Origin of the sequence: Nocardioides sp. NPDC087217, assembly GCF_044744805.1 — a bacterium.
In the GTDB taxonomy this organism is placed as follows: domain Bacteria; phylum Actinomycetota; class Actinomycetes; order Propionibacteriales; family Nocardioidaceae; genus Nocardioides.
Map to the genome: position 1 here is coordinate 58,550 of NZ_JBIUZB010000010.1, position 57,130 is coordinate 115,679.

Annotated in this window: 50 protein-coding genes and 1 riboswitch (1 of these 51 only partly in view); of the genes, 12 read left to right on the forward strand and 38 right to left on the reverse strand. The window is 69.9% G+C overall.

Annotation, left to right across the window (positions count from 1 at the left end; all coding sequences use genetic code 11):
- Window positions 1-159 precede the first annotated feature (159 nt).
- The 8 genes from ACIO3S_RS27615 to ACIO3S_RS27650 all read right to left on the reverse strand — a co-directional run bounded on the left by ACIO3S_RS27615 (window position 160) and on the right by ACIO3S_RS27650 (window position 9,086).
- Entirely contained in the window at window positions 160-1,566 is a 1,407-nt protein-coding gene (locus ACIO3S_RS27615) for an amidase (protein WP_400469533.1), read from the reverse strand.
- A gap of 9 nt (window positions 1,567-1,575) precedes the next feature.
- On the reverse strand, window positions 1,576-2,535 hold the full coding sequence (locus ACIO3S_RS27620; protein WP_400469536.1) for a GNAT family N-acetyltransferase: 960 nt from the start codon (window positions 2,533-2,535) through the stop codon (window positions 1,576-1,578).
- Between the two features lie 103 nt (window positions 2,536-2,638).
- On the reverse strand, window positions 2,639-3,178 hold the full coding sequence (locus tag ACIO3S_RS27625) for an NADPH-dependent FMN reductase (protein WP_400469539.1): 540 nt from the start codon (window positions 3,176-3,178) through the stop codon (window positions 2,639-2,641).
- A 64-nt stretch (window positions 3,179-3,242) separates the two neighbouring features.
- Window positions 3,243-4,853, reverse strand: a complete 1,611-nt coding sequence (gene cimA, locus ACIO3S_RS27630; RefSeq protein WP_400469541.1) for a citramalate synthase — start codon at window positions 4,851-4,853, stop codon at window positions 3,243-3,245.
- 162 nt (window positions 4,854-5,015) lie between these two features.
- Window positions 5,016-6,521: a serine/threonine-protein kinase gene (locus tag ACIO3S_RS27635; RefSeq protein WP_400469544.1), complete on the reverse strand. Its 1,506-nt coding sequence runs from the start codon at window positions 6,519-6,521 to the stop codon at window positions 5,016-5,018.
- Between the two features lie 146 nt (window positions 6,522-6,667).
- Window positions 6,668-7,747: a branched-chain amino acid aminotransferase gene (locus ACIO3S_RS27640; RefSeq protein WP_400469547.1), complete on the reverse strand. Its 1,080-nt coding sequence runs from the start codon at window positions 7,745-7,747 to the stop codon at window positions 6,668-6,670.
- Window positions 7,748-7,850: 103 nt separating this feature from the next.
- Complete coding sequence (locus ACIO3S_RS27645; RefSeq protein ID WP_400469550.1) at window positions 7,851-8,906, reverse strand: 3-isopropylmalate dehydrogenase; 1,056 nt, start codon at window positions 8,904-8,906, stop codon at window positions 7,851-7,853.
- A 9-nt stretch (window positions 8,907-8,915) separates the two neighbouring features.
- Window positions 8,916-9,086 (reverse strand): hypothetical protein, encoded by a 171-nt coding sequence (locus tag ACIO3S_RS27650; protein ID WP_350716419.1) that lies wholly within the window; start codon window positions 9,084-9,086, stop codon window positions 8,916-8,918.
- Between the two features lie 267 nt (window positions 9,087-9,353).
- Between ACIO3S_RS27650 and ACIO3S_RS27655 the strand changes: the two genes are divergently transcribed.
- The gene (locus ACIO3S_RS27655) at window positions 9,354-9,923 is read left to right on the forward strand and encodes a class I SAM-dependent methyltransferase (protein WP_160024584.1); all 570 of its coding nucleotides are present in this window, start codon (window positions 9,354-9,356) and stop codon (window positions 9,921-9,923) included.
- Window positions 9,924-9,938: 15 nt separating this feature from the next.
- Here the strand turns inward: ACIO3S_RS27655 and efeB are convergent, their stop codons facing one another.
- From efeB to ACIO3S_RS27675, 4 genes are all read right to left on the reverse strand, one after another.
- On the reverse strand, window positions 9,939-11,189 hold the full coding sequence (gene efeB, locus ACIO3S_RS27660; RefSeq protein ID WP_400469555.1) for an iron uptake transporter deferrochelatase/peroxidase subunit: 1,251 nt from the start codon (window positions 11,187-11,189) through the stop codon (window positions 9,939-9,941).
- Window positions 11,189-12,394 carry an iron uptake system protein EfeO gene (gene efeO / locus ACIO3S_RS27665; RefSeq protein WP_400469558.1) on the reverse strand — a complete coding sequence of 402 codons (1,206 nt, stop codon included), beginning with the start codon at window positions 12,392-12,394 and terminating at the stop codon, window positions 11,189-11,191. Before efeO ends, efeB begins: the two co-directional genes overlap by 1 nt.
- The gene (gene efeU, locus ACIO3S_RS27670) at window positions 12,384-13,928 is read right to left on the reverse strand and encodes an iron uptake transporter permease EfeU (RefSeq protein ID WP_400469561.1); all 1,545 of its coding nucleotides are present in this window, start codon (window positions 13,926-13,928) and stop codon (window positions 12,384-12,386) included. The genes efeO and efeU overlap by 11 nt, the downstream gene beginning before the upstream one ends.
- 93 nt (window positions 13,929-14,021) lie before the next feature.
- Window positions 14,022-14,717 (reverse strand): DsbA family oxidoreductase, encoded by a 696-nt coding sequence (locus ACIO3S_RS27675; protein WP_400469564.1) that lies wholly within the window; start codon window positions 14,715-14,717, stop codon window positions 14,022-14,024.
- A gap of 163 nt (window positions 14,718-14,880) precedes the next feature.
- Between ACIO3S_RS27675 and ACIO3S_RS27680 the strand changes: the two genes are divergently transcribed.
- Both ACIO3S_RS27680 and ACIO3S_RS27685 read left to right on the forward strand, forming a co-directional pair.
- Window positions 14,881-15,798 (forward strand): ABC transporter ATP-binding protein, encoded by a 918-nt coding sequence (locus tag ACIO3S_RS27680; RefSeq protein ID WP_400469567.1) that lies wholly within the window; start codon window positions 14,881-14,883, stop codon window positions 15,796-15,798.
- On the forward strand, window positions 15,795-16,628 hold the full coding sequence (locus ACIO3S_RS27685; protein ID WP_400469570.1) for an ABC transporter permease: 834 nt from the start codon (window positions 15,795-15,797) through the stop codon (window positions 16,626-16,628). The genes ACIO3S_RS27680 and ACIO3S_RS27685 overlap by 4 nt, the downstream gene beginning before the upstream one ends.
- 110 nt (window positions 16,629-16,738) lie before the next feature.
- On the opposite strand, the gene ilvC is transcribed toward ACIO3S_RS27685, so the two are convergent.
- From ilvC to ACIO3S_RS27700, 3 genes are read right to left on the reverse strand one after another with little or no spacing between them, the layout of a single operon-like run.
- Window positions 16,739-17,764, reverse strand: coding sequence for a ketol-acid reductoisomerase (gene ilvC / locus ACIO3S_RS27690; protein ID WP_160024591.1), 1,026 nt, complete (start codon window positions 17,762-17,764; stop codon window positions 16,739-16,741).
- 34 nt (window positions 17,765-17,798) lie between these two features.
- Entirely contained in the window at window positions 17,799-18,362 is a 564-nt protein-coding gene (gene ilvN, locus ACIO3S_RS27695; RefSeq protein WP_141792540.1) for an acetolactate synthase small subunit, read from the reverse strand.
- A complete protein-coding gene (locus tag ACIO3S_RS27700) occupies window positions 18,362-20,113 on the reverse strand; it encodes an acetolactate synthase large subunit (protein WP_160024592.1) in 1,752 nt (583 codons plus the stop codon). The genes ilvN and ACIO3S_RS27700 overlap by 1 nt, the downstream gene beginning before the upstream one ends.
- Window positions 20,114-20,476: 363 nt before the next feature.
- Between ACIO3S_RS27700 and ACIO3S_RS27705 the strand changes: the two genes are divergently transcribed.
- A complete protein-coding gene (locus tag ACIO3S_RS27705; RefSeq protein ID WP_400469575.1) occupies window positions 20,477-21,001 on the forward strand; it encodes a nitroreductase/quinone reductase family protein in 525 nt (174 codons plus the stop codon).
- On the opposite strand, the gene ACIO3S_RS27710 is transcribed toward ACIO3S_RS27705, so the two are convergent.
- Window positions 20,942-23,062, reverse strand: a complete 2,121-nt coding sequence (locus ACIO3S_RS27710; protein ID WP_400469578.1) for a prolyl oligopeptidase family protein — start codon at window positions 23,060-23,062, stop codon at window positions 20,942-20,944. The two genes, ACIO3S_RS27705 and ACIO3S_RS27710, sit on opposite strands and share 60 nt — an antisense overlap.
- 134 nt (window positions 23,063-23,196) lie before the next feature.
- Between ACIO3S_RS27710 and ACIO3S_RS27715 the strand changes: the two genes are divergently transcribed.
- Entirely contained in the window at window positions 23,197-24,534 is a 1,338-nt protein-coding gene (locus tag ACIO3S_RS27715; RefSeq protein WP_400469581.1) for an ABC1 kinase family protein, read from the forward strand.
- A 3-nt stretch (window positions 24,535-24,537) separates the two neighbouring features.
- Here ACIO3S_RS27715 and ACIO3S_RS27720 read toward each other — a convergent pair whose 3' ends face one another.
- The 9 genes from ACIO3S_RS27720 to ACIO3S_RS27760 form a co-directional block, all read right to left on the reverse strand.
- Window positions 24,538-24,948, reverse strand: coding sequence for a VOC family protein (locus ACIO3S_RS27720; RefSeq protein WP_400469584.1), 411 nt, complete (start codon window positions 24,946-24,948; stop codon window positions 24,538-24,540).
- A gap of 32 nt (window positions 24,949-24,980) precedes the next feature.
- Window positions 24,981-25,304, reverse strand: coding sequence for an SHOCT domain-containing protein (locus tag ACIO3S_RS27725; RefSeq protein WP_400469587.1), 324 nt, complete (start codon window positions 25,302-25,304; stop codon window positions 24,981-24,983).
- Between the two features lie 112 nt (window positions 25,305-25,416).
- Window positions 25,417-26,112 (reverse strand): GNAT family N-acetyltransferase, encoded by a 696-nt coding sequence (locus ACIO3S_RS27730; RefSeq protein ID WP_400469590.1) that lies wholly within the window; start codon window positions 26,110-26,112, stop codon window positions 25,417-25,419.
- A 34-nt stretch (window positions 26,113-26,146) separates the two neighbouring features.
- Window positions 26,147-27,391, reverse strand: coding sequence for an MFS transporter (locus tag ACIO3S_RS27735; protein WP_400469593.1), 1,245 nt, complete (start codon window positions 27,389-27,391; stop codon window positions 26,147-26,149).
- 91 nt (window positions 27,392-27,482) lie between these two features.
- The gene (locus ACIO3S_RS27740; RefSeq protein WP_400469596.1) at window positions 27,483-28,046 is read right to left on the reverse strand and encodes a pyridoxamine 5'-phosphate oxidase family protein; all 564 of its coding nucleotides are present in this window, start codon (window positions 28,044-28,046) and stop codon (window positions 27,483-27,485) included.
- Window positions 28,047-28,051: 5 nt separating this feature from the next.
- Window positions 28,052-29,899, reverse strand: coding sequence for a dihydroxy-acid dehydratase (gene ilvD / locus ACIO3S_RS27745; RefSeq protein ID WP_400469599.1), 1,848 nt, complete (start codon window positions 29,897-29,899; stop codon window positions 28,052-28,054).
- 56 nt (window positions 29,900-29,955) lie between these two features.
- Window positions 29,956-30,930, reverse strand: a complete 975-nt coding sequence (locus tag ACIO3S_RS27750; protein WP_400469602.1) for a M28 family metallopeptidase — start codon at window positions 30,928-30,930, stop codon at window positions 29,956-29,958.
- Window positions 30,927-31,826, reverse strand: coding sequence for a CapA family protein (locus ACIO3S_RS27755; protein WP_400469604.1), 900 nt, complete (start codon window positions 31,824-31,826; stop codon window positions 30,927-30,929). The genes ACIO3S_RS27750 and ACIO3S_RS27755 overlap by 4 nt, the downstream gene beginning before the upstream one ends.
- A 227-nt stretch (window positions 31,827-32,053) precedes the next feature.
- Window positions 32,054-33,121 (reverse strand): WD40/YVTN/BNR-like repeat-containing protein, encoded by a 1,068-nt coding sequence (locus tag ACIO3S_RS27760; RefSeq protein WP_400469607.1) that lies wholly within the window; start codon window positions 33,119-33,121, stop codon window positions 32,054-32,056.
- Window positions 33,122-33,249: 128 nt separating this feature from the next.
- Here ACIO3S_RS27760 and ACIO3S_RS27765 point away from each other — a divergent pair, with 128 nt between their 5' ends.
- The 5 genes from ACIO3S_RS27765 (at window position 33,250) to ACIO3S_RS27785 (ending at window position 38,872) form a co-directional block, all read left to right on the forward strand.
- Window positions 33,250-34,005, forward strand: a complete 756-nt coding sequence (locus ACIO3S_RS27765; protein ID WP_160024608.1) for a beta-phosphoglucomutase family hydrolase — start codon at window positions 33,250-33,252, stop codon at window positions 34,003-34,005.
- The gene (locus ACIO3S_RS27770; protein WP_400469610.1) at window positions 34,002-36,647 is read left to right on the forward strand and encodes a glycoside hydrolase family 65 protein; all 2,646 of its coding nucleotides are present in this window, start codon (window positions 34,002-34,004) and stop codon (window positions 36,645-36,647) included. Before ACIO3S_RS27765 ends, ACIO3S_RS27770 begins: the two co-directional genes overlap by 4 nt.
- Window positions 36,648-36,677: 30 nt before the next feature.
- On the forward strand, window positions 36,678-37,577 hold the full coding sequence (locus tag ACIO3S_RS27775) for an EamA family transporter (protein WP_400469613.1): 900 nt from the start codon (window positions 36,678-36,680) through the stop codon (window positions 37,575-37,577).
- A gap of 117 nt (window positions 37,578-37,694) precedes the next feature.
- Window positions 37,695-37,952 (forward strand): hypothetical protein, encoded by a 258-nt coding sequence (locus ACIO3S_RS27780; RefSeq protein WP_160024611.1) that lies wholly within the window; start codon window positions 37,695-37,697, stop codon window positions 37,950-37,952.
- Window positions 37,949-38,872, forward strand: coding sequence for an alpha/beta fold hydrolase (locus ACIO3S_RS27785; RefSeq protein WP_400469617.1), 924 nt, complete (start codon window positions 37,949-37,951; stop codon window positions 38,870-38,872). Before ACIO3S_RS27780 ends, ACIO3S_RS27785 begins: the two co-directional genes overlap by 4 nt.
- Here the strand turns inward: ACIO3S_RS27785 and ACIO3S_RS27790 are convergent.
- The 5 genes from ACIO3S_RS27790 to ACIO3S_RS27810 are packed head-to-tail and all read right to left on the reverse strand — an operon-like array spanning window position 38,869 to window position 44,036.
- The gene (locus ACIO3S_RS27790) at window positions 38,869-39,651 is read right to left on the reverse strand and encodes an ECF transporter S component (protein WP_400469620.1); all 783 of its coding nucleotides are present in this window, start codon (window positions 39,649-39,651) and stop codon (window positions 38,869-38,871) included. The two genes, ACIO3S_RS27785 and ACIO3S_RS27790, sit on opposite strands and share 4 nt — an antisense overlap.
- Window positions 39,648-41,237, reverse strand: coding sequence for an ABC transporter ATP-binding protein (locus ACIO3S_RS27795; RefSeq protein ID WP_400469623.1), 1,590 nt, complete (start codon window positions 41,235-41,237; stop codon window positions 39,648-39,650). The genes ACIO3S_RS27790 and ACIO3S_RS27795 overlap by 4 nt, the downstream gene beginning before the upstream one ends.
- A complete protein-coding gene (locus tag ACIO3S_RS27800; RefSeq protein WP_400469626.1) occupies window positions 41,234-42,349 on the reverse strand; it encodes a CbiQ family ECF transporter T component in 1,116 nt (371 codons plus the stop codon). The genes ACIO3S_RS27795 and ACIO3S_RS27800 overlap by 4 nt, the downstream gene beginning before the upstream one ends.
- Window positions 42,346-42,969 carry a hypothetical protein gene (locus tag ACIO3S_RS27805; RefSeq protein WP_400469629.1) on the reverse strand — a complete coding sequence of 208 codons (624 nt, stop codon included), beginning with the start codon at window positions 42,967-42,969 and terminating at the stop codon, window positions 42,346-42,348. Before ACIO3S_RS27805 ends, ACIO3S_RS27800 begins: the two co-directional genes overlap by 4 nt.
- Entirely contained in the window at window positions 42,963-44,036 is a 1,074-nt protein-coding gene (locus ACIO3S_RS27810; protein ID WP_400469632.1) for a prenyltransferase/squalene oxidase repeat-containing protein, read from the reverse strand. Before ACIO3S_RS27810 ends, ACIO3S_RS27805 begins: the two co-directional genes overlap by 7 nt.
- 65 nt (window positions 44,037-44,101) lie before the next feature.
- Window positions 44,102-44,246, reverse strand: a riboswitch (cobalamin riboswitch).
- Window positions 44,247-44,291: 45 nt separating this feature from the next.
- Here ACIO3S_RS27810 and ACIO3S_RS27815 point away from each other — a divergent pair.
- Window positions 44,292-44,939, forward strand: coding sequence for a hypothetical protein (locus ACIO3S_RS27815; RefSeq protein WP_400469635.1), 648 nt, complete (start codon window positions 44,292-44,294; stop codon window positions 44,937-44,939).
- 10 nt (window positions 44,940-44,949) lie between these two features.
- Here the strand turns inward: ACIO3S_RS27815 and ACIO3S_RS27820 are convergent, their stop codons facing one another.
- The 6 genes from ACIO3S_RS27820 to ligA all read right to left on the reverse strand — a co-directional run bounded on the left by ACIO3S_RS27820 (window position 44,950) and on the right by ligA (window position 53,598).
- Complete coding sequence (locus ACIO3S_RS27820; protein WP_350716369.1) at window positions 44,950-45,714, reverse strand: NYN domain-containing protein; 765 nt, start codon at window positions 45,712-45,714, stop codon at window positions 44,950-44,952.
- 129 nt (window positions 45,715-45,843) lie between these two features.
- Entirely contained in the window at window positions 45,844-47,337 is a 1,494-nt protein-coding gene (gatB, locus tag ACIO3S_RS27825; RefSeq protein WP_400469638.1) for an Asp-tRNA(Asn)/Glu-tRNA(Gln) amidotransferase subunit GatB, read from the reverse strand.
- Window positions 47,334-48,827: an Asp-tRNA(Asn)/Glu-tRNA(Gln) amidotransferase subunit GatA gene (gene gatA / locus ACIO3S_RS27830; protein WP_400469640.1), complete on the reverse strand. Its 1,494-nt coding sequence runs from the start codon at window positions 48,825-48,827 to the stop codon at window positions 47,334-47,336. The genes gatB and gatA overlap by 4 nt, the downstream gene beginning before the upstream one ends.
- The gene (gene gatC, locus ACIO3S_RS27835; RefSeq protein ID WP_091049380.1) at window positions 48,824-49,123 is read right to left on the reverse strand and encodes an Asp-tRNA(Asn)/Glu-tRNA(Gln) amidotransferase subunit GatC; all 300 of its coding nucleotides are present in this window, start codon (window positions 49,121-49,123) and stop codon (window positions 48,824-48,826) included. The genes gatA and gatC overlap by 4 nt, the downstream gene beginning before the upstream one ends.
- Before the next feature lie 67 nt (window positions 49,124-49,190).
- Complete coding sequence (locus ACIO3S_RS27840; protein WP_400469642.1) at window positions 49,191-51,458, reverse strand: glycosyltransferase; 2,268 nt, start codon at window positions 51,456-51,458, stop codon at window positions 49,191-49,193.
- Between the two features lie 25 nt (window positions 51,459-51,483).
- The gene (gene ligA / locus ACIO3S_RS27845; protein ID WP_400469645.1) at window positions 51,484-53,598 is read right to left on the reverse strand and encodes an NAD-dependent DNA ligase LigA; all 2,115 of its coding nucleotides are present in this window, start codon (window positions 53,596-53,598) and stop codon (window positions 51,484-51,486) included.
- A 235-nt stretch (window positions 53,599-53,833) separates the two neighbouring features.
- Here ligA and ACIO3S_RS27850 point away from each other — a divergent pair, with 235 nt between their 5' ends.
- Window positions 53,834-55,369, forward strand: a complete 1,536-nt coding sequence (locus tag ACIO3S_RS27850) for a hypothetical protein (protein WP_400469648.1) — start codon at window positions 53,834-53,836, stop codon at window positions 55,367-55,369.
- 6 nt (window positions 55,370-55,375) lie between these two features.
- Here ACIO3S_RS27850 and ACIO3S_RS27855 read toward each other — a convergent pair whose 3' ends face one another.
- On the reverse strand, window positions 55,376-56,473 hold the full coding sequence (locus tag ACIO3S_RS27855) for a hypothetical protein (RefSeq protein ID WP_400469651.1): 1,098 nt from the start codon (window positions 56,471-56,473) through the stop codon (window positions 55,376-55,378).
- 9 nt (window positions 56,474-56,482) lie between these two features.
- Window positions 56,483-57,130, reverse strand: partial view of a methionine synthase gene (locus ACIO3S_RS27860; RefSeq protein WP_400469653.1) — the 3' portion only. The gene runs 351 nt beyond the window's last position; only the last 648 of its 999 coding nucleotides appear in the window; the start codon falls outside the window, past its right edge; its stop codon occupies window positions 56,483-56,485.

Here is a 57,130-nt window from a genome sequence, read left to right on the forward strand (position 1 = left end):
CCCCCGGCCCCCCCACACACCCCCCGGCCCCCCGCCCCCCCCCCCCCTCCCCAATCTTTTTTGCTGCCCCGATAATGTTTGGGGGTGCCCCCCCCCGCCCCCCCCCCCCCCCCCACAACTACAGATTCGGCTCGCCATTTCTGCGGTCTCGGCGAGGCTTCACCAGCCGGGCGGGAGCCGGCGGTCCCAGAGGGCGGCGTCCTCGATCTGGGCCGCAAGGGAGAGCAGGAGGGGCTCCTCGGCGGGGCGGGCGGCGAGCATGACGCCGACGGGAAGACCAGACGGGGTCCAGTGGAGGGGCAGGGAGATGGCGGGCATGCCGGTGACGTTCCAGGCGGAGGTCCAGGGGGTGAACGCCTTCTGGGCCTCGAAGTCGGCGGCGGGGTCGGCGTCGTCACGGATCGCACCGACCTTCGGCGGCGGGGTCGCCAGGGTCGGGGTGAGCACGGCGCCGTAGGGCGCCAGCGCCTCCAGGGCCATGGCGGCGTACCGTCGCAGCTCGGCGATCGCCAGCCCGAACTCCGGGCCACTGAACGCCTCTCCCCGCTCGGTGAGCCAGCGGGTCAGCGGCCGGATCTGGGATCGCTGATCCGGGGTGAGGTTGACGACCGACATCGCAGTCCCGACCGCCCAGACCGTCTCGAAGACCGCGACCGCCTCGACCGGCAGCGGCCGCGGGATGTCGACGATCTCGTGGCCCAGCGATTCCAACAAGGCAGAGGCGTTCTCCCACGCGGCGACGCACTCGGGATCGACCGAGGTCGGGGCGATCAGCGGCTCGATGAACCGGGCGATGCGCAGCCGCCCCGGCGGCCGCTCGCACGCGTCCAGGAACGGGAGCGGCTCCTCGGGAGCCCAGAAGGGATCACCCGTACGCCGCCCCGCGAGCACGTCGAGGAAGGCCGCCGCGTCCCGCACCGACCGAGCGATCGGACCGGCGGTGGCGAGCCCGGCGGCGTCGCCGTACATCGGCGACGGGGAGATCCGCCCGCGCGTGGGCTTGAGGCCGACCAGCCCGCAGCACGAGGCCGGGATCCGGATCGAACCGCCGCCGTCGGAGCCCTGCGCAACCGGCACCAGGCCGGCGGCGACCGCGGCGGCAGCACCTCCGGAGGAGCCGCCGGCGATCCGCGTACGGTCCCAGGGGGTGACGGCGGGCGGCGCCACGTCCGGCTCGGTGTAGCAGGGCGAGCCGAACTCCGGAGTGTTGGTCTTCCCGAGCGAGATCATCCCGGCCGCCTCGATGGAGAGGGTGACGTTGTCGGAGACGTCGGGGACGAAGTCGGCGAAGGCAGCCGACCCGAAGGTCGTACGCACCCCGCGGGTGAGGTTGAGGTCCTTGATCGCGGTGGGTACGCCCCACAGCGGTGAGGCTCCGACCGGCTTGACCACGAGCTCACGAGCGCAGGTCGAGATCCGCTCCTCGGCCACGGTGACGAAGGCGCCGACGTCGTCGAGCCTCGCGATCCTGTCGAGGTAGTGCTCGGCGAGCTCTCCCGGGGAGACCTCGCATCGATGCAGCAGCTCTCCCTGTTCCAGGGCGGTCAGATCATGAAGCTCGGCCACCCCTGCAGACTAGTGGCCCGAGCGCCACTCGTCCTCGAGCATCGCGTAGTGCACCAGTGTCGTCCACTCGCCCTTGAACCATTCGGCCTCGCGCTCGACGGCTTCCTTCCGCATCCCGAGCCGCTCGATCACCCGCGCCGAGGCGACGTTGCGCTCGTCGACCCGAGCGGTCACCCGGTGCAGGCCGAGCCCGTCGAAGGCCAGCCCCAGCAGCGCCCGCGCGGTCTCGGTGGCGAAGCCGCGGCCGCTGAACTCGGGGTTGAAGGCATAGCCGATCTCCCCCGACCGCTGCTCCTTGCTGTGCCAGAAGAGCACCACGTCGCCGATCAGCCGGCCCTCGTGCTCGACGGCGAGGCAGAGCACCTCACCCTCGCGGCGCAGGACGGAGAGACGCCTCTCGGGTGCGTACGCCTCTCGCAGCTGCTCGCGGTCACGCGGAACCGGCGGGATGTAGCGGCACACCTCCTCGAGCGAGAGATAGGCGTGCAGGTCGTCGAGGTCGCGCTCGACGTCGATCGGGCGCAACGCCAGCCGCTCCGTGGTGACCGGGTAGTCCGGCGCCAGGACGGGCTCGGCGAGCTCCTGGAAGACACTCAGATGCAGCCCCGCCGGCCCGTCGAGACGGGCGTTGAGCGACTCCCACGGGGTGCGGGTGGGCGGCGCGACGAGGGTGGCGCCGCCATCGACGAGCCGGGAGGCGACGGTGGCGGAGTCCTCGACCTCGAACGCCACCCGGACGTGCCCGGCCGCCGGCTGCCCGACCTCGACCTCGTCGATGTAGGCGTGCTGGGCGGAGTTGGCGAGCTCGAGCGTAGCCAAGCCGGCGTCGAGGATCGTCACATGGGCCTCACCGGGGCCGGAGAAGGCGGCCTGCTCCGGCAGGCCGAGGGTGTCGCGGTAGAAGGCCACCGCCTTCTCATAATCCTTCGCCTCGACCACCAGTCGGAGCTGCTTCACCGGTCCACTCATGAGCGAAACGTACGGCCGAATCGGCAGTCACGCACGCGATAAATCACCAAGGGCAGGTCTCCCCCCGCAGAGACCTGCCCTCGTGGTGCTGCCTGGTTGGGGCTCAGACAGCGGCGGGCTGGAAGCCCGCGAGCTTCTCGACGGCCTCGCGGAAGCGGGCCTGGGCCTCGGCGTCGGTGAAGACGTCGATCTCGTGGACCGGCTGGGAGACGATGGCGTCCTCGACGACGATGGCGCCACCGATGCCGGCCGAGCGGGCGGCGTCGGCGTGGGACCACTTGGCACCGTAGGGGGTCGGGGCGACGCCGACGACCGAGAGGACCTTGCCCTTGAGCACGCCGGCGGCGTAGGGGCGCGAGAGCCAGTCGATCGCGTTGTTGATGACGGCGGGCATCGTGCCGTTGTACTCCGGGGTCACGATGAGGACGCGGTCGGCCTCGTCGATCACCTTGCGGAGCTGGGTCACGGCCTCGCCCGGGTCGGCCTCGAGGTCCTCGTTGAAGAACGGCACGTCCGCCAGTCCGTCGACGATCTCCAGGACGACACCCTCAGGCGCTTCGGCGACGAGCTTCTCGGCGAGCTTGCGGTTGATGGAGTCGGCGCGCAGGCTGCCAACGAGTACGGCGATACGGGTGTCGGTCACGGGTTCTCCTCGTAAGACGCGGATAGTTCAATGTTGAAGTGTTGAACGCCCGCGTCCCGGGGATTCATTCCGTGACAGCGGCCTCCGACGGTGTGGTCTCGCCCACATGCCGCCGCAGCCCAAAGGTGAGCCCGTCGACCAGCGCCTCCCACGACGCCTCGATCACGTTCGACCCGACCCCCACCGTCGTCCACGACGTCGAGCCGTCGGAGGTCTCGATCAGCACCCTCGTCTTGGCATCGGTGCCGTGTCCCTGGTCGAAGAGGCGCACCTTGAAGTCGATCAGGTCGAAGTCGGCGACCACCGGGAAGGCACGCGTGATCGCGGCCCGCAGCGCCTGGTCGAGCGCGTTGACCGGGCCGTTGCCCTCGCCGGTCTCGACGTGACGTACGCCGTCGGCGTGGATCTTCACGATCGCCTCGGTTGTCGACGCCGTCTCCGGGCCGCCACCCCGGGCCTCGGAGATGACCCGCCAGGACTCGACGTCGAAGAAGGACGGCCGGGCACCCTCGACCTCCTCGATCAGGAGCAGCTCGAAGGAGGCGTCGGCCGCCTCGAAGGTGTAGCCACGCTGCTCGGCCTCCTTGACCCGCTCGGTCACCCGGGTCACCAGGTCGCGGTCGTCGGAGAGGTCGTAGCCGAGCTCGCGCCCCTTCAGCTCGATCGAGGCCCTCCCAGCCATGTCCGAGACCAGCAGCCGCATGTCGTTGCCGACGCCGGCCGGGTCCATGTGCTGGTAGAGGTTGGGGTCCACCTTGATCGCGGAGGCGTGCAGCCCGGCCTTGTGGGTGAACGCGGAGGCACCGACGTACGGCTGGCGGCCCGCGGGCGGCACGTTGGTCACCTCGGCCACCGCGTGCGCGACGCGGGTCGCCTCGCCCAGCAGCCCCGTCGGCAGCACCTCGCGGCCCAGCTTCAGCTGCAGGTTGGCGACCACGGAGACGAGGTCGGCGTTGCCCGTACGCTCCCCGTAGCCGTTGATGCAGCCCTGGACGTGCATCGCCCCGGCGTCCACGGCGGCCAGCGAGTTGGCGACCGCGCACCCGGTGTCGTTGTGACAGTGGATGCCGACCGCTCCCTGGGTGGCGCCGCGGACGTCGTGGACGACGTCGGCCACCCAGCCCGGCAGCATCCCGCCGTTGGTGTCGCACAGCGCGACCACCTCGGCACCCGCCTCGTAGGCCGTCTTCAGGACCTCCAGCGCGTAGTCGCGGTTGGCCCGGTAGCCGTCGAAGAAGTGCTCGGCGTCGAGGAAGACCTGCTGGCCCTCTTCGCGCAGGTGGGAGACCGTGTCGCGGATCATCGCGAGGTTCTCCTCGAGCGTGGTGCGCAACGCGAGCTCGACGTGGCGGTCGTGGGACTTGGCGACGAGGGTGACGACCGACGCCCCGGAGTCGCGGAGCGCGGCGACCTGCGGGTCGTCAGCAGCCCGCACGCCGGCCCGGCGGGTCGACCCGAACGCCGCCAGCCGCGCGTGCTTGAGGTCGAGCTCGGAGACGGCCCGCTTGAAGAACTCGGTGTCCTTCGGGTTCGCACCGGGCCAGCCGCCCTCGATGAATCCGACGCCCAGACCGTCGAGGTGCCGGGCGATCGCGAGCTTGTCGGCGACGCTGAGGTTCAAGCCCTCCTGCTGCGCACCGTCGCGCAGGGTGGTGTCGTAGACGTGGAATTCCATGGCTCTGTGTCCTTGGGCTGGGCTGGGCTGGGCAACAAAAAACCCTCTCGGGAACGAGAGGGTGGCGCGTCGGGCAAGGCTCGACGCGCTAGCGAATGATGATGACGTACGTCGTCATAGCCCTGATACTGCCACGAAATCTTTCTCCGTGGGACGGGCGTCTCACCAGCCGAGGAGCTCGACCCACCACGGCTCGTCGCCGCCGGAGAACTGCGAGCCCTCGTCGGCGAGGGTCTGGATCGGGAAGAGCGCCAGGGTGATGACCACGGCGAACCCGAGGATCCACGGCACCCATCGCGCCGAGATCCGGTGGACCGCCTTGGTCACCGGGTCACGCAGCCGGTCGCGCCCGGAGCCGGTCCACAGCGCGCCGACAAACGCCAGGCCGGCGAAGCCCAGCGTCGCCTCGAGGGAGAGCTGCAGGGCGAAGCCGATCAGCACCGCCGCCACCACGAACCCGAAGCCCCACACCCCGACGACGAACGTCTTCGGGAGCGAACGGACCAGGCGCCAGGGAGCGCCGATCAGCAGTCGGGGCGCGTCGTGCCACTTGCGACCGCGATACCACCGCCACCCGCGCAGATCGCCGGCGGCAAGCGTGCCGGCGCGGATCAGCCACGCCGCGCCGAGCACGGCCCAGAAGCCGGCGCTCGGGAACGCAGCGATCACGCCGACGGCGAAGGCGAGCAGGCCGAGCCAGACCGCACCCCGGCGCAGCTTCTCCAGGCCGCTGTCCTGGCGCGGGCCGAGCTTCTGGATCGGGGTGAACGGCGCGGCCGGCGTGGTGGCCTTCTCGCGCTCGGCCCGGTCGCTCAGCGAGAGCTGCTCGACCGGCCGGTGCACGAACGGCCGGCGCGGCGTACGCAGCCACTCGCGCACCTCGTCCAGCGTCGGACGGTCTGCGGGGTCGGGCGACAGCGCCTGGCCGAGCAGCCCGCGCAGCGGCTGCGGCACCCCCTCGAGGTCGTGCTCACCGCGCCGGGCGCGGTCCATCAGCTTCATCGAGTTGCCCTCGCCGAAGGGCGGGCGGCCCGTCGCTGCGTACGCCACCACGGAGGCCCACGAGTGCACGTCCGAGGCCGGGGTGGCCAGGTCGCCGACCGCGATCTCGGGCGGAAGGTAGCCGGGGGTGCCGATCAGCAGGCCGGTCACCGTGATCTTCGGGTCGTCGGCGACGCGGGCGAGCCCGAAGTCGATCAGGATCGGGGTGCGCCCCTCCATGATGATGTTGGCCGGCTTGATGTCGCGGTGGAGGACGCCGACGGCATGGCAGTCGGCGATGCCCTCGGCCAGGTCGCTGGCCAGCTGCTCGACCTCCTCGCGCGAGAGCACGCCCTCGTTGACGATCTTGTCGTGCAGCGTCGGCCCCGGCACGTAGCGGGTCGCCAGCCACGGCACCTCACCCCACGGATCGGCGCCGACCACGCCAGCCACCCACCTGCTCCGAACCCGCTGCAGCGAGGAGACCTCGCGCGCGAGCCGATGGCGGCCCTCCTCATCCCCCACGAACTGGGTACGCAGCACCTTCAGCGCCACCCGCTCACCGCTCGTGCGGTGGCTGGCCAGATGGACTCGCCCCATCCCGCCCTGCCCCAGCAGGGAGAGCAGGTCGTAGTCACCAACGGTGTCCCGTTGGGTCGCCGGGAGACGGCGAGGGGCTGTCGTCACGAGACAAACCTTATCCGCCGCAGCCGACACCCCGCCGAAGCGTCAGGTACGTCGGCCGAGGCGTCTCTCCCGTCGGCCGACATGGCACCGATCTGCCATGTCGATTCGCGGGAGTGACGCCTCGGCCTGCGTACGTGACCTTTGGGCTAGACGATCTTGCGCATCCAGCCGAAGGTGTCCTCGGCCCGGCCGAACTGGATGTCGACGAGCTGCTTGCGGATGGTCTTCCAGACCTCGCCCTCACCGGCGGAGGCGATGGAGCCGCCGTTGTGGACGAGCTCGCCGACCGGGGTGACGACGGCGGCGGTGCCGCAGGCGAAGACCTCGGTGATCTCGCCGGACTCGACGCCGGACTTCCACTCGTCGATGGCGAACTTGCGCTCCTCGACGGTGTAGCCCAGCTTGCCCGCGAGCTCGATGATGGAGGCGCGCGTGATCCCCTCGAGGATCGTGCCGGTCTCGGGAGTGACGATCCGGCCGTCGGCGTGGACGAAGTAGAGGTTCATGCCGCCGAGCTCCTCGACGTACTTGCCCTCCTGCGCGTCCAGGAAGACCACCTGGTCGCAGCCGTTGGCCGAGGCCTCGGCCTGGGCGACCAGGGAGGAGGCGTAGTTGCCGCCGGTCTTGGCCGCGCCCATGCCGCCGCGGCCGGCGCGGGTGTAGTCCTCGGTGAGCCAGATCCGTACCGGCTTCACGCCGCCCTTGAAGTAGGAGCCGGCGGGCGAGGCGATGACCATGTAGGTCACGTGCTGGGCCGGGCGCACGCCGAGGAACGACTCCGAGGCGAACATGAAGGGCCGCAGGTAGAGGCTCTTCTCATCGCTCTCCGAGGCCTCGGGCACCCAGCGCTGGTCGACCTTGACCAGGTCGAAGACGGTCTGCACGAAGTCCTCGATCTCGAGGACGGGCAGCGCGAGCCGCTCGCTGGAGCGGGCCATCCGGGCGGCGTTGGCCTCGGGCCGGAACGACCAGATCGAGCCGTCGGCGTGCCGGTAGGCCTTCATCCCCTCGAAGATCTCCTGGGCGTAGTGCAGCACGGCTGCCGACGGGTCCAGGCTGAGCGGTGCGTACGCCTCGATGCGACCGTTGTGCCAGCCCTGTTCGGGCGTCCACTCGACGGTGAGCATGTGATCGGTGAAATGGTTGCCGAAGCCTGGGTTCGCCAGGACCTCCGCGAGCTGCTTGTCGGTGGCCGGTTGGGTCGACAATGTGGTGCTGATCTCCATGACCATGAGATTAGTCCTGTTCTGCGGTCGAAACGTAAGTGATGAGGACAGACGAAGGGCCGGGCGCAGAAACTCTGCGCCCGGCCCCTTCGGGGATGAGCGGCTAGCTGGTTACGCGGGCGGCGATCGCGTCGCCGACCTCGGAGGTCGTACGTGGCTCGGTGCCGCGCTCGGAGAGATCGGCGAGCACGGCGGCGTCGATGGCGGCGGCAGCCTCGGGGTGACCGAGGTGCTCGAGCAGAAGGGCCCCGGACAGGATGGCCGCGGTGGGGTCCGCCTTCTGCTGGCCGGCGATGTCGGGGGCGGAGCCGTGGACCGGCTCGAACATCGAGGGGAACTCCCGGGAGGAGTTGATGTTGCCGGAGGCGGCCAGGCCGATGCCGCCGGTGATGGCAGCGGCGAGGTCGGTGATGATGTCGCCGAAGATGTTGTCGGTGACGATCACGTCGAAGCGGGCCGGGTCGGTGGCGAGGAAGATCATCACCGCGTCGATGTGGAGGTAGTCCACAGTGACGTCGGGGAACTCCTCGGCGACCTGCTGGGTGATCCGCCACCACAGCGAGCCCGCGTTGACCAGCACGTTGGTCTTGTGGACCAGGGTCAGCTTCTTGCGCGGGCGCGCCTGGGCACGGGCGAAGGCGTCACGTACGACCCGCTCCACGCCGTAGGCGGTGTTGACCGAGGTCTCGGTGGCGACCTCGTGCGGGGTTCCGACCCGCATCGCGCCACCGTTGCCGGTGTAGAGGCCCTCGGTGCCCTCGCGCACCACGACGAAGTCGATCTCGCCCTTGTCGAGCACGGCCGGCGACAGCGGGGAGATCGCCCCCGGGAAGAGCCGCGACGGGCGCAGGTTGACGTAGTGGTCGAGCTCGAAACGGAGCTTGAGCAGCAGCCCGCGCTCCAGGATGCCGGGAGGCAGGTTCGGGTCGTTCGGCTTGCCGCCGATCGCGCCGAGCAGGATGGCGTCCTGCTCCTTGATCTCGGCGAGAACGGACTCGGGGAGCACCTCACCGGTGGCGAGATAGCGCTCGGCGCCGAGGCCGTAGCGGGTCTGCTCGAACTTCACCGGAGAGGCGATCTCGAGCACCTTCAGCGCCTCGGCGGTCACCTCCGGTCCGATGCCGTCGCCGGGGATCACTGCGAGGTTGGTCGTAGACATACGGCGAGACTAGTTGTCGTCGGGCAGCTGGCCGCCGTTGTCCCGCAGGTCGAGCGCCTGCTGCACTGCAGCGATGGTGTTCTCGACGCTGTGCGGGTTGTCGGGGTCGTGGCTCGCCGGGCCCCACTCGCGGCTCCACTTGTTGTGTTCGGCCGGGCTCTCGGGGTACATCGCGTACATGGGCTTCTTCCTTCACACTTCGGGTCAACAGAGGGTGTGGGAGAGAAGCCGGGGTCTTTAGAAGACGGAAGCCACCGCGACGAGGTGGCTTCTCCTGCGGTCGTTACCGCCGGGCCCCGTCGCGGCACTCGAGTACGAGAAAAATGCTCCGCATGGTGTTCTGACGTTAACCCGGGAGACGCTTCCAGAGAGCAGATCTGGACGAATGGTCCGCCATCCGAGACACCCGTGCGCGCGCTCACACGCGATATCGGGAAGACTGGCCCTGTGAGTGCACCCCCAGAGCTTCCGGACATCGTGACCCGCGCCTTCGACGTCTCCCGTCGCGCGGGCTATGTGTCGTTCTGCCGCAACGAGACCGGGCGGCTGCTGGCGACTCTGGCGGCCACCCGGAGCGGCACGATGGCGGAGTTCGGCACCGGTTGCGGTGTCGGCACCGCGTGGCTGCGAAGCGGCGTACGCGGCCAGGCCGCCCAGATCGTCTCCGCCGAGCTCGACGAGCACCTCGCCAAGGAGGCCGCCGAGATCTTCGCCGACGACGCGCAGGTCGAGGTCATCGCGGCCGACTGGGGCATCCTGCGCGACCGTGGCCCGTTCGCGCTGCTCTTCCTCGACGCCGAGACCCCCGGCGGGGTCTCCCCCGACCAGCTCTCCGACCTCGTCGAGGAGGGCGGCATCGTCGTCATCGACGACCTCATCCCCACCGACCTGTGGCCGCCGATCGTCTACGGCCGCGTCGACAGCCTGCGCGAGTCCTGGCTCACCGACGAGCGCTTCACCACCGTCGAGGTCATGGTCGCCGCCGACACCAGCGTCCTGCTCGCCACCAAGCGCTGAGCCGCTGTTCCACCGTCAGCCGAAGAGCTCCTCGGCCAGGTAGTGGCCTGACTTCGGCGCGCGCGGCACGGCGAAGATCGCCGAGCCGACGTGGGCGATGTACTCGTTGAGCAGGTCGACGCGTCCGAGCTTGCGCTGCAGGTCGACGAAGGTCGCGGGGTCCTTCTGGAAGGCGATGAAGAAGAGGCCGGCGTCGAGCTGGCCCAGCGAGTTGAGCCCGTCGGTGAAGTTGTAGCCGCGGCGCAGCATCTTCGCTCCCCCGTTGTTCTCCGAGGCCGCCAGGGCGACGTGGGAGGTCGGGTCGATGACCGGCTCTCCGTCGCGTACGGCCTTGAAGTCCGGGGTGTCGAACTCCTTCTTCCCACCCAGGGGTGCGCCTTCGGCCTTGTCCCGGCCGATGGTGAGGTGCTGGGTGTCGATGGTGGTGCCGTCCCAGACCTCGATGTCCATGTTGATCTTGCGGGTGACCAGGTAGCTGCCACCCTGCATCCATGCGGGCTCGTCCGGGTCGGAGACCCAGACGAACTCGTCGAGGTCGTCGTCGGTCTTGATGTTGCGGGTCCCGTCCTTGAGGCCCATCAGGTTGCGCGGCGTCTTCTGGCCCTTGCCGGCCGAGGCGCGGCCGAAGCCGAGCACGGTCCAGCGGGTGGTGACCAGGCCGCGCCCGATCCGGACCAGGTCGCGGATCGCGTGGTAGGCCACCTGCGGGTCGTCGGCGCAGGCCTGCAGGGCGAGATCGCCGCCGCACAGCTCGGGCTTGAGCTCGTCGGAGGGCAGCCGCGGGATCTCGGCCAGCAGCTTCGGGCCACGTCCGGCCAGCCCGAAGCGGTCATCGAAGAGCCCGGGCCCGAGACCGAGGGTGACGGTCAGCGAGGCCGGCGAGAGGTCGTACGCCTCCCCCGTGTCCTGGGGCACCCCGTTGCTGCGCGAGGGCTCGACGGTCCCGACCGGGTTGCCCTTCATCATCGTCGCCATGGCCGCCGACCAGCGCGCGAAGAGCACCTTCAGCTGCTCTGCGGTGGTGCCCTCGACGACGTCGAGGGACATGAAGACCAGATGCCGCTGCGGAGGCGTGGCGATGCCGGCCTGGTGGTCGCCGGTGTAGAAGTCGTACGCCTTGTCGAGGTCGAGCCTGTCGGAGGCCGCCGCCTCGGCGGGGGCGGCGACGCGGCCGCCGAGGAAGCCGACCGCCGCCCCGGCCGCGGCGCCGCCCCCGGCACCGGCGATGAGCCGGCGCCGGGACAGGCCCTTGCCCTCGGTGGCCATCAGGCCGTCGCTGCCTTCTCCGCCAGGCGCCCGAGCACGTCCTGGAGCGACTGTACGGTCGCGGAGAGCTTCTTGCCGTCGGAGGCCTTCAGCTCGGCGGTGTAGGGCTGGTAGCCGCCCAGGGCCTCGGGGTCCTTGTAACCCTCGAGGTCATCGGTGACCGCCGTGAACCGCTCGTCGATGGTCTTGACGAGCTCGGCGTCGATCTTCTCCAGACCAGGCCGGAGGGCCGCGTACGCCTGCTGGGCACCCTCGACGTTGTTGGCGAAGTCGACCAGGTCGATGTGGCTGTAGGCCTCCTCCTCGCCGGTGATCTTGCCCGACTGGACCTCCTCGAGCAGCGCGGCGGCCCCGTTGGCGAGGTCCTCGGGCTTGAACTCCAGGGTCTTGCCGACCTCGGCGAGCTTGGTGACGTTGGTGACCAGGTCGGCGGCGTACTTCTTGGTCTGGTCGGTGATCTTCTTCGCCTCGAAGAGGTCGCGCTCGACGGCGTGGAAGCCGCTCCAGCCGACCGCCTCGTCGAGGTTGGAGGCGCGCATGTCGATCAGGTAGTCGAGGTTCCCCTTGTTGTCGGTCGGGTCGAAGCCCTCCATCACGAAGCCCTCGACGTCGGACTCGATCTTCTCGTAGAACGGGCGGGAGTCGGCGTACGCCTGCTGCGCGGCGGCGACGTCACCGGAGTCGACGGCCTTCTGGAGGTTCTCGACGCCGGTGATCATCGCGTCGAGCTGCGTGTTGACGTAGACGGTGTAGTCCTTCGCACCCGCAGCGAGCAGCTCGGCGGTGTCGCCCGTGGGCGCGGCCGCGGCCTCGCCGGTGACCTCGAAGGGGATCCGCTCCTCGGCGGCGCCCGGACAGTAGACCTCGTAGTCGCCACCACCGAGGGTGAGCGTGAAGGAGACCTCGGGCAGACCCGGGGCGAGGTTCTCCTTCTCACCGAGGATCTTCTGGCCATCCATCAGCTCGACCTCGGTGACGCCGGCCGCCGACTCGTTGACGACCGTGAAGGTCACCGGTCCGGCGGCGGCGGTGTCGGTGTCGAGCTCGCAGACGTCGCCCTCGGAGCCGCTGACCAGCTTCACCGCGACCTGGCTGGCGCCCTTCTTCTTCGGGGCGGCCGAGTCGTCGGCGTCGCTGCCGCAGGCGGCCAGCCCGGTCAGGCACAGCGCGGTGAGTGCTGCAACGGAGATCGCCTTACGCGACATGGGTGGTTCCTTCCACTGATGACTCCTGGCCGCCTTCGCGGCCGGGGTCGGTGACGGCGCGCGGTTCGGTGCCGCGGCCGGGCCTGCGCAGGGACTGCCACAGCAGCAGCCCGGCGAGGACGATGAGGGCGACCGGCACCCAGTGCTTCCACAGCAGCCGGTCGTGGGCGGCGTGGTCCGCGTCGGCGATCGTCGCGGACAGCTCCGTCGCGTAGGTCTTCTCGACCTGGAGTGTGGCGTCGTCGACGGTGAACGTGCGCGGCGAGGTCAGGCCGCCGCCTTCGATCGTGACCAGGAGCTTGCCGGTGGTGCGTACGTCGACCAGACCCTCGTCGCGGCTCAGCACCGTGTGGCGCGTGGTGTCGGTCCAGCGGGCCTCGTAGGGGCCCGGAGCGGTGGCGAGGTTGAGCCCGACCGGGACCCTGTTGCCGGTGTAGGTCAGCAGGTCCTGCGCGGTGAGGGTGGCCGGCAGGTCGCCGGAGCCCTCCGCATGCCAGGCGGTGTCGGCGTTGCCGGTGTGGTCGGTGGGGTCGGCGAGCTCGATCTTCTCGCCGTCTGCGGTCAGGGTCGCTCGGTCGCCGGTGACGGCCAGCACCGCCGTACGTCCGTCAGCCAGCGGCGCCTCACGAGGCACGTCGACGCTCGGCAGCGGCACGAACACGAAGAGTGCGGCGGCGGCAGCCACGGCGGCGATCGCGCCGCCGATCCGCAGCCGTCGCGCGAGCGCTGTGCCCGGGCGCAGGCGGGCGGGCAGGAGCAGCATCGCGAGCATCGGCACCAGGTAGGCGATCCAGCCGAGCACCTCGATCACCCGTGGGTCGGCGGGGACGCCGAGGATCCCGGTGATCACCGCCGAGCGAACCGAGCCGTTCGGGATGAGCCAGGACAGGTCGACGGTCGGGCCCTGGCCGACGGTGACCCAGCCCGCCTCGTGTCCGGTGCGCAGCGCGAACATCACCAGCCCGGCCGCGACGAAGACCAGGAACACGCCGGTGACCTGGAAGAACATCCTCAGATTGAGTCGCAGGCCGCCGGCGTAGATCCCCCAGCCGAGCCCGACGGCGATGGTCAGCCCGAGCAGGGCGCCGAGGATCGCGGCGGGTGCGCTGGTGGCGTTCTGGATCGTCGCGAGCAGGAAGACCGAGGTCTCGAAGCCCTCGCGCAGCACCGCCAGGAAGCCCATCAGTGCCATCGCGGTCATCGTGCCGGCGCCCAGCGCCGCTGCCGCCGCCTGCTCGAGGTCGCCCTTCAGCGTACGGGCGTGGACGTGCATCCACCGGATCATCCCGGTCACGAAGACGATCGCGATCACGCCGATCACGCATTCGAGCATCTCCTGCTGCCGTTGGGGCAGCGCCTGCTCAAGGAGCCGCAGGGCGACCCCGACGGCGATGCTCAGCCCGATGCCGGCACCGACGCCCACCCACAGTCCGCGCAGCGGCGCGCCGTTGCGACGCAGGAAGGTGGCGATGATCGACACGATCAGCGCCGCCTCGAGCCCCTCGCGCAGGCCGATGACGAACGTTGGCAGCATTCCAGCAGCGTAACGTTAGGTTAGGCTCACCTAGTAGATCGGGGCCCAGAATTTATCCGGGCTTGCGTCTCGGTTCGCCTGTTCAGAGCCTCGTCAGATCGCGCAGCCGTCGGGACCGCAGGCGTCGCCCTCGCCGACGAGCGTGAGCGCCGGCTTGGTCTCGGCGTGCACCTTCTCCAGGAGCTGGCTGAACAGGTCGGTCGGCTGGGCCCCGGAGACGCCGTACTTCCCCTCGACCACGTAGAACGGCACCCCGGTCGCCCCATAGGCGCGGGCCTGGTCGATGTCGGCCTGCACGTCGCCGGCGAACTCGTCGCCCGCGAGGACCTCGTCCACCCGGCCGGCGTCCAGACCGACGTTCACCGCGGCCTGCTTCAGGACGGTGTGGTCACCCATCGACTCGCCGCGGGTGAAGTACGCAGCGAGCAGCTCCTCCTTGAGCACGGCCTGCTTGCCCTCGGCCTTGGCCAGGTGGAGCAGCCGGTGGGCGTCGATGGTGCGCGCGTGCGGGGTGTCCTCGTGGCGGAACTCGAGACCGGCCGCGGCGGCGGGCACGTTGGCCTGCTTCATCATCTCGCGGGCCTGGTCGACGGAGGCGCCGAACTTCTTCGCCAGGGCCTCGACCGTGGTCTCGACGGGCACCTGCGGCGCGGTCGGGTCGAGCTCGAAGGAGTGGTAGACGATCTCGACGTCGTCGCTGTGCTCGAAGCGCTCCAGGGCTTCCTCGAGGTGGCGCTTGCCGATGTAGCACCAAGGACAGACAACGTCGGACCAGACATCAATACGCATGCCCTGAGAACGTTTCGTTCGGTACGAAACATTCCACAGCGGACTGCTGTGCCTAATCAGCTGGACCCCTGAGACGGTCTCAGGGGAGATCAGGGGAAGGTCCAGGCACCCGCCAGGGATCTGCCCGACGCGCCGGAGGGGCGCCTGGCACCAGGCTCGGAGCATGATCCAGATCGATGCCCTCTCCAAGAGGTACGGCAGGTTCACGGCCGTCGACAACGTGACCTTCACCGCCGAGCCCGGTCGGGTGACCGGCTTCCTCGGCCCCAACGGCGCCGGTAAGTCCACGACCATGCGCATCCTGGTCGGACTCACCGATCCGTCCTCCGGCAGCGCCCACCTGCTGGGCCGCCACTTCTCCCAGCTGCCCAACCCCGGTCGCGAGGTCGGCGTGCTGCTGGACGCCTCCGCCCAGCACGGCGGGCGCACCGGCCGCGAGATCCTCACCCTGGCCGCCCGCACCATGGGGCTGCCGAAGTCCAGTGTCGCCGAGACCCTCGACCGGGTCAGCCTGACCGAGGAGGAGGCCGGTCGTCGCGTACGCAACTACTCCCTCGGGATGCGGCAGCGGCTCGGCATCGCGACGGCCCTGATCGGCGACCCCGAGGTGCTGATCCTCGACGAGCCGGCCAACGGCCTCGACCCGGCCGGCATCCGCTGGATGCGCGACCTGCTGCGCGGCTTCGCCGACGACGGCGGCACCGTGCTGCTCTCCTCGCACCTGCTGCACGAGATCGAGGTGATCGCCGACGACATCGTGGTGATCGGCAACGGCCGGATCGTGGCGCAGGGCACCAAGCAGGAGCTGCTCACCAGCGGCGAGACGTACGCCCGTTCCAGTGATCCCACCTCACTCGGCCGGGCCCTCCAGCGGGCCGGCCACACCGCCGAGCTCACCACCGAGGGGGCCGTCCTCAGCGACGCCGACCTCACCACCGTCGGCCAGGTCGCCTTCGACACCGGGCTCGTGCTGACCGAGCTCCGCGCCGCCGACGGCGCCGGCCTGGAGGAGATGTTCCTCCAGCTCACCGCCGAGACCCAGCGCGACCACCTCGAGACTCCCGAAGGGAATGCAGCATGACCACCACGACCCTCGCCCCTGAGCCGGCCACGCCGGCCGGACGCAACCCCGAGGCGGTACGCCGCCGCGAGCGGGCCGTGCCCGCCCCGATCCCCTTCGGCCGGATCGCCGGCGTCGAGCTGCGCAAGATGTTCGACACCCGCTCGGGGTTCTGGCTGATGGCCAGCCTGGTCGTGCTCTCGCTGGCCGCGACCGCGGTGACGATCATCTTCGTCGACGCCGACAACCTCGACTACGAGGGCTTCGCCAGCGCCTGGGGCATGCCGATGTCGGTGGTCCTGCCGATGATCGCGGTGCTGGCAGTCACCAGCGAATGGAGCGCCCGTAGCGCACTGACCACCTTCACCCTGGTGCCCGGCCGCGGCCGCGTCATCGCCGCGAAGGCCCTGGTCACCGCCGTGGTCGGCGTCGTCGCCATCGCAGTCGCGGCGGCCGTCGGGGCGCTCGGCTACCTCGGCGTAGCAGCCGTCATGGACCTCGACCCGGTGTGGAACATCTCGTTCACCGAGCTCGCCCAGGTGACCCTGGCCAGCGAGATCGGCATGTTCATGGGCTTCATGCTCGGCACGCTGTTCCGCAGCTCGCCGGGTGCGATCGTGGCGTACTTCGTCTACGCCCTCGTCCTCCCTGGCGTCTCCTCGGCCCTCGCCTCGACCAACACCTGGTGGGCCGAGCACGCCACCTGGTTCGACCTCAACTGGGCGACCATGAATCTCTACTCCGAGATGACCGACAAGATGTGGGCCCAGCTGGGGGTCGCGGGCCTGATCTGGCTCGTGGTCCCGATGCTCGTCGGCCTCCGCCTGGTCCTCAAGTCCGAGGTCAAGTAACCCGCCGAGTCGGCGCGAACTGACCACAAAATCCAGCCGAGTCGGCACGTTAGAACGCGCCGACTCGGCTTGGTTTTCTGTCAGTTCGTGCCGACTCGGCACCGCATCGGTCAGCGGGCGGCTGAACCCTCGGTGTAGTCGTCGTCGGACTGGCTCCACGAGAAGTGGGCGCGCAGGGCCTTGCCGGTGGCCTCGATCGGGTGACCGGCCTCCTCCTCGCGCAGCTTCTGGAACTCGGCCGCACCGTTGTCCTGGTCGGCGATGAAGCGGGCGGCGAAGGAGCCGTCCTGGATCTCGGCGAGCACCTGCTGCATGGTCTCCTTGACCTGCGGGCCGATGACGCGCGGGCCGGAGACGTAGTCGCCGTACTCAGCTGTGTCGGAGATCGACCAGCGCTGCTTGGCGATGCCGCCCTCCCACATCAGGTCCACGATGAGCTTGAGCTCGTGGAGCACCTCGAAGTAGGCGATCTCGGGCTGGTAGCCGGCCTCGGTGAGCGTCTCGAACCCGGCCTGGACCAGGTGGGACACACCGCCGCAGAGAACGGCCTGCTCGCCGAAGAGGTCGGTCTCGGTCTCCTCGGTGAAGGTCGTCTTGATGACACCGGCGCGGGTGCCACCGATGCCCTTGGCGTACGACTTCGCGAGGTCCCACGCGGAGCCGGAGGCGTCCTGCTCCACGGCGATGATGTCCGGGATGCCGCGGCCGGCGACGTACTCACGACGGACGGTGTGGCCCGGGGCCTTCGGGGCGACCAGGATCACGTCGACGCCCTCGGGCGCCTTGATGTAGCCGAAGCGCACGTTGAAGCCGTGGCCGAAGACGAGAGTCTTGCCGGCGGTCACGTGGGGCGCGAGCTGGTCGTTGTAGAGACCACGCTGGTGCTGGTCGGGGGCAAGGATGACGATCACGTCGGCCTCGGCCGCGGCGTCGGCCGGCGCGAGGACCTTGAAGCCCTCCTCCTCGGCCTTGGGGGTCGACTTCGAACCGGGCTGCAGGCCGATGCGCACGTCCACACCGGAGTCACGCAGGTTGAGCGCGTGGGCGTGGCCCTGGCTGCCGTAGCCGATGACGGCAACCTTCTTCGCCTGGATCAGCGCGAGGTCGGCGTCGTCGTCGTAGAAAATCTCAGCCACGAGGGCTTCTCCTTTAGTTGTGTTTGATAGGGGTTCAGACCGCGGAAGGCGGAGCGGGCACAGCCACGGATCGCAGGCTGCGCTCGGAGATCGACCGGGAGCCGCGGCCCATGCCGACCATGCCGGACTGGGAGAGCTCACGGATGCCGAAGGGCTCGATGACCCGGAGGAAGTCGTTGAGCTTCCCGGTGTTGCCGGCGAGCTGGACGATGACGGTGTCGGTGGACACGTCGACGACCTTCGCCCGGAAGAGCTGGATGGTGTCGAGCACCTGGCTGCGGGTCTCCGTGGTGGCGGTGATCTTGACCAGCATGAGGGCGCGCTGGACGCGCGTCTCAGGCTCGAGCTCGACGATCTTGATCACCTCGACCAGCTTGTTGAGCTGCTTGGTGACCTGCTCGAGGGGGGTGTTCTCGAGATTGACCACGACCGTCATGCGGGAGAGCTCGTCGTGCTCGGTGGGACCGACCGCGAGAGACTCGATGTTGAAGCCACGACGCGAGAAGAGCGCGGCCACGCGGGCCAGGACGCCGGGCTTGTTCTCGACCAGGACGCTCAGCGTGTGCTTGCCGCCGGTCTTCACGGGCTGAATGCTCATCACAGGTCGTCCTCGTCGAACTCGGGCGCGAGGTCGCGCGCGTACTGGATCTCGTCGTTGGAGGAGCCGGCGGCGACCATCGGCCACACCATGGCGTCCTTGTTGACCCGGAAGTCGACGACGACGGGCATGTCGTTGATCTCCATGGCCTTCTCGATGGTGGCGTCGACGTCGTCGGCGGAGTCGCAGGCCAGGCCGACGCAGCCCATGGCCTCGGCCAGCTTGGGGAAGTCAGGGATGCGCTTGGGCTGGCCGTGGGACTGCAGGTTGGTGTTGGAGTAGCGCTCGCCGTAGAAGAGCGTCTGCCACTGGCGCACCATGCCGAGGTTGTCGTTGTTGATGATCGCAACCTTGATCGGGATGCCCTCGATCGCGCAGGTGGCCAGCTCCTGGTTGGTCATCTGGAAGCAGCCGTCGCCGTCGATCGACCACACCGTGGAGTCCGGGCAGCCGACCTTTGCGCCCATCGCGGCCGGGACGGAGTAGCCCATCGTGCCGAGGCCGCCGGAGTTGATCCAGGTGTTGGGGTGCTCGTAGCCGATGAACTGCGCGGCCCACATCTGGTGCTGGCCGACGCCGGCGGTGAAGATCGTCTCCTCGCCGGAGATCTTGCCGAGCCGCTCGATGACGTACTGCGGGGAGAGGCCCTCGGCGGGGAGGTCGTAGCCGAGCGGGTACGCCTTCTTGATCCCGGCCATGAACGCGACCCAGCCCTCGTAGTCGCCCTCCTTGCCGGCTTCCTTCTCGGCGGTGAGCACCGCGATCAGGTCGGTGAGGACCTCACGCACGTCGCCCACGATCGGGACGTCGGCGTAGCGGTTCTTGCCGATCTCGGCCGGGTCGATGTCGGCGTGGATCACCTTGGCGTTGGGGGCGAAGGAGTCCAGGTTGCCGGTGACGCGGTCGTCGAAGCGGGCGCCGAGGCTGATGATCAGGTCCGACTTCTGCAGGCCGGCGACGGCGGGAACGGTGCCGTGCATGCCCGGCATCCCGAGGTGCTGCGGGTGGGAGTCGGGGAAGGCACCGCGCGCCATCAGGGTGGTCACCACCGGGATCCCGGTGAGCGTGGCCAGCTGCAGCAGCTCGCGGTGGGCGCCGGAGCGGATGGTGCCGCCACCGACGTACAGGACCGGCTTCTTGGCCTCCAGCATCAGGCGCGCCGCCTCGCGGATCTGCTTGGCGTGCGGCCTGGTCACCGGGCGGTAGCCCGGCAGGTGGAGCTCGGTCGGCCACCGGTAGGTGGTGGTGGCCTGCAACGCCGACTTGGTGACGTCGACGAGGACCGGACCCGGCCTCCCGGAGGAGGCGAGGTGGAAGGCCTCAGCGACCCGCAGCGGGATCTCCGCGGGGTCGGTGATGAGGAAGCTGTGCTTGGTGACCGGCATCGTGATGCCGCGGATGTCCGCCTCCTGGAAGGCGTCGGTGCCGATCATCGCCGCGCCGACCTGGCCGGTGATGGCCACCATCGGCACGGAGTCCATGTTGGCGTCGGCGAGCGGGGTGACCAGGTTGGTCGCGCCCGGGCCGCTGGTGGCCATGCAGACCCCGACCTTGCCGGTCGCGGCGGCGTAGCCCTGGGCCGCGTGGCCGGCGCCCTGCTCGTGACGTACGAGGATGTGGCGGATCTTCGAGTCCATCAGCGGGTCGTACGCCGGAAGGATCGCTCCTCCCGGAATGCCGAAGATGTTCTCGGCCCCCGCTGCTTCCAGCGACTTGATCAGGCTCTGTGCGCCTGTCATCTGCTCGCTCATGTCCGCCGTCCTACTCATCGGAGCTTCTACTCATGGGATCTCGTGGTGGGCTGCTTGTGCAACAAAAAACCCTCCGGCCCGGCGGGCAACGGAGGGAGACGCGTCGTCTGGGGCCAGTGGCTCCTAGGCGACGCGCCTGATAAGTACGAGAATGCTGTTCAGCATGCCCACACGTTAACCCCATGTGTCGCGCCGTGTCACCTCACCCTATCGCGCGTCCCATGATCTGAGATCACCGTCCCAGTATCTGTCAGTCGTTCGGCTGGCGGATCTCAGGGTTCTCACCGAGGCGACCGGCCCTCGCCCGTCGATACGCTGGCCGGACACATGGATCTCGGGTCTGACTGCCCTACGGAGGCAACGATGTCGACCGACGAGAAGCAGAAGTCCCCGTGGCTGCCGCCACGCTGGTTCATCCGCGCCGCGTGGTGGTTCCACCGCCGGCTGTACGCCGCTGGCGGAGCCCGCTTCCTGCGCCGCCCACGCGCCGACCGGGCCGGCATGCTCCGGCTGACCACGGTCGGGCGCCGCACCGGACAGGAGCGCTCGGTGATCGTGTCCTACGTCCCCGACGGGTCGAGCTACGTCACGTTGGCGATGAACGGCTGGGCCGACCCGCCGCCCGCCTGGTGGCTCAACCTGCTGGCGCACCCCGATGCCGTCGTCGAGACCGTCGACGGCAGGCAGCGGGTTCGCGCCCGCGAGGCCACCGGGCCCGAGCGGGAGCGGCTGTGGGAGGTGCTCGCGGCCTCCGACGACGGGTGGGGTGAGCTGGACGACTTCGCCGCCCGCCGCTCGCACCCCACTCCGGTCGTGGTCCTGGAGCTCTCAGACCAGTCCGAGCCGCTCGCGCAGGAAGGTCCAGGCGAAGGCGGAGAGGTGGGCTGACTGGGCGTTGTTGGCGGCGCCGCCGTGGCCGCCCTCGATGTTCTCGTAGTACGTGACGTCCTTGCCGGTCGCGGCCAGGAGGGCGGCCATCTTGCGGGCGTGGCCGGGGTGGACGCGGTCGTCCTTGGTGGAGGTGGTGAGCAGGACGGGCGGGTAGGTCCTGGCGGCGTCGAGCAGGTGGTAGGGCGAGAAGGTCCGGATGTACTCCCATTCCTCCGGGACGTCCGGGTCGCCGTACTCGGCCATCCAGCTCGCTCCGGCTAGAAGATGCGAGTAGCGCCTCATGTCCAGCAGCGGCACCTGGATCACGACCGCGCCGAACAGCTCGGGGTAGAGGGTGAGCATGTTGCCGGTCAGCAGCCCGCCGTTGGAACCGCCCTGGATCCCGAGGTGCTGGGCGTCGGTCACGCCGGTCTCGGCGAGATGGCGGGCGACCGCGGCGAAGTCCTCGTACGCCTTGTGCCGGTTCTCCTTCAACGCCGCCTGGTGCCAGGCCGGGCCGTACTCCCCTCCCCCGCGGATGTTGGCGACGACGTAGACGCCGCCCTCGCTGAGCCAGGACCTGCCGACACCGGCGGAGTAGCCCGGCGTCATCGGGATCTCGAAGCCGCCGTAGCCGTAGAGCAGCGTCGGCGCCGGTCGACCGCCGCCGGCGAGGGCAGCCTCGGCACCGACGATGAAGTAGGGGATCCGGGTGCCGTCCGCCGAGGTCGCGAAACGCTGCTCGGCGCGGAGCCCCTCGGTGTCGAACCAGGCCGGCGCCGACTTGAGCGGCTCGATCGTCTCCGCGCCGATCTCGGTCAGCCCGTACGTCGCGGGGGTCAGGTAGCCGCTGGTGACGACCCAGACCTCGTCGGACTCGACCGCGTCGACGGCACGGGTGCCGACGGCGGCCACCGGGTCGGTCGCGGGGAACTCCGAGCGCGTCCACTCGCCGGAGAGCGAGGGGGTCAGCACGTGCAGCTGGTTCTTGACGTCCTCGAACACGTTGAGGACGAGGTGGTTGCGAGTCCAGGTCGCCCCGGCGAGGGAGGTCTTCGCGGTGGGCTCGAAGAGCACGGTGAGGTCGCGCTCACCGGCCAGGAACCGCTCCGCGTCGGTCGCGAGCAGCGAGCCGGCGGCGTACGTCGTTCCGGCGATGGTCCACTCCTCGCGCAGCTCGATGACCAGCCACTCGCGGTGGAAGCCGGCCTCGGCCGAGTCGGGGATGTCGAGCTTGGTGAGGGTCTGCTCGGGGGTGCCGGGGTCGGTGGCGACGTACGTCTCGGACTTGTAGAACGCGATCGAGCGGCTGACCAGGTCGCGCTCGAAGCCGGGGGTGTGGATGCGGCGGGCGGAGATGTACATGTCCTCGTCGGTGCCCTCGTAGACCACCGCAGCGTCCTCGAACGGGGTGCCGCGGCGCCACAGCTTCACGATCCGCGGGTAGCCGCTCGGCGTGAGCGAACCCGGGCCGAAGTCGGTGTAGACGTAGACCGCGTCGGGGCCGCACCAGGAGAGCGCCCCCTTGGCGCCGCCCTGCTCGACGGCGCGGGTGAAGCCACCGTCCGCGGGTGCGACGAACGCCTTCTCGACGAGGTCGAACTCCCTGGTCACGTCGGCGTCCGAGCCGCCCGGGGAGAGGTCGACGAGCACCTTGCGCCACGGCTCGCCGGGCTCGGGGCGGAGCACCGAGGCGCCGTGCCAGACCCAGCTCTCGCCCTCCTTCTCGGCGAGGGCGTCGAGGTCGAGCAGGATCTCCCACGCGGGATCGTCGGTGCGATAGGACTCCGGCGTGGTGCGCCGCCAGATGCCGCGCTCGTGGTCGGCGTCGCGCCAGAAGTTGTAGAGATGCTCGCCGAGGCGCGAGACCTCGGGCACCCGGTCGTCGGAGTCGAGGACCTCGAGGATCTGCGCCTCGATCTTGGCGAAGACGGGATCGGCGCCGACGCTCGCGTGCGCCTCCTCGTTGCGGGCCCGGACCCAGGCCAGCGCCTCGACCCCTTCGACCTCCTCCAACCAGCCGAACGGGTCCTCCCCGGCGGGGTCGAGCGGGGTCACGATCGTCAGCTCAGCGGTCATGCGGGAAGGCTACTTCGCGGTGTGCAAGTTGCAGCCGACAGGCACAATTGCGGCATGAGCGAGCGCCAGCGAGCGACCATGAGCCTCAGGCTGCCGGCTGCGTATTCTTTGCACTGCCCTACGCAGGCGGCGGCATGAGTGACGCGGAGGGGTCGTCGAAGGGGTTGCCGCGGCGAGCGGCGACACGGACGGCGAAGCTGGCCGCACTGCCGATGGGGTACGCCGGGCGCAAGGCGCTCGGGCTCGGGAAGCGGATCGGGGGCAAGCCCGCCGAGGCGGTCCTGGCCGACGTGCACCAGCGTACGGCCGACCAGCTGTTCCGCACCCTGGGCGAGCTCAAGGGTGGCGCGATGAAGTTCGGGCAGATGCTCTCGGTGATGGAGGCGGCGCTGCCGGAGTCGCAGGCGGCCCACTACCGCGCCCAGCTCACCCGGCTCCAGGACTCCGCTCCCCCGATGCCGACCGGGATCGTACGCGGCCTGCTGGCCCGTGACCTCGGACCGGACTGGGCGTCGCAGCTGGTCGAGCTCTCCGACAAGCCGGCGGCCTCGGCCTCGATCGGGCAGGTGCATCGGGGCCGGTGGGCGGATGGTCGCGAGGTCGCGGTGAAGGTGCAGTATCCGGGCGCCGACGAAGCGCTGCGCGCCGACCTGCGCCAGATCGGCCGGGTCGCGGCGATCGGCAACGCGGTGGTTCCCGGGATGGACGTCAAGGCGCTGGTCGCCGAGCTGCAGGAGCGGGTCGTCGAGGAGCTCGACTACCCGAAGGAGGCCGAGGCCCAGCACGTCTTCGCCGAGGCGTACGCGTCCCATCCGCTCATCGACGTACCCGATGTGGTCGCCGTGGGACCCTCGGTGCTCGTCACCGAGTGGGTGGAGTCGGAGGGCTCGATCGCGAAGGTGATCGCCGAGGGCACTCCCGAGGAACGCGACCACTACGGCGAGCTGCTCGCCCGGTTCTGGTTCTCCGCGCCCGGGCTGACCGGGATGCTCCACGCCGACCCGCACCCCGGCAACTTCCGGGTCCTTCCCGATGGCCGCATGGCCGTGCTCGACTTCGGGCTCGCCGCGCGCCTCCCGGAGCGGGGCTTCCCCGAGCCGATGGGGCGGCTGATCCGGATCGCCGCGACCGGCGACGCGGACGCCCTGGTCGCGGGCCTGCGCGACGTGGGCTTCATCCGCGAGGGCATCAAGGTCGAGCCGCAGCACGTGCTCGACTACCTGGCGCCGTTCGTGACCCCGGCGCTGGAGGAGCGCTTCCGGTTCACCCGGGAGTGGATGCGCGAGGAGTTCAAGCGGATCAACGACCCCAAGGATCCCGCCTACACGGTCGGCCTCAAGCTCAATCTGCCGCCGTCCTACCTGCTCATCCACCGGGTCTGGCTCGGTGGTCTCGGGGTGCTGGCGCAGCTCAACGCGGAGGCGCCGTTCCGGGAGATCCTCGAGGAGTATCTGCCCGGGTTCGTGGGCTGAGGGTCAGGGCAGCACGGTCTGTCCGACCGGGCCCGGGTTGTAGGCGATCTCCCAGCGCACGCCGTCGGGGTCGGCGAAGTAGCCGGTGTAGCCGCCCCAGACCCGCTCCTCGGCAGTCGAGGCCTCACGCCCGAGCGACCGGGCGAGCTCCAGGACGCCGTCGACCTCCTCGCGGGTGGCGACGTTGTGGGCGAGGGTGAACGGCGCGACGCCGTCGGCGACGGCGATCGTGCCGACCTCCTCCTCGAACTCGCCCCGGTCCCACAGCGAGAGGATGACGTGCTCACCGACGCGGATCATGAGCACGCCGTCCGCTTCCATCTCGGGAGTCCAGCCGAGCCCGTCGACATAGAACGCCCGGCTCGCCGCCACGTCGGCGACGGCCAGGGTGATGAAGCTGATGCGCTGGTCCATGGCAGCCACACTGCCATGGACCAGCGGGGGTGTCAGGCCGGCTCTCCCGGACCCGGCTTGGCTGGCTTCTCGCGCAGGACGTCGCGACGCTCGCGGTATTCGTTCTCGTCGATCTCGCCGGCCGCATAGCGCTCGGCCAACCGTGCCTCCCCCGCACGCCGCGGCCCCTCGGCCACCCGCTTGCGGCTATAGAGGACGACTGCGGTGATGATCGCCGCGATCACCAGGAACCACAGGATCGGGAAGATCGGCCAGAACGCCGGCGGCCCGCCGCCGTCCTGCCACGGTCCGTTCTCACGCCACGGACCCCAGTGGTCGTCGGCCACCACGGTGGCAACTGTCTCGTTGATACTCATTGCTCGTGTCCAATCTGTCGGGCTTGCCTATGCCCTCAGACTGCTGCGCACGAGCCACCGACACATCGGCTCAGGAGCGGGGGCTGCGTACGCAATCATGCGTACGCAGCCCCTAACCGATCCGCAGCCGGCCGCGCTGGCGGCCATGCTCGTCGAAGTTCGCGGGATCGAGCCAGCGCTCGTGCGCAGCCCGCACGCCCGGCCACTCCTCGGCCGTCACCGAGAACCAGTCGGTGTCCCGGTTGCGGCCCTTGACGACCATGTGGTTGCGGAACCGGCCCTCGTAGCTGAACCCCAGCCGCTCCGCGGCCCGTCGTGACGGCTCGTTGAGCGAGTCGAGCTTCCACTCGAACCGCCGATAGCCCAGCGTGTCGAACGCGTGCCGCATGAGCAGATGGATCGCCTCGGTCGCCGCCCTGGTGCGGGCCAGTGCGGGCCCGAAGAGCACTCCGCCGACCTCGATGCTCCCGTTCGCGGGGTTGATCGCGTGGTAGCCCGCGACCCCGCTCGCCCTGCCTTCCCGCTCCCCCTCCAACGGGGCGAACGCGAACGGCACGACGTCCGCCGCGTCGACGAGCCCCGCCAGGTGCATCCACAGGTCCTGCAGCGAGGTCGGCATCGCGATCGGCCGGTAGGTCCACAGGTCGGCATCGTCGGGGCCGCAGACCGCGGCGTAGAGGTCCGAGTACTGGGCCGACGAGAGCGGCGCGACCCGGACGTAGCTCCCCTCGAGGGTCACCGGCTCGGGCCATGGCCGCGACTCCCAGCCCTCGACGACACCGCCCACCGGATACGAGAATTCGGTCACGGCGGTCATTGTCTCCGACCGCCGTGACCGGTGCTCAGGAGGCTGCCGCATCCACCGTGGCGAGCGAGCGCCGGGCACTGCCGAGGGCGAGCATCCCGACCAGGCAGCCCAGGAGCAGCACCCCGGCCAGGACCATCACCGACTCCACCGCGAACCTGTCCGCGAGCGGCCCGAAGACGATCATCGAGACCGGCATCGACACCGACATGACGATCCCGTAGAACCCGAACACCCGGCCGCGCATCGAGTCCTCGACCTGCTCCTGCAGGACCGTCGCGGCGGGCACCAGCAGCGTCTGGAAGAGGATGCAGATGACCAGGCCGGCGACGGAGAACACCCAGAAGTCTGTCGAGACGCCCAGCCCGATGACGAGCACCCCGACACCGACCGAGGCGGCCACCATCAGCCGCACCCGGCGCTTCACCTTGGGCCCGAAGACGGCCATCAGCGCGCCGCCGACGACCATCCCGACGCTCCAGAACAGCTCGTTGACGCTCAGCATCCAGACCTCGTCGCCGAAGCTGCGCGTGATCATCAGCGGCGTGAGGTGCGCCGGGGCGCCGGCCATGAACATGACGACGGCCACGAGGCCCATCACCCAGCGCACGGAGGCGTTCCCCCTGACGTACCGCACCCCGGCGAGGAGGTCGCCGAAGTAGCTCACCGGTTCGGTCGAGCGGACCATCCGCGCCACCGGCACCAGAAGCAGCAGGAGTACGCCGGCCACGGCCGTCACCACGTCGATGAAGAAGACCGCGACGATGCCGGTGCTCGCGTAGACCGCGGCGGCCACCGCGGGCGCGAACAGCATCATCCCCGACTGGATCGTCTGCTGGGCCCCGTTGACCCGCATCAGGTGCTCGGCCGGGACGGTCTGCGGGAGCATGGCGTTGACCGCCGGCCCCTGGATCCCGGCCAGCGCCGAGCGTACCGCCATCGCGACGAAGATCATCCACAGGTCACCGACACCGCTCAGCATCAGCAGCGCGAGCGCCAAGGTCGCCACCGCGATCGCCGAGTCGGCCCCGATGATCAACAGCTTGCGCGAATGCCGGTCGGCCCATACACCGCCGAAGACCGACACCACCGCCTGCGGCAGCATCCCGGCCGCGACACTCAGGGTCAGCACCGCGGCAGACCCGGTCTCGACCGTGAGGTGCCACATCACCGCGTACCCGACGATCATCGATCCCAACGACGACACCGTCTGGCCGCCGAGGAAGACCAGCAGATTCCGCTTCCATCGATCCGACTTCTGATCCGACTTCTGATCCGACATCGCAACCACTCCCGCATCAGGTGGGCCGCCGTGTCGGCCCCTCACCCATGCCACGAACGGTCGCCGCCGGTTTCGACAGTCGCGGAGACGGCTATTCGGATTCCGGGTCGAAGTCGAACGCCGGGAGCCCGTCGAGACTGGCCAGGTTCTTCCGGCGCCGATATTCGGCGGAACCCTCGACCCCCTTGCGCTCGAAGTACGCCGGGAGCAGGTCGCGCTCGCCGACGTACGACATCAGCGGGACGGCGTAGCCACAGGAGTCGGAGACCCGCTCGATGTCCACGACGACGACCGCCCGGGCACCGGGAAGGTCCGTGAAGCGGCCGGCCAGGTCGGCGTACTCCTCGTCGTAGCGGGTCACGACCCGGCCGCGCCCGTGGAAGCGGACGATGTTCGGTGCCCCGTCGAAGGCGCAGAACATCACCGTGATCCGGCCGTTCTCACGCAGGTGCGCGATCGTCTCGCTGCCGCTCCCGGTGCCGTCGAGCCACGCGAAGGTGAGCTCGTCGAGCATCCCGAAGGTCCCCGGGATGCCTCGCGGCGACAGGTTGACGTAGCCCTCGTCGGAGAGCGGTGCGGTGGCTACGAAGAAGACGACCTGACGATCGACGAACTCCCGCAGCCGGCCCTCGACGCGGGCATGAACCTTTCCCACGCCCGTTACTCCGGCACGAGGCGGTAGGCACCGTCGGAGGCCGAGGTGGCCATCGAGGCGTACGCCCGCAGCGCCGCGGAGACCTTCCGGTCGCGGTTGGCCGGGGTGTAGGGCCTGTCCCGCTTCTCCTGAGCCGCGCGACGCTGGTCAAGGACGAGGGCGTCGACGTCGAGGGAGATCGAGCGGTTCGGGATGTCGATGGAGATCGGGTCGCCGTCCTCGACCAGGGCGATCAGGCCGCCGCCGGCCGCCTCCGGGGAGACGTGGCCGATCGAGAGGCCGCTGGTGCCGCCGGAGAAACGGCCGTCGGTGATCAGCGCGCACTTCTGGCCCAGACCGCGGCCCTTGAGGAACGAGGTCGGGTAGAGCATCTCCTGCATGCCCGGCCCGCCCTTCGGGCCCTCGTAGCGGATCACCACGACGTGGCCGGCCTCGACCTTCTTGGCGAGGATCCCGTCGACCGCGGCGTCCTGGGACTCGAAGACGATCGCGGTGCCGGTGAACGTGAGGCAGTCGTCGGGGACGCCGGCGGTCTTGACGACACAGCCGTCGGGGGCGATGTTCCCCGACAGGATCGCCAGCCCGCCGTCGGCGGAGTAGGCGTGCTCGAAGTCGCGGATGCAGCCTTCGGCGGCGTCGGTGTCCAGGCTCGCCCAGAGGTTCTCCGTGGAGAACGCCTCGGTCGTACGCACCCCGCCCGGTGCGGCCAGGAAGAGGTCGAGCGCCTCCTGGCTGGGGTTCTCCGCGCGGATGTCCCAGGTGCCCAGCCACTCGTCGATGGTGTCGGAGTGGATGGTGTGGACGTCCTCGTTGAGCGCGCCACCACGGCGCAGCTCGCCGAGCAGGGCCGGGATGCCGCCGGCGCGGTGGACATCCTCCATGTGGTACTTCGGGCTGTTGGGGGCGACCTTGCTCAGGCAGGGCACGCGCCGCGAGATCGCGTCGATGTCGTGGACGTTGAAGTCGAGCTCGGCCTCACGCGCGGCCGCGAGCAGGTGCAGCACGGTGTTGGTCGAGCCGCCCATGGCGACGTCGAGGGCGACGGCGTTCTCGAAGGCGCTGCGGCTGGCGATGTTCCGCGGCAGGACGGACTCGTCGCCCTCCTCGTAGTAGCGACGGCACAGTTCGACGATGGTGCGGCCGGCCTCCTCGAAGAGCGCGCGGCGCTTGGCGTGGGTGGCCAGCGTCGACCCGTTGCCGGGCAGGCTCAGGCCGATCGCCTCGGTCAGGCAGTTCATCGAGTTGGCGGTGAACATGCCGCTGCAGGAGCCGCAGGTCGGACAGGCGGAGCGCTCGACCGTGTCGAGCAACTCGTCGCTGACCGCCTCGTTGACCGAGAGCACCATCGCGTCGACCAGGTCGAGCTTGTCGTGGACCAGGCCCTCGACGGCTACCGTCTTGCCGGCCTCCATCGGGCCGCCGGAGACGAAGACGACGGGGATGTTGAGGCGCAGGCTGGCGAGCAGCATGCCGGGGGTGATCTTGTCGCAGTTGGAGATGCACACGATCGCGTCGGCGCGGTGCGCCTCGACCATGTATTCGACCGCGTCCGCGATCAGCTCACGGCTCGGCAGCGAGTAGAGCATCCCGGCGTGGCCCATCGCGATGCCGTCGTCGACGGCGATCGTGTTGAACTCCTTGGCTACTCCCCCGGCCTCCTGGATCTTTTCGGCGACGATCTTGCCGAGGTCGCGGAGGTGGACATGGCCGGGCACGAACTCGGTGAACGAGTTGGCGATCGCGATGATCGGCTTGCCGAAGTCGTCATCGGTCATGCCGGTCGCGCGCCACAGCGCGCGGGCACCCGCCATGTTGCGGCCCGAGGTCGAGGTTGCGGAGCGAAGAGTGGGCATACCAGAAGGCTAGACCGGTTCGGGTGGATCGTTCGACCAGCGACGAACGGCGGACGTCAGGCGAGCCACGCAAGCATGATCCGGCCGGTGCGCACGAGCTGGGCCGGGTCGACGACGTCGGGTGTGTCGGCGGGTGAGTGGTAGGCGGCGTATGGAGTCGAACCGAGGCGCACGCCGGGCAGGCCCGCCCGTACGAAGGACCAGTGGTCGCTGGAACGGTTGGGGGTCTGGGAGCAGCCGGTGGTCGGCACCTTCGCGCGCCTTGCCGCCGCTCGGAGACTCGCCAGCGTGCGGTCGAGTCCTGGGCGTGCGCCGCACGCGGGGACAGCCTCACCTACGCCGACCCGGTCCAGTGAGACCATGCCGGCCAGCGTTCTGCGCTCGAGGGGCGTGAGGGACGCAACATACGCGCGAGAGCCGTAGTGGTGGTCGCCGTCGGTCTCACCTCGCGGCTCCTCGGAGCCGAAGACGACCAACCGCACCGGCACCCTCGTCGACCGTCCTGCGGCCGTCTCGGCGATCGCCAGCAGCACAGCCACGCCGGACGCGTTGTCCTCCGCACCCGGTGCCTGCGGGACGGTGTCGAGGTGGGCACCGACCAGGAGCCACGGCTGCCCGGGGCGTACGTCTCCTCTGTCGGCGACCAGGTTGACCGACTCCCCCGCGCGGACCGGGATGCCCCACGAGACTCCGGCAGGCGTCTGGAACCGCTGTCGGTGCACCTGCCAGCCGAACCCTGCCAGCTGTCCCTCGACCCAGGCTGCGGCTCGATGGTAAGCGGGCGACGTCCCGGGTCTCGGGCCGATCTCACCCGCCAGATGGCGTACGGCGTCGGTCGCTGTCCCGACGCGGAGCTGCTCGGGTGTCAATGGCGGGGCGGCCTGGGTCTCGCTCGGGGTGGGCGAGGGCTTGGACGCGGTGGCCGGCGCTGTCGCGGTGGTTGTCGGAGAGGTCTCGGGGGTCGGTGACGCCTCACCGCACCCGGTGAGGACGAGGAGGGACCCGGCCGCGAACGCGATACGACGGATCATGGCCTCGCCTGCCCAAGGATCCGGGCCGCCTCACGACCGCCCACCACGCGTGGAGCAAACGTCTCGGGATCCATCCGGTAGGGCACGAGGTTCAGATCCTCCAGCGTGGCGCCGCGGAAGGTCGCCTCGAGAACGACGCCCTCCATCGTCTGGGACATGAAGTCCATGTCGAAGACGAAGTTTCCGAGCGAGTGGATGACCGGTACGCCGCCGACCCGCTCGAGCGGCTGGACCCAGTGCGGGTGGCCGCCGGCGACGAGATCCGCCCCGGCAGCGACGAGACGACGGGCGACATGGCGCTGAACTGCCTCGGGGCGATGGGTGTACTGCGTACCCCAGTGCGGCAGCACCACCACGACGTCGGCAACCTTCTCGGCGGCTCGGACCTCCCGCTCGACCCGGCGCAGGTCGGCATCGACGAGAGGACCCGTACGTGGCGGCATCCGCACCGAGAAGGCGCCCGGGTCGCTCCTCGTCGCCCGAGGCGTCTCGCCGATCGCGTTGAACCCCAGGAACGCGAAGGTGATCCCGGCTCTCTCTACCACGGCCGGCCGGGCAGCCGCGTCGAGATCCCGCCCTGCCCCGAACGGCACGATCCCCGCCCCCGATAACGCCTCGACCGTCTCCGTCAGCGCCCGGTCGCCGAAGTCACCTGTGTGGTTGTTCGCCAACGAGATCGCATCGAAACCAGCCTCCCGCAGAGGCCGCAGCAGCTCCGGCCCGGCACCGAAGGAATCCCCACCCTGAGTCGGGCTCCCTGCTTTCGACAACGTCGACTCGAGATTGCCTACGGTGATGTCAGCGCCCGCCAAGCGCGCCTGCATCGGAGCCAGCGCCGCCGCCGCATCGGGCACCCCGCGGGTCAGCATCAGATCCCCGACGACGGTCAGCCGCACTCGCGGCTCCGCAGCAATAGTGGGCACCGGAACCGACGAGGGCGAGGGAGGGGCTTGCGTCGTTGAGGACCCGACTGGTGTGCCGGCGCCACAGGCGGACAGCGCGCATACGAGCACGGCGGTGAGCCAGTGGCATCCCATACCTCCAGCATGCCCCCAGACCAAGGATCCTGTGCAGCCTCGACCGACCGCATCGAGGACGGCAACACGCTACGGATCCGTGCGCCTCAGATCTTCGCGGCCCTGACCACCAACACGTCGGGGATGTCGCGGAGGATCTCGCGCCAGGTCTCGCCGGCGTCGGCAGACGCCCAGACCGAGCCGTTGCGGGCGCCGAAGTAGACACCGGCCACCTCGTGGTCGTCGGCGCACATCGCGTCGCGCATGACGCCCACGTAGAAGTGGTCGGGCAGGCCCTTGTCGAGCGCCTCCCAGTGGTCGCCGGCGTCGCGGGAGCGCCACACGATCGGCTTGGCCTCCGGTGGGTAGCGGGACTCGCCGGCGCCGATGGGGAAGGTGAAGATCGTGTCGGGCTCCTGCGGGTGGACGACCATCGCGAAGCCGAAGTCGGTGGGCAGCCCGTCGGCGATGGACTTCCAGGACAGGCCCTCGTCGTCGGAGCGGTAGACGCCACCGTGGTTCTGCAGGTAGAGCCGCTCGGGACGGGAGGAGTGGCGGGCGACCTTGTGGACGCACTGGCCGAACTCGGGAAACTGCTGCCCCTCGGGCAGGAAGACCGCGATGATGCCGTTGTTGCGGGCCTCCCAGGTCTCCCCGCCGTCGCGGGTCTGGTAGACGCCGCCGGTCGAGATCGCCGCGGTCACCGAGTCGGGGTCGGTCGGGTGCGGCAGGATCGTGTGGAACGCCTGCCCGCCGAAGCCCTCGTTCCACTCGGTGCGGTGCGGGTGGTCCCACAGCCCGCGCACCAGCTCGAAGCTCGCCCCGCCATCACGAGACCGGAAGATCGCGCCGGGCTCGACACCGGCCCAGATCGTGCCCTCCGGCAACCCCGGCTGGAGCTGCCAGACCCGGGCCAGGCTCGCGTCGACGTCCTCGGGGAACGACATCGAGGTCTCGGCCCAGGTCTCGCCGCCGTCGGCCGAGGCGCGCACCAGCGCACCCAGCCACAGCGAGGAGCATCCGGCAAGGACTCGCCCGGTCCCGGGCTCGATCATGGCGGAGTAGATCTCCTCCATGTCATGGTGCGGACCGGTGAAGTCCCAGTCCTGCCGGGCGTCGTCAGAGCGCCCTATCCACAGACCCTTGCGGGTCCCAACCAGCAGCTGCGTACCCATGTCTTCCAGCATCCACCCGCCCGGCTTCTGTGGCCAGGAGATTTCGGCGAAAGAACGGTGAGGGAAAACACCACCGCCAGCGGGGCCTGATTCTTCGGCCTGGGCCGCGCAGCCCCTAGCCTGAAGTCATGACCAGACCTGTTGCCTGGGAGACGTTCACCGCGATCCTCTTCGACCTGGACGGCGTGATCACGCCGACCGCGGTCGTGCACATGCGTGCGTGGGAGGAGATGTTCAACGCCTACCTGCAGGAGAAGACCCCGGGGGCGCCGGCCTACACCGACCAGGACTACTTCGCGTACGTCGACGGCAAGCCGCGCTACGACGGCGTCCGTGACTTCCTCGCCTCCCGCGACATCCGGCTTCCCGAGGGCACCCCGGACGACGCGCCCGAGCTCGAGACCGTCTGCGGTCTCGGCAACCGGAAGAACAACGCCTTCAACATGGTGCTCGAACGCGACGGCGTCGAGGCCTACCCCGGCTCGGTGCGCTTCCTGGACTATCTGACCACCCTCGACGTCCGGCTCGGCGTGGTGTCCTCGTCGGTCAACGCGCCGACCGTGCTGAAGGCGGCTGGGCTGCTGGACCGGTTCGAGACGGTCGTGTCGGGAGCCGTCGCAGATGAGCAGGGTCTGCCCGGCAAGCCTGCGCCGGACACGTTTGTCTACGCCGGTAAGGTCCTCGGAGCCACCCCGAGCGAGGCCGTCGTTCTCGAGGACGCCGTCTCCGGGGTGCGCGCCGGCAAGGCAGGAGATTTCGCGCTCGTCGTCGGGGTGGACCGTGGCGCCGGCCACGACACCCTCACGGCCGCCGGCGCCAGTCTCGTCGTTTCCGACCTTGCTGAACTTGTCCCAGACGACCCTGCTCGAGGAGCACAGCAGTGAGAACCAACGTCGGCCCGAACCCCCTGGACCGGGCCCGTTACCCCATCGACCCGTGGCGGCTGGTGGAGACGAGCTACTCCCCAGACGACCTCGGCCTGACCGAGACGATCTTCAGCGTCGCCAACGGCTATCTCGGCATGCGCGGCACCCCCGAGGAAGGTCGCCCGACCTACGCGCACGGCACCTTCATCAACGGGTTTCACGAGACCTGGCCGATCCGCCATGCCGAGAACGCCTACGGCTTCGCCAAGACCGGCCAGACCATCGTCAACGCCCCCGACGCCAAGATCATGAAGATCTACGTCGACGACGAGCCGCTGACCTTCGGCACCTCGGACCTGGAGGAGTACGAGCGGGTGCTCGACTTCCGCGAGGGTGTGCTGCGGCGGCATCTGGTGTGGCGTACGCCCTCGGGCAAGCGGGTCGCGATCAAGTCGACCCGGATGGTGTCGATGACGCAGCGACACCTCTCGATCCAGACCCTCGAGATCACGATGCTGAGCGGCGCGGCGCCGATCGTGGTCTCGTCCCAGCTGCTGAACCGGCAAGACGGCAAGGACGAGTACCACGTGCCGTCGGCGGCACTGGGCGAGGGCATGGACCCGCGCAAGGCCTCCGCCTTCGACACCCGCGTCCTGCTCCCGCAGATGTCGGTCGCCGACGAGGAGCAGATGACCCTCGGCTACCGGTGCGCCAACTCCGGGATGACGATCGCGGTCAGCGCCGCCCACCAGATCGAGACGCCGGACCCGGTCGAGACCGTCGTCCGCGCCGAGGACGACCTGGCCAAGACGGTCTTCCGGGTCGACGCGACCGAGGGCAGCACGCTGCGGTTGCAGAAGACCGTGGCGTACCACACCTCCCGTGGGGTGCCGGTGCGCGAACTGGCCGACCGCTGCGGACGTACGCTCGACCGGGCGATCCGCCTGGGCGTCGGTCACTTCGAGCGCGACCAGCGCAACTGGTACGACGAGTTCTGGTCCGCCGCCGACGTCGAGATCTCCGCCGCCCGTACGGAGGACGACGAGGACATCGCCGCGGCCCAGCAGGCGATCCGGTTCAACCTGTTCTCGCTGGCCCAGGCGACCGCCCGCACCGACGGTCTCGGCGTCCCTGCGAAGGGGGTCACCGGCTCGGGCTACGAGGGGCACTACTTCTGGGACACGGAGTGCTACGTGATCCCGTTCCTCTGCTACACCCAGCCCGAGGTCGCCCGCAACGTCATGCACGCCCGCTCGGTGATGCTCCCCGCGGCCCGGCAGCGAGCCTCGGAGATGGCCGCGAAGGGGGCGCTGTTCGCCTGGCGCACCATCAACGGGCAGGAGGCCTCGGCCTACTACGCGGCCGGCACCGCGCAGGTGCACATCGACGCCGACATCGCCTTCGCGCTGATGAAGTACGTCTACGCGACCGGTGACATCGGCTACCTCATCCGCGAGGGCGTCGACATCCTGGTCGAGACCTCGCGGATGTGGGCCGACCTCGGCTTCTGGCGCCACAACGGCGAGCCGTCCTTCCACATCCACGGCGTGACCGGGCCGGACGAGTACACCACGGTGGTCAACAACAACCTGTTCACCAACGTGATGGCCCGCTACAACCTGGAGAAGGCCGTCGAGACCATCGAGATGCTCCGGGCGGACTATCCGCGCGAGTATGCGCAGGTCATGGGCCGGCTCGACATCTCGCCCGACGAGGTCGAGGAGTGGGGTCGCTGCGCCGCCGCGATGCACATCCCCTACGAGGAGGGGCTCGGCATCCACCCGCAGGACGACAACTTCCTCGACCGCGAGGTGTGGGACCTGCCCAACACCCCGGACGAGGTACGTCCCCTGCTGCTGCACTACCACCCGCTGGTGATCTACCGGTTCCAGGTGCTCAAGCAGACCGATGTGGTGCTCGCCCTCTTCCAGCAGGGCAACCGGTTCACCCCTGAGCAGAAGCGGGCCGACTTCGAGTACTACGACCCGATCACCACCGGCGACTCGACGCTGTCGGCCGTCGTGCAGTCGATCGTGGCGGCCGAGGTGGGCTACCAGGACGACGCGCTGCGCTACTTCTACGACGCGCTCTACGTCGACCTCCACAACATGCACGGCAACACCGTCGACGGGATGCACATCGCCTCCACCGGCGGCGTGTGGGGCGGTCTGGCGTTCGGCTTCGGCGGGATGCGCGACTACGACGGCAAGCTCTCCTTCGACCCGCGCCTGCCGGTCCAGTGGGGCTCGCTGGTCTTCCGGGTCCAGTGGCACTCGACCCGGATGCAGGTCGCGCTGACCAGCGACCAGATCGTGTTCACCGTCGTGGACACCCCGGGCGAGGAGTACGACATCCCGATCAGCGTCCGCGGGGAGGAGTTCGTGGTCTCGAAGGGCTCGCCGGTGATCGTGCCGCTCGCCGACCAGGGGCCGCGGATCGGCACCCACCTCGACGAGGAGCCGCACGGCGGTATCCGCCCCGACGGATCGCGGATCACGGCCACCGTGCCCCCGCCGATCCCTCCGGAGCTCTACGAGCAGGACCATGTCGAGCATGCGATGGTCCCGCAGGAGTCGCGGCGTGGGTCCGAGCGGCTCGCGGAGGAGGCCAACAAGGCCATCAACCTGTCCAACGTCTCGCAGACGGACTCGGCGCAGTAGCGGGTCTTTACGTGGTCCTAGACTGACCGGGTGGTCACACGCTTCTCAACCGGTAGAGGCTCTCTCCGGGCGAGGCTGGCCCACCCGGTCGTCCTGGTTCTGATCGGGATCGCGTCGGTGCAGGTCGGCGCGACCTTCGCCAAGTCGCTCTTCGACGAGGTCACCCCAACCGCCATGGTGTGGCTGCGGCTGACGCTGTCCGCGCTGATCCTGCTGGCGATCACCCGGCCCCGGGTCCGCGGCCTCGCGCGCCGCGACTGGCTCGTCGTGATCGCCTTCGGGGCCTCGCTCGGGCTGATGAACTGGGCCATCTACCAGTCCTTCGCCCGGCTGCCGATCGGGATCGCGGTCACCATTGAATTCATTGGTCCACTCACGATCGCGCTGGTCACCTCGCGGCGCGCCCGCGACCTGGTCTGGGTCGCGCTGGCGGCCGCAGGGGTGGTGCTGCTCGGTCTCGAGCCCGGTCGGATCTCGATCGTGGGCGTGCTGTTCGCGCTGCTCGCGGGGGCCTGCTGGGCTGCGTACATCGTGCTGTCGAAGGCGACCGGAGCGCGGTGGGAGGGGCTCGACGGGCTCGCTCTGGCCTCGACGGTCGCGGCGGTGGCGCTGACGCCTGCGGCGATGGCGTACGCCGACGGGCTGGGTTCTCCGCACGTGTGGCTGGTCGGGCTGATGGTGGGCCTGATGTCCTCGGTGATCCCCTACTCCCTCGATCTCGTCGCCCTGCGTTCGATCAAGTCGGGGCTCTACGCGATCCTGATGTCGCTGGAGCCGGCCGCCGGCGCGCTGGCCGCGATCCTGATCCTCCACGAGGGGCTCTCGGTCCTGCAGTGGCTGGCCATCGCGTGTGTCGTGGTCGCCTCCGCGGGCGCGACGCGCACCGGCAAACCGGAGCATCACGTGCCGGCGGAGTCCACCCCGGTGTAGTGCCGTGTTTCACACAAGCGACATCGGAACGTCACTGACTCCGAACGTTGAGGTCACTACAGTTCGGTGACAACTCCCCCTCGCCGCCCGGTCCCGCCAGTCCATGGAGTTGCTCCCTTGTCGACCATCACCGCACCCGTACACACCGCTGCCGTCGCCCAAGTCGCCGCCCTCCTCGCCGCTCGCACCGCGGGGCGAATGGTCGGCCCGTTCCTACGACCGATCCAGCTGCTGCTCGCCTGGCCGGTCGCCTCCCAGCTCGTCGCCCGGCACAACGCCAAGGCGGCCGAGGAGGCCATCCTGCTGCGGCGTGCCGAGCGTGAGGACGTGCAGAACTATCTCCAGCTGCTCGCTTCGGAGAGAATGTCTGCATGAGCATTCCGCGGGCGATGGCCGAGTCGACGGTCGCGTTCCGGGACGTGCTCTCCGACGATGGCACCCTGATCCGCGCCTGGACCAACGACCCCGAGGGTGTGATCGAGGGGCCGACGGTGCTGCTGTGCAACGGCCTCGGCACCAGCCCCTGGAACTGGCCGGCGCTGCTGCACACCTCGTGCGGCGTACGCGTCGTCTCCTGGCAGCACCGCGGCACCTCCGGCTCGGCGCGGCCGAAGGATCCGGAGCAGACCACCTCGAGGCACTTCGCCGAGGACGCACTGTCGGTGATGGACGCCTTCGCGCTCTCCCGGCCGGTCGTGATGGGCTGGTCGATCGGGGTCAACACCGCGTTCGAGCTGGCCGCGGACCATCCCGAGCGGGTCTCCGGCATCTTCGGTGTCGCCGGGGTGCCCGGCGACACGTTCAAGTCGATGCTGGGGCCGCTGCGGCTGCCCGCCCCGGCGGCCGCCATCGTGACCCGCACCGCCTCGAGGGTGCTGTGTCGCACCGGCTCCCTGATCACTCCCCTGGCGGCGCGCCTGGAGCTCGGCCCGCGAGCGATCGAGGTGTTCTCCAAGGCCGGCCTGATCGGCAAGGTCCCTGATCCCGAGCTCGCCGCGGCCGCGCTGGCGGAGTTCCTGACCACCCCGGTCGAGTGGTATTTCCACCTCGCGCTGCGCACCTCCCAGCGCCGCCCGGTCTCGCTGCGCCGGATCAAGGTGCCGGTCGTGCTGGTCGCGGGCACCCGCGACCTCATCGCCGGTGCGCGTCACATGTCGAGAGTCGCCGCCGGCGTCAAGAACAGCACGTTCGTCGAGCTCGAGGGCACCCACTTCGTACAGATGGAGCAGCCCGACCGCGTCCACCAGCTGCTGCTCGCCTTTCTCGCCCGGGTCTCCGAGCACCAGCGCGTCTAGGGTGCCGAGACGACGCCGGTGACGGTGGCCCGGCGGGCGATGCGGCGCAGGGTGGCGAGGACGGCAGGACCGAGCAGAGCGATGGCGACGGCGGTGGTGATCGCGCGCACGGTGTCCCAGCTGCTGGTCGAGGTGACCAGGGTGTAGCGCAGGAACGTCGCCAGGTTCTCGCCGAAGGCCGCACCGGGTTCATAGGAGAGGTTGCCGCTCGCGCCGGGCACCGTGACGCCGGTGAGCAGCGGCCAGCCCTGCAGGTTGAGCAGGAGCCCGTAGGCGTACGAGGCGAAGATCCCGTACGCCGCCAGCAGCCCGATCTCGCGGCGGCCGCTCGCGCGTGGCAGGAGCCCGGCCCCCATCGCCACCCAGGCGGCGCCGAGCATCTGGTAGGGCAGCCAGGGTCCGACGCCGGCGGTGACGAGCGCGGCGACGAACAGGCTGGTGCAGCCGAGGACGAACCCGAAGGCCGGACCGAAGACCCGGCCGCCGAGGATGAGCATGAAGAAGACCAGCTCGACCCCGCCGGTGCCGGCGGAGACGGCGCGCAGGACGGCCTCGATCGCGCTGAGCACGCCGAGAACCGCGATCATCCTGGTGTCGATCCCGCCCGTGGAGAGCTCGCTCAGCAGCACCACCAGCATCAGCGGAATCAGCGCCAGGAAGATGAACGGAGGCTGCACCCGGTCGTAGCCGTGGAGCAGCAGCGGCCAGCCGAACATCATCAGCCCGGCCACGGAGATGATCGCGAGCAGGACCGCGGTGCGGGGCGTGAACCTGATCATCTCTCGCCCACCGCCTCGACGATCTCGCGTACGTTCAGCCAGCCCGGGCCGAAGACCTTGCTCACCTGGGGCGCGAACGCGGGCGACTCGGCCGTGACGCTGCGTACGTCACCGGCGGAGACCACCTCGCCGTCGGCGAGCACCACCACGTTGTCGGCGGCCTCGGCGACGAACTCGACGTCGTGGGTCGCCACCAGGACCGCCTTGCCGGCCTCGGTGAGCTCGCGCAGGATCTCGGACAGAGCGTGCTTGGCGGCATAGTCGAGGCCGCGGGTGGGCTCGTCCAGGAGCACGACCGGCGGGTCGGCGCTCAGGATCAGCGACAGCGCCAGAGCCAGGCGCTGGCCCTCGGAGAGGTCGCGCGGGTGCTGGCCGTCGGGGATGCCGGGGACGAGGCTGTCCAGGATCTCCCTGGTCCGTGGGCCACCCGCGTCGCACTCCTCGGCCACCGTCTCCAGGTAGAGCAGGTCCGCCGCGGTCTGCGGCAGCAGCCCGGCGAGCTCGCGTCGCTCGTCGGGGTCGAGGGTCGCCGGATCCTTACCGCCGACGTCCACCGATCCGGCCAGCCGCTTCTGGGTCCCCTGCAGCGTCCACAGCAGCGTCGACTTGCCCGAGCCGTTGCGTCCCATCAGCGCCGTCACCCGCCCCGCGGGCAGCTCGATCGAGACGTCGTGCAGGACCGGCGTACGTCCTCGGGTGACGGTCAGCCCGGAACTTCTCAGGCTTTTCCGTCGCTTCTCTGGCGTTGCATTGCCAGAGAAGTGCAGGGATACCCGGTTAACCGGGTATTCCAACCCCCGCGCCCGCCGCTTCGCATCCCGCACGGTCAGCGGCAGCGGCGACCAGCCGAGCTCGCGGCCCAGCTCGACGAGCGGCGGCACGATGGGCGAGGTCTCCAGGACCTCGGCGGGGTCGCCGACCGCGACGGAGCCGTCGCCGACGAGGAGCGCGATGCGGTCGGCGAACGGCACGACCCGCTCGAGCCGGTGCTCGGCGAGGACGACGGAGGTGCCGAGGTCGTGCACCAGCCGGGTGATGGTGGCGAGCACGTCCTCGGCGGCGGTGGGGTCGAGGGCGGAGGTGGGCTCGTCGAGCACGACGACCCGCGGGTGGGTGGTGAGCACCGAGCCGATCGCGACGCGCTGCTGCTGCCCGCCCGAGAGGGTACGCAGCGACCGCTGTCGCAGCTCGGCGATGCCGAGCAGGTCGAGGGTCTCCTCGACCCGGCGCCGCATGGTCGCCGGCGGGAGGCCGAGCTGCTCCATCCCGTAGGCGAGCTCCTCCTCGACCGTGTCGGTGACGAACCCGGCCACCGGGTCCTGCCCGACGTAGCCGATGATCCCGGCGCGCTCGCGCGGCGGCGTGCGGACGATCGAGGTGCCGTCGAGCAGGACGTCACCGTCGAGTACGCCGCCGGAGAAGCGCGGCACCAGGCCGGCAAGCACGCCGAGCAGGGTCGACTTCCCCGAGCCGGTCGGACCGGAGACGAGCAGCAGCTCGCCCTCCTCGATGGTGAGGTCGACATCCTTGAGCACGTGCTCGGAGGAGTCGGGCGGGGTGAATGTGATGCCTCGCAGCTCGATCATGCGACTGCCTCCTGGTGAGCGAGCGATGATGCCGGTAGCGGGGCGGCGAGGGCCGGGACCAGCCCGACGAGCACACCGGCCATGGCGATCAGCGTGACGTCCGGGACGGTACTCACCCCCGGGAAGGCGACCGGGACCTGGTAGCGGGCGACCCACCAGCCCACGGCGCCGACCACGATCCCGCTCAGAGCCACCACGACCTCCGGCCACCGCCATCGGTCGGGCCGGTAGACGGTCCGCGTCACCCGGCGGCCGGCGAGCGCCAGCCCACCGGCGGCGGCGCCGACGCCGAGCGCGAGCATGGTGGCGGCCAGCCAGCCTGGCGTGGTGCCGTCCAGCACCGCATAGACGCCGGCGCAGAGCCCGACGAGCGAGACCAGCATGAGCGCCGAGGTGATCCGCCTGGTGGCGACCGGGACGCCGGCCGTACGTCCGTAGCCGCGCGTGTCCATGCCCGCCGCCAGCGCCATCGACCGCTCCAGGGCGTCCTCGAGCACCGGCACCAGGAAGCGGCGCAGGCGCCTGACGTTTCCGGTCGCACCGGCACGCAGCCGTTGCGCGGCGCGCACCCGCTGCACCGACTCGGCCAGCTGCGGCAGCACCGTCACGGCCACCACGACAGCGGTGCCGACCTCGTAGAGCGCCGGCGGCAGCGAGCGCAGCAGCCGCTTCGGGTTCGCCAGCGCGTTGGCCGCGCCGACGCAGATCACGATGACGCCCAGCCGCATCCCGTCATAGAGACCGGCCAGCAGCGCCTCGCGGGTGAGCGGCCCGAGCAGCCGGATCCCGAGCACCCACTCCGGGAGCGGGATCTCGGGCAGGTCGAGGATCACGTGGCCAGGAACGGCGCCCAGCAGCACCCGGAAGAGCACCCGGGTCACGACGATGAACACCGCGAGACCGATGTAGAGCCGGAACGCCTTCGCCCACGGTTGCTCGCCACGACGGGCGGCGACCACGACCGACACCACCCCCACCACGAGCAGGAGCAGCAGCGGGTTGATGGTGAAGGAGGCGTACGCAGCCATGCCGATCGCCCAGACCCACCAGGCGACGGGGTGCAGATCACGGGGCAGGTGCGCGACCGCGGCCGCCCGGAACATGGTGCTCATCGCCGGCGCCACCACACGGCACCGGCGACGGTGAAGAGTGCGACGATCCCCGCGGGCGCGACCCAGGCGGGCAGATGCTCGGTCTCGGAGGCCGAATCCGTCGGCTCCTCCGGAGATAACTCCGGCGACGGGCTTGAGGGCGCCCCCACAGCATCCCCAAGCTCCGTCGCCGGAGCGGTAACGACATCGTCGTCTATCCACGTGAACGCAACACCCTGCCCGGAGGTCACGCTGATTTCGGTAACATTTCTGGAGGCATAGCTCCAGGCCCCCGAATCGTCGCTGATCCACAGCGACCAGTACGCGTCAGCAGGCGGCATCTGGGCGCAACCGGCGGCTTTCGGCCGCTCATCGATGCGACATACGACGCTGGGCATCGAGGTCACATAGGTGAGTGGATGTCCCGCCTTCTCGAAGAGGTCGGCGCCGGTGTCACCCTCCTCGGGCTGGACACAGGTGACCTCGGGGTCGCCGCCCAGAGCGTTGGGCTCGACGACGACGGTGACCCCGTCGCACGCCTGAGCGGACGACGCGGAGACGGCGGAGACGGACGTGAAGACGGGGGCGGTGGCCCCGGCGAGGAACGCCAGAGCCACCGCAGCGGACCGCAGGATCAGCACGAGCTCTTCGCGGTCGCATCCTTGGGCAGGAAGACCAGCGACGGCAGCGCCTGGGCCGCGGCGAGGCGGTACATCCCCTCGGACTCCTTGGTCAGGCCCTTGGTGTTGCCCTCGGTCAGCGCGGCGTCGTCATAGGCCACCGCGCCGGTGTCGTCGCCACAGGTCACCACGTGGTCGGCGACCCAGCTGGCCGCCTTCTCCGCGGCGTCGGTCTCACCGGCGCGACCGAACGCCCACCCGGCCAGGCCGGTGGTGTTGGAGTTGGCGATGTTGCCGGTGGCCGCCTTGAACGATCCGTCCTCCGCCTGGGTCTCCTTCAGCCAGTCGACGCCGGCCTCGACGGCCTTCTCCGCCTCCGGGGACGCGACGCCGGACAGGGCGATCAGCGCGAACGCGGTGGCGTCGGCGTCTGGGACGGCCTTCGGGTCGGCGTCGCAGGTCTGGTCGGCGGCGGTGGGGTCGGCCGCGAAGGTGACCCGGAACCATCCCTCTTCGCACTGCTGCCCGGCCAGGAACTCCGTCGCGGCCGCGGCCTCCTTGCTCTCGGCGTTGTTGAGCGCCCACACGGCGTACGACTGTCCGATGGTGTTGGAGTAGTCGGCCGCCTCCTTGTTCTTGGGGTCGAGCTCGTCGGCGATACGGCCGTTCTCGGCGACGGTGCCTTCGAGCTGCTTGAGCAGACCGGGGTCGGAGGCGTCGACGTTCTGCTGCAGGACCAGCGCCTTCGCGGTGGCGCCGGCCGAGGTGACGGTGCCGAACCCGGGTGAGGTGTACGCCTTCTTGTTCTCCATCACCGCCGCGGCGATCGTGGAGATCTCCTCGTCGTAGCCGCCGACCTCCGCCAGCGCGATCCCGATGTCGGCGCTGAGCCCGAAGTCATCGGTGCCGTACTGCGCGTTGCGGGCCACGCCCTCCGGCGCCTGGGCGACGAGCCAGTCGGCCACCGAGGTGGACACCTTGGCGTCGTAGGTGGGCTTCTCCCCCTCCTCGACGGCTTTCTCGCCACAGCCGGCGAGCGAGGTGAGGGCGAGGGTGGCGGCGATGCCACCGAGGACGGTCTTCTTCATGGTTCCTTCCGCGCTGTTCGTCGGGAAGGCCCAGGGCCGACCCGCTGCTTTCCACGACAGCGTCAGGTCAGTACGCGTCCGTCGGCAGGTGCTCCGGCTCGCTCAGGACACTCTCGGTGCCTGGGCCTACGGTTGCGGGTCAGCGCCGGGATTCGACCGGCTTCCCCCACCACGGCGTGTGTTGATTGAGACGCCCCATCCTATGCCGGGCGGGGGCCTCTTGCGGGATCGCCGCCGAGCAGTCACTCTGTCCCCATGCGCCACAGGATTCTCGGCCTTGTCGCAGCATCGATCTCGGCCACCCTTCTCGCCCTCTCCCCGACCACGATGGCCGGCGCGCAGGAGGCACGGACATCGGTGACGTACGCCGATCTGGTCGCCATGTTCGGCGAGAAGGTCGGTGACCGGAGCACCGTCGAGACCGGGTTGCCGAGCCTCAACCGCGCCATGGCCGATGCCGGGATCACCACCGCCTACCGGCAGGCGGCGTATCTGACCACGCTCGCCAACGAGAGCTCCTTCCACCACGACGCCAAGGGCCGCGACAAGCGGAAGTTCACCGGCCGCGGCTACATCCAGCTGACCGGCGAGGCCAACTACACCGACGCCGGCGCCTACTTCGACATCGACCTGCGCCGCCGTCCCGAGCTCGCCCGGTCGCTGGACTACAGCGCGCCGATCTCGCGGTGGTACTGGACCGTCGCCCGCGACATCAACCCGCTCGCCGACGCCCTCGACATGGGCGGGGTCAATGCGGCGATCGGCTACCCCCGCAACAAGGAGGAGGACACCGAGCGCTGCCGCGACTTCAAGGCCGCGCTGAAGCACCTCCACGGGTCCGTGCCCAAGGGGATCAAGTGCGCCCGCCCGAAAGCAGCCGAGGACTCGGTGGCCAAGCCCTAGAAGACGTACGTCACTTCTTGGTGCGCTTGTCGCTGACCGCGATCGCGGAGGTGCCCTCGTCCTTGAGCTCGAAGAGGTCGATCGCCTTGATGAGCTTGGTCCAGGTGGCGTACCCGTAGTTGCGCGGGTCCTCGGAGGACTGGTTGCGGATGCGGGAGACCACGGTGCCGACCAGGGCCCAACCGTCGTCGTCGGCGGCCGCGGCGATGGAGTTGCGCAGCAGCTGGATCAGCCGGGCATTGCGCTTCAACGCCTGGCCGTTGGTCGCCGAGGACGACTGCTTGCGGGTGCGCGTGGTCCCGGGCTCGGTATCGGCCTCGGTCTCCTCCTCGGAGCCGCCGAGCTTCTCCACCACCGTGAACCGGGTGCAGGCGCTCTTGAACGGCGCCGGCGTCTTCTCCCGGCCGTAGCCGTAGACCGCGCGACCCTTCTCTCGCAGGTAGTGCACCAGCGGAGTGAAGTCGGAGTCGGACGAGACCAGCGCGAACGCGTCCGGGATCGCCGCATGCAGCAGCTCGACCGCGTCGATCGCGAGCGCCATGTCGGAGGCGTTCTTGTGCGCGGTCAGGTCGAACTGCTGCATCGGCCTGATCGCGGCGTCGTGCAGCTCCTCGATCCAGCCCTTGAGCTCGGACTTCGTCCAGTTGCCGTAGGCCCGCCGGATCGTCACCTCGCCGTACTCGGCCAGGTCGTTCAAGATGTCGTCGATCTTCGAGGCAGGCGCGTTGTCGGCGTCGATGAGCAGTGCGATGCGGAAGGGCTCGGTCACGGTCACGCCGGACAGTCTGCCAGTGCACCCCATCGCCGAGTCGGCTCATCCTGACCAAAACCACCGCCGAGTCGGCGCGTCATGACGCGCCGACTCGGCGGAGTTTGCTGTCAGAACGAGCCGACTCGGCGTGAGTCAGGAGAGCTTCTCCAGGATCAGCTCGCGGACACGCTTGGCGTCGGCCTTGCCGCCGGTCGCCTTCATGACCGCACCGATGAGCGCACCGGCTGCGGCCTGGTTGCCGCCGCGGATCTTCTCGGCGACCGCGGGCTGGGCGGCGATGGCTTCGTCGACGGCTGCGCCGAGCGCGCCGTCGTCGGAGACCACGGCGAGCCCGCGGGCGTCGATGATCTCGGAAACCGTGCCCTCACCAGCGAGAAGGCCCTCGAAGACCTGACGGGCCAGCTTGTCGGTCAGCGTCTTGGCGTCGACCAGCTTCTGCACCTCGGCGACCTGCACCGGGGTGACACCGAGCTCGGCGAGCTCGACGCCACGGTCGTTGGCGCTGCGGGAGAGCTCGGCCATCCACCACTTGCGAGCGGCTTGTGCGGAGGCACCTTCGGCGACCGTCGCCTCGATCAGCGACAGCGCCCCGGCGGCCCAGACGTCACGCATCTCCAGGTCGGAGTAGCCCCACTCGACCTGCAGGCGGGCCCGCTTGTCAGCGGTGCGCTCCGGCAGGCTCGCCCGCAGCTCCTCGACCCACTCGCGCGACGGCGCGACCGGGACGAGGTCGGGCTCGGGGAAGTAGCGGTAGTCGTCGGCGTCCGACTTCGCCCGCCCGGCCGAGGTGGTGCCGGTGTCCTCGTGGAAGTGGCGGGTCTCCTGGAAGATCGCCTCCCCCGCGTCGAGGATCCCGGCGTGGCGCGACATCTCGAAACGTACGGCCCGCTCGACCGAGCGCAGCGAGTTCACGTTCTTCGTCTCGGTGCGGGTGCCGAGCTTGCCGGAACCCTTCGGGGACAGCGACAGGTTGACGTCGCAGCGCATCGAGCCCTGGTCCATGCGTACGTCAGAGACACCCAGACCCAGCAGGATCTCGCGCAGCGCGGCGACGTAGGCCTTCGCCACCAGCGGTGCCTTGGCACCGGTGTCGAGGATCGGGCGGGTGACGATCTCGATCAGCGGGATGCCGGCCCGGTTGTAGTCGACCAGCGAGTAGTCGGCGCCGTGGATGCGGCCGGTCGCGCCACCAATGTGGGTGGTCTTGCCGGTGTCCTCCTCCATGTGGGCGCGCTCGATCTCGACCCGGAAGGTCTCCCCCTCGACCTCGACGTCGAGGTAGCCGTCGTAGACGATCGGCTCGTCGTACTGCGAGGTCTGGAAGTTCTTCGGCATGTCCGGGTAGAAGTAGTTCTTCCGGGCGAACCGGCACCACTCCGCGATCGAGCCGTTCAGCGCGAGGCCGATCCGGATCGCGCTCTCCACGGCCTTGGCGTTCACGACCGGCATCGAGCCGGGCAGGCCGAGGCAGGTCGGGCAGACCTGGGAGTTCGGCTCGCCGCCGAACGTCGCCGGGCAGCCGCAGAACATCTTGGTGTTGGTGTTGAGCTCGACGTGGACCTCGAGGCCCATCGCGGGGTCGTAGCGCTCCAGCACCTCGTCGAAACCGACCAGTGTCTCGGTCATCGGGCCACCTCCAGCTTGTCGATCGAGAGCACCTGGCCGACAGCGCCCTCGAGGGCGGCACCGACGCGGTAGAGACGGGCGTCCTCCAGGACCGGAGCCAGGAGCTGTACGCCGACGGGCAACCCGTCCACGTCGGAGACCCCGGCCGGGATGGAGATGCCGGGCGTGCCGGCCAGGTTGGCCGGAATGGTGGCCAGGTCCTGCGCGTACATGGCCAGCGGGTCGTCGAGCTTCGCGCCCAGCGGGAACGCGGTCGACGGGGAGGTCGGCGAGACCAGCACGTCGACCTGCTCGAAGGCCTTCTTGAAGTCCTCGATGATCAGGGTGCGGATCTTCTGCGCCTGACCGTAGTAGGCGTCGTAGTAGCCGCTGCTCAGGGCGTAGGTGCCGAGGATGATGCGGCGCTTGACCTCGTCGCCGAAGCCGGCGTCGCGGGACGCCTTCATGACGTCCTCAGCCGACGGGTCGCCGTCGGGGGTGACCCGCAGGCCGTAGCGCATCGCGTCGAACTTGGCCAGGTTGGAGGAGCACTCCGCCGGCAGGATCAGGTAGTAGGCCGCCATCGCGTGCTGGAAGCTCGGCGTGGAGACCTCTACGACGTCGGCGCCCATCTTGGTGAGCAGGTCGACCGACTCGTTGAACTTGCGCATCACGTCGGGCGCCCAGCCCTCGCCGGCGAGCTCCTTGATGACGCCGACCTTGACGCCCTTCAGGTCACCGGTCAGGCCGGCACGGGCGGCGTCGACGAGCCCGGTCACCGGGGTCGTGGTGGAGGTCGAGTCGAGCGGGTCGTGACCCCCGATGAGCTCGTGCAGGAGCGCCGAGTCGAGCACGGTGCGGGTCACCGGGCCGACCTGGTCCAGCGAGTTGGCCAGGGCGACCAGGCCGTAGCGGGAGACGGACCCGTAGGTCGGCTTCACACCGACGGTGCCGGTGACGGCACCCGGCTGGCGGATCGAGCCGCCGGTGTCGGTGCCGAGGGCCAGCGGGGCCTCGAAGGCGGCGACGGCCGCGGCCGACCCACCACCGGAGCCGCCGGGGATCCGGTCGAGCTTCCACGGGTTCTTCGTCGGGCCGTACGCGGAGTGCTCGGTGGAGGAGCCCATCGCGAACTCGTCCATGTTGGTCTTGCCCAGGATCGGCAGGCCGGCTGCCTTGATCTTCTTGACCACAGTCGCGTCGTACGGCGGAACCCAGCCCTCGAGGATCTTGGATCCGCAGGTCGTCGGCAGGCCGATGGTGGTCAGCACGTCCTTGACCGCGATCGGCACACCGTCGAGAGCGTGCAGCGCGTCGCCGTTGGCGCGTCGCGCGTCGGAGGCGGCAGCCTGGGACAGCGCACCCTCGGCGTCGATGTGCAAGAAGGCGTGGACGTCGCCGTCGACCGCGGCGATCCGGTCGAGGTGGGCCTGGGTCAGCTCGACCGAGGTGGTCTCACCGGCGGCGAGCGCGTCGATCAGCTCCGCGGCGGTCTTTTCGATGAGAGTCACTGCTCGTCCCCCAGGATCCGCGGCACCGAGAATCGCTGCTCCTCGACGGCAGGCGCACCGGAGAGCGCCTGCTCCGGCGTCAGACCGGGCACGACGACGTCCTCACGGAAGACGTTGGTCATCGGAAGCGGGTGGGAGGTGGCAGGCACGTCGTCGCCGGCAAGCCCCTGGATCGAGGCGACGGACTCGAGGATCACCTGCAGCTGCGGGGCAAGGTGATCGAGCTCGGCGTCGCTGAGGTCGATGCGGGCGAGGTCGGCCAGGTGCGCGACCTCGTCGCGGGTGATTTCTGGCATGCCGCACATCCTAGGTGTCAGCGGCCCCAACTCTCACGTCGGTAACGCCGCAGCGAGCAGATGACGCCTACTGGGTCTTGTTCGGGCCGCCGCCGTTGGACGGCTTGTCGGTCGGCCTACCGCCCGAGCCCGGCTGGGTGGGCGCCGCCTGGGTCGGATCGGCACCGCGAGTGGGATCTGACGTCGGGGTCGGATCGGCGGCCTGGGTGGGCCGGGTGCTGACCGTGGCGCCACCGTCCCCGCTCGATGACGGCTCCGCGACCGGGGTCGGGTCGGCGGTCGGCTCCGGCGCCGGGCTCCGTGCGGGGGTGGGCCGGTCCTCCCGGTCGCGCGGCTTCTTCTCGAGCGCACCGTGGACGTCGCCGACCTCGGGTACGTCCGGGCTGCCCACCGGCGCCGCGAGCGCGACCAGTCCGGCGAGCATCACCGAGCTGAAGGCCAGCACCAGTCCGCCGCGGCGAGCCGCGGGCGCTGCGGCGGCGCTCCATGCCCAGATCCGCTCCCGACGGCGTCGCAGGTCGGCGGGCAGGTCGCTGCGGATCGCCGCCCAGCTGTTGATCGGGGCCAGCAGGTAGCCGACACCCTGGAACGCGAGGAGCACGGCGATGGCGACGCCGGTCGCCCCGCCGCGGACGCCGACCACGAGGGCCATGACGAGACAGACCGACGCCGCGACGGTCTCCACCAGGTTGCCGCGAATCACGTCCCGCACCCGCGGCTGCCCCTTGATCTTCGGCGTACGCAGGAAGGTGCCCTCGCGCGAGACCAGCCCGAGCCAGGAGGCCCGCGCGACGGTCACCCCGAGCGCCAGCCAGAGCCCGAACGCGCCGAGCGCGTCGCCCCAGGAGGCACCGCCACGGAGCCGGACCAGGGCGATCGATCGGGCCGCGCCGAAGAGCACCAGCGCGACGGTGGCGAACAGGAGGAGCCCCGAGAGGCGGCGTACGACCAGTCCTCCGCCCAGCATCAGGTCGATAGCGCCCGAGATCAGGAAGAAGGTGAACAGCGCTCCGGCGAGGTCGCCGAACCACTGCAGCCCGCCGACGAGGTAGGCCCAGCGCTGCGCCAGGGTCATCTGGTTGGCCTCGGTGCGACGTCCGGGCAGCAACGAGCGCCAGTGCATGCGCAGGATCTGGATGCCGCCGAAGCACCACCGGAACCGCTGCTTCTTGAGCGTCTCGAACGTCAGCGGCATCACGCCGCGGCCGTAGGAGCGGTCGACGTGCATGCCGTTGTAGCCCATCTTCAGCAGCCTCAGCGACAGCTCGGCGTCCTCGGTGATGCACCACTCGTCCCAGCCGCCGGACCGGACCAGCGCGGAGGCGCGGATCAGTCCCATGGTGCCGCCGAAGATGGCGCCGTTGCGCTCGTTGCGAGAGACCTGGCTGACGTCGAAGAAGTAGCCGTAGGAGTGGTAGAGCCGGCGGAAGTACGCCGAGACGTCCCAGTCCCGGTAGTCCTGCGGCGTCTGCACGAAGGCCACCGACTCGTCGCTGAACAGCGGGGCGTTGTGGGCCAGGAAGTCGGGGGCGACGTGGTAGTCGGCGTCGACGATGCCGACGACCTCGGTGCGCGGGTTCATCCGGGTCAGCGCGTAGTTGAGCGCCCCCGACTTGAACCCCGGCCAGTTGGCCAGGTGGATGAAGGTGACCCCGTCGTACTGCTCGCAGAAGTCCTGCACCGGCAGCCACAGCGCGGGGTCGTCGGTGTTGTTGTCGATGACCAGGATCTCGTACGCGTCGTAGTCCAGCTCGAGCATCCGCTCGAGGGTCTCGATGACCATCTCCGGCGGCTCGTTGTGGGTGGGGACGTGCAGGCTCACGAACGGATGGCGCCAGCCGGGGTGGTGCTCGCCCCGGGTCGGCCACCCGCGCCAGCGGCGCCGGGCGAGCACGTCCACCATCTCCCACAGGTAGCCCACGCCGATCACGAAGACGAAGACCTCCAGCACCCACAGCAGGCTCGACAGCGTCGTCGTCCACGCTCCGGGGTGGACCGTGACCGTCCACAGCCCCACATAGGTCAGGTAGAGCAGCCCCACGTCGATGGTGAGTGCCCAGGCGACCAGGCCGCGTACGTCCCAGTCCCGTGCCGCGGGCAGCCAGGCCAGCAGCGAGGAGCCGAGGACGACGGCTCCGATCGCGGCCTGGACGGCGTCCTGACCGAGCAGCAGGCCGGCCCCGAGGGCGACCACCGCGGTGAGGGTCGCCGCGAGGACCGCGGTGCCCGCGGAGAGCGAGCCGGCACGCGGCGTACGGATCGTGAACAGCAGCACGGTCGCCGGGACCAGGAGGACCGCGGCGACCGTGAGGAGTGGGGGAAGAGCGTCGAGCACGACGCCACACTATGGGGGGTATTTTCTAGCCGAGTCCAGTCGGGCCGCTCTCGAGCAGGACCTTGAACGCCGCCTCATCGAGGATCGGCAGGCCCAGCTCCTCGGCCTTGGCGGCCTTGGAGCCCGCGCTCTCGCCGACCACGACATAGTCGGTCTTCTTCGAGACCGACCCCGCGGCCTTGCCGCCACGGCTGATGATCGCCTCCTTGGCACCGTCGCGGGAGAAGTCCTCCAGCGAGCCGGTGACCACGATGGTCAGCCCCTCGAGCGTGCGGGCGACCGACTCGTCGCGCTCGTCCTCGAGGGAGACCCCGGCCGTACGCCACTTCTCGACGATCTCCTGGTGCCAGTCGACCTGGCGCCACTCGACGATGGCCTCGGCGATGATTCCGCCGACGCCCTCGGTGGCGGCCAGCTCCTCCTGGGAGGCCGCCCAGATGGCGTCCAGCGAGCCGAACTCCGTGGCCAGCGCCCGGGCCGCGGACGGGCCGACGTGGCGGATGGACAGCGCGACCAGCACCCGCCACAGCGGGACCTGCTTGCGCTCCTCCAGGTTGCGCAGCAGTCCCAGCGCGTTGGCGTTGAGCACCCGGTCGCCGGCCCCGGCGTCCTTCTCGGCCTTCTTCGCGGCCCGCGTGAAGAACGCCGTGGTGGCGAGCTTGCCCTCGTCGAGCGAGAAGATGTCGCCCTCGTTGGTGATCACCTCGGCGGCCAGCAGCGCGTCGGCCGCCTCGTAGCCCATCCCCTCGATGTCGAAGGCGCCACGTCCGGAGGCGAAGAAGACCCGTTCCCGCACCTGGGCGGGGCAGCCGCGATGGTTGGGACAGCGCAAATCCTTGTCGCCCTCCTTCTGCTCGGCGAGCGTGGTGCCGCACGCGGGGCACTCGGTGGGCATCACCCACTCAGGCAGCCCGTCGGGTCGCAGCGGCAGCACCGGGCCGAGGATCTCCGGGATCACGTCGCCGGCCTTGCGGAGGATGATGGTGTCGCCGGGGCGTACGTCCTTGCGCTTCACCTCGTGCGCGTTGTGCAGCGTCGCGCGCTCGACGGTCGAGCCGGCGACCTTGGTCGGCTCCATGACGCCGAAGGGCGTGACCCGGCCGGTGCGGCCCACGCCGACGTCGATGGCGAGCAGCTTGGCGTTGACCTCCTCCGGCGGGTACTTGTAGGCGATCGCCCATCGCGGGGCGCGGCTGGTCGAGCCGAGGCGGCGCTGCAACGAGATGTCGTCGACCTTGATCACGACACCGTCGATCTCGTGCTCGGTGACGTCATGGCGGTGCTCGCCGAAGTAGCTGATGAACTCCTCGACCTCGGCGAGGGTCTTGAGCACCTTGACCCGCTGGGAGGTGGGCAGCCCCCAGGCCTTCAGTGCGTCGTACGCATGCGACTGGGCGACCGGCTGGAAGCCCTCCCGGGCGCCGATGCCGTGGCAGACCATCCCGAGCGCGCGGGTCGCGGTCACTCGCGGGTCCTTCTGACGCAGCGACCCGGCGGCGGAGTTGCGCGGGTTGGCGAACATCGGCTTGCCCGCGTCGACCAGGGAGGCGTTGAGCTTGTCGAAGGCCTCGATGGACAAGAAGACCTCGCCACGCACCTCGACCAGGTCGGGCACCGGGAACTCGTCGGTGCCGGTGAGCCGGTGCGGGATCGACTTGATGGTGCGTACGTTCGGGGTGACGTCCTCGCCGGTGCGGCCGTCGCCGCGGGTCAGCGCCCGGACCAGGCGGCCCTTCTCGTAGAGCAGGTTGATGGCCAGTCCGTCGACCTTGAGCTCGCACAGCAGCTCGGCCTGGCCGGCGCCGTCCTTGGCGATGCGGGCGTGCCAGCCGGCGAGCTCGTCGAACGAGAAGACGTTGTCGAGCGACTCCATCCGCTGCAGGTGGTCGACCGCGGTGAACTCCGTCGAGAACGTGCCACCGACCTTCTGAGTCGGCGAGTCGGGGGTGCGCAGCTCGGGGAACTGCTCCTCGAGCTCGTTGATCCGCCGCCACTTCTGGTCGTAGTCGGCGTCGGAGAGCGTCGGCTCGTCGAGCACGAAGTAGCGGTAGCGAGCATCCTCGATCTGCTCGACGAGCTCCTGGTGCTCGTTCTTCTGCTCGGGGCCCGCGTCGGTCACGTCATCGTTCACGGGCACCATCTTGCCTGGTCCCGCCGACAATTTCCGACCGCATACCCGCCCGGGCGTTTTCGGCGTTTCGTCGACCCGAACGACACTCAACCCCCTCAATATCGACGCAACCGATCAACACCTGGGTGACGCGGGTCACGACGGAAGGTAAAGACGGCTACCTTCCCCCGCGTCGGGCAAGGCGGGCCGACACCAGTCCCCCCAATGACCGCCTTGTGAGGTCTCCGTGTTTTCTCGGATCGTGGTGACGCTGTCGACGGCGCTCGCGCTGGTGCTGGCCCCGGTCGGCGCCACGTACGCGCTTGGGCTGGGGAGCGCCTTCTCCGACGCCGAGGTCGAGGTGTCGATCCTCGAGCAGTCGAAGGACCGCGTGGTCCTCAGCGTCCACGGCACCGACTACACCGGCAAGGATCCGGGCATCGAGATCGCCCTCAACCCGGTCGGCTACCGCGGATCAGGCACACGGAGCACCTTCGTCAAGTCAGTCGTGATCAACCCCGACGACCCCGAGGACTGGACCTACACGTTCACGCTCGACGCCGCGCAGGTCGCCCAGCTCGACCCCGGCACCGACTACCAGATCATGACGATGCGCGCTGATGGGCGCGACCTCTACGACTCGGCCGATTCGCGGGCGGTGGACGTTCCCTTCGACTTCGACGCACTCTCCGAGCCCAGCAGCTCGCCGACCCCGGAGGAGTCGTCGGACGACATCGGATCCTCGGACGGCTCGGGATCCGGCTCGGGCTCAGGCTCTGGCGGCGGTACGTCCTCGGGGCGACCCGCAGCTGGCGACTCCGGCGACGGCGCCGATGCCGGCTCCGGCGAGAAGCCGAGGAAGAAGGCGTCCAAGAAGCCGTGGAGCGCGCCCGAGGAGCCACCGACCGCGAAGGGTCTGAGCCTGACCGGGGTCGACGACGCCTCCGTGGACGCCGAGGACGTGATCCACGCCGAGGCCTCCGGCTTCAAGCCCAACGAGACCGGCATCAGGGTCGTCGTCTACTCGACCCCGCTGGTGCTCTCGACCAGCGTCAAGGCCAACGGTCGCGGCGTCGCGAAGTGGTCCGGCCGGCTTCCCAAGGACATCGGCCTCGGCAAGCACACCCTCACCTTCCAGGGCTCGGTGAACCGCGGGATCTCCTTCGTCGTGACCGGCACCCCGAGCGACGGCGAGTGCATCCAGAGCGGCTGCGCCCCGAAGACGGAGGCTCTCAAGCTGGCCGCACCGGCCGAGGAGGGCGGCGTCGGCCCGCTCACCTGGATCATCGTGGCCTCGATGATCGTCCTCGCGCTCGTGGCCAGTGCCGTCGCGATGCTCTCCGGACGTCGCAGGCGTGAGCCGGAGTGGGACGAGCCGGGCTACGCCCAGGCGCCGCGGTACCCCTCCGACCCGCGACAGGTGTCGGGCCCCTACCCGGCCCACGCTCGCCAGCAGCCCCCGTCCCGGTCCGAGCCTCCGCTCCCGCGCCGGCTGCCTGAGGGCCAGGAGCCGATCCGGCGCCAGCCAGGTCCTCGCCAGCCGGGACCGCGCCAGCCCGATCAACGCCAGCCCGATCAACGCCAGCCCGATCCTCGCCAGCCCGATCCTCGCCAGCCCGTTCCGCATCGGCCGAGCCACCGTCAGCCAGGCCCCCAGCACCTGGAACCGCAACACGCGGCTCCTCAGCAGCAGCCCGCTCATCGCCAGCCGCGTCCGCCCGAGTCGTTCGCACCGCCGAGCCAGCGGGGCCAGGCCTACGACAGCCCGAACTACGAGGGCCAGCGGGTCGCCGGGCGCTGATCGCGCTCAGTCGACCAGCGACTCCCCTCGGCTGGCGGTCTCGGCCGCAACCGTCGGCCACAGCGTCCCCAGCGCCACCTCGAGCCCGGACAGGACCGGGTCGAGGTCGACACCGGGGAACGGTGCGGGCGCCTGCTCGCGTACGACCGCGCAGAAGGCGGGGAGGTCCCCCTCCGCCTCGTGGCAGCGGACGGTCTCGGCCGACCCGTCGGTCCAGCCGTCGTAGCCGTCGGTGTCGCCCTTGGAGCAGGTGAGGGTCGTGGGGCACTTCCGTTTCCCGGCGGGCAGGTTCGGAGCATGGACCGCGGTGACGGTGCCGCCGCCGGGGGTGGTGCCGACGACGCCGAAGGCACCCTTGCCGTAGCCCGCGACGTCGGCCTTCTCGAAGGAGTCGATGTCGGCGTACGCCTTGGTCTCGAGCAGTCCCGCCGCGATCGCGCCGGCGGTCAGCGCGACCTCGTCGGTGCCGTTGGCGCCTTCCGAGGGAAAGCCGCTGACCTGCGCCTTCGTCATCTTCATGGTCGTCTTCGTGCCGAGGCGCGGATCGGTGACCAGGGCGATGAGATCGTCCACGCTCACCTCGAGATCGAGCTTGCGGGGGTCGCCGGTGATCTTCTCGCCGACGTACGCGGCCCGGCGCTCCTCTCCCCCGGACGTGTGGGAGACCATCAGCTGACCGGGGGTGCCGTCGTCGGTGGCGACGTCCCAGGCGACGGTCGCCGTGCCGGTCTCGGCCTTCACCTCGACACAGCCGGACATGCCGTCGTGACACCAGGTCGAGAGCAGGTCGTCGTCGACCGCGCCGGCCTTGACCTCCAACGAATGGTCGGCTCCCCACAGGAGCACGGTGCCCACCTCGTTCTGCTCGAAGTAGAGGTCGCCGCCCTCGAACTCCTCCGGCTGGACGGGCACGCGCTGGAGCGTGATCGCCGCGATCGCCTCAGGGGTCGCGGTCTGGTCACCGGGCCGCAGATCGGCCGGGTCGATGCTCGCCGTCTGCGTCGGTCTGGGCTTCTCGCCCGCGTCGTCCGCCTGACGGACCTCGTTGCCACAGCCAGCGAGCAGAAGAGCCGCGGCCAGAAGTGCCGTCCCCCATTTTTGCATGAGGGGACCCTACGCCAGGTGACGCGCGCTTTCGGTGAGGATTCGCAGGACGGTGCGAGCCCATCGTCCGTCGGCGCCGGCGAGGCCGCACGCGGGCGTCAGCACGATGTCGTGGGCAGCGTCGAGCCCGAGCATGTCGAGCCACCGCTCCACGGTCTCGGTGACCGACTTGTCGGTGGGCGCGGGGCCCGCCGGAGCGATCGCGGGGACCACGCCGAGCGCGACCGTGTCGCCCGCCTCCAGGGCAGTGGCCAGGTGGTCGTGATCGGCGGCGGTGAGCTGGGTCAGGTCGACGCTGATCCCCTTCGCGCCGGCCTTGCGGAGCAGATCCAGCGGGGTCCCGGGTGCGCAGGAGTGCACCCACGGGATCGCGCCCTCCTCGGCGATCGCACCGAGCACCCACTCCAGCGCCTGGGAGGCCTCGGGGAAGTCGATGCTGCGGTGCTTGCCGAACCCCGAGGCGGTCGGCACCTGGGCGTTGAGCACGGCGCTCAGCGCGGGCTCGTCGACCTGGACGACCAGCGTGTCCGCGCCCGGGAGGCGGCGGCGTACGTCACGGATGTGGGTGCGTACGCCGTCGGCCAGCGCCTGCGCCAGGTCACGCCGAGCACCGTGATCGGCGAGCAGCTTGTCACCGCGCGGCCGCTCGACGGTGGC

Coding starts and splice junctions, on each gene's coding strand:
- ACIO3S_RS27620 (WP_400469536.1), bottom strand. CDS start 2,535: ATGAGTGGACCGGTGAAGCAGCTCCGACTGGTGGTCGAGGCGAAGGAT.
- cimA (WP_400469541.1), bottom strand. CDS start 4,853: ATGGAATTCCACGTCTACGACACCACCCTGCGCGACGGTGCGCAGCAG.
- ACIO3S_RS27640 (WP_400469547.1), bottom strand. CDS start 7,747: ATGGAGATCAGCACCACATTGTCGACCCAACCGGCCACCGACAAGCAG.
- ACIO3S_RS27645 (WP_400469550.1), bottom strand. CDS start 8,906: ATGTCTACGACCAACCTCGCAGTGATCCCCGGCGACGGCATCGGACCG.
- ACIO3S_RS27650 (WP_350716419.1), bottom strand. CDS start 9,086: ATGTACGCGATGTACCCCGAGAGCCCGGCCGAACACAACAAGTGGAGC.
- efeB (WP_400469555.1), bottom strand. CDS start 11,189: ATGGCCACCGAGGGCAAGGGCCTGTCCCGGCGCCGGCTCATCGCCGGT.
- efeO (WP_400469558.1), bottom strand. CDS start 12,394: ATGTCGCGTAAGGCGATCTCCGTTGCAGCACTCACCGCGCTGTGCCTG.
- efeU (WP_400469561.1), bottom strand. CDS start 13,928: ATGCTGCCAACGTTCGTCATCGGCCTGCGCGAGGGGCTCGAGGCGGCG.
- ACIO3S_RS27675 (WP_400469564.1), bottom strand. CDS start 14,717: ATGCGTATTGATGTCTGGTCCGACGTTGTCTGTCCTTGGTGCTACATC.
- ACIO3S_RS27680 (WP_400469567.1), top strand. CDS start 14,881: ATGATCCAGATCGATGCCCTCTCCAAGAGGTACGGCAGGTTCACGGCC.
- ACIO3S_RS27685 (WP_400469570.1), top strand. CDS start 15,795: ATGACCACCACGACCCTCGCCCCTGAGCCGGCCACGCCGGCCGGACGC.
- ilvN (WP_141792540.1), bottom strand. CDS start 18,362: ATGAGCATTCAGCCCGTGAAGACCGGCGGCAAGCACACGCTGAGCGTC.
- ACIO3S_RS27700 (WP_160024592.1), bottom strand. CDS start 20,113: ATGAGCGAGCAGATGACAGGCGCACAGAGCCTGATCAAGTCGCTGGAA.
- ACIO3S_RS27705 (WP_400469575.1), top strand. CDS start 20,477: ATGTCGACCGACGAGAAGCAGAAGTCCCCGTGGCTGCCGCCACGCTGG.
- ACIO3S_RS27710 (WP_400469578.1), bottom strand. CDS start 23,062: ATGACCGCTGAGCTGACGATCGTGACCCCGCTCGACCCCGCCGGGGAG.
- ACIO3S_RS27715 (WP_400469581.1), top strand. CDS start 23,197: ATGAGTGACGCGGAGGGGTCGTCGAAGGGGTTGCCGCGGCGAGCGGCG.
- ACIO3S_RS27720 (WP_400469584.1), bottom strand. CDS start 24,948: ATGGACCAGCGCATCAGCTTCATCACCCTGGCCGTCGCCGACGTGGCG.
- ACIO3S_RS27725 (WP_400469587.1), bottom strand. CDS start 25,304: ATGAGTATCAACGAGACAGTTGCCACCGTGGTGGCCGACGACCACTGG.
- ACIO3S_RS27735 (WP_400469593.1), bottom strand. CDS start 27,391: ATGTCGGATCAGAAGTCGGATCAGAAGTCGGATCGATGGAAGCGGAAT.
- ilvD (WP_400469599.1), bottom strand. CDS start 29,899: ATGCCCACTCTTCGCTCCGCAACCTCGACCTCGGGCCGCAACATGGCG.
- ACIO3S_RS27750 (WP_400469602.1), bottom strand. CDS start 30,930: ATGATCCGTCGTATCGCGTTCGCGGCCGGGTCCCTCCTCGTCCTCACC.
- ACIO3S_RS27760 (WP_400469607.1), bottom strand. CDS start 33,121: ATGGGTACGCAGCTGCTGGTTGGGACCCGCAAGGGTCTGTGGATAGGG.
- ACIO3S_RS27765 (WP_160024608.1), top strand. CDS start 33,250: ATGACCAGACCTGTTGCCTGGGAGACGTTCACCGCGATCCTCTTCGAC.
- ACIO3S_RS27785 (WP_400469617.1), top strand. CDS start 37,949: ATGAGCATTCCGCGGGCGATGGCCGAGTCGACGGTCGCGTTCCGGGAC.
- ACIO3S_RS27790 (WP_400469620.1), bottom strand. CDS start 39,651: ATGATCAGGTTCACGCCCCGCACCGCGGTCCTGCTCGCGATCATCTCC.
- ACIO3S_RS27795 (WP_400469623.1), bottom strand. CDS start 41,237: ATGATCGAGCTGCGAGGCATCACATTCACCCCGCCCGACTCCTCCGAG.
- ACIO3S_RS27800 (WP_400469626.1), bottom strand. CDS start 42,349: ATGAGCACCATGTTCCGGGCGGCCGCGGTCGCGCACCTGCCCCGTGAT.
- ACIO3S_RS27810 (WP_400469632.1), bottom strand. CDS start 44,036: ATGAAGAAGACCGTCCTCGGTGGCATCGCCGCCACCCTCGCCCTCACC.
- ACIO3S_RS27815 (WP_400469635.1), top strand. CDS start 44,292: ATGCGCCACAGGATTCTCGGCCTTGTCGCAGCATCGATCTCGGCCACC.
- gatB (WP_400469638.1), bottom strand. CDS start 47,337: ATGACCGAGACACTGGTCGGTTTCGACGAGGTGCTGGAGCGCTACGAC.
- gatC (WP_091049380.1), bottom strand. CDS start 49,123: ATGCCAGAAATCACCCGCGACGAGGTCGCGCACCTGGCCGACCTCGCC.
- ligA (WP_400469645.1), bottom strand. CDS start 53,598: ATGGTGCCCGTGAACGATGACGTGACCGACGCGGGCCCCGAGCAGAAG.
- ACIO3S_RS27855 (WP_400469651.1), bottom strand. CDS start 56,473: ATGCAAAAATGGGGGACGGCACTTCTGGCCGCGGCTCTTCTGCTCGCT.